The sequence below is a fragment of the Flavobacteriales bacterium genome, from assembly GCA_029248105.1.
In the GTDB taxonomy this organism is placed as follows: Bacteria; Bacteroidota; Bacteroidia; order Flavobacteriales; family UBA7312; genus UBA8444.
In genome coordinates, this window is record JAQWJZ010000010.1 from 1 (window position 1) to 57,671 (window position 57,671).

54 protein-coding genes (1 of these 54 running past the window's edge) are annotated in these 57,671 nt (G+C 35.8%); 30 read left to right on the forward strand and 24 right to left on the reverse strand.

Translation table 11 applies throughout. The features are described from left to right. Nucleotides 1-401: 401 nt before the first annotated feature. Nucleotides 402-1,343: a hypothetical protein gene (locus P8I29_01385; GenBank protein MDG1916448.1), complete on the forward strand. Its 942-nt coding sequence runs from the start codon at nucleotides 402-404 to the stop codon at nucleotides 1,341-1,343. Nucleotides 1,344-1,345: 2 nt separating this feature from the next. Here the strand turns inward: P8I29_01385 and trmB are convergent, their stop codons facing one another. Further along, nucleotides 1,346-2,011, reverse strand: coding sequence for a tRNA (guanosine(46)-N7)-methyltransferase TrmB (gene trmB, locus P8I29_01390; protein MDG1916449.1), 666 nt, complete (start codon nucleotides 2,009-2,011; stop codon nucleotides 1,346-1,348). A 50-nt stretch (nucleotides 2,012-2,061) separates the two neighbouring features. Here trmB and P8I29_01395 point away from each other — a divergent pair, with 50 nt between their 5' ends. Then, nucleotides 2,062-3,108, forward strand: a complete 1,047-nt coding sequence (locus tag P8I29_01395) for a glycosyltransferase (protein ID MDG1916450.1) — start codon at nucleotides 2,062-2,064, stop codon at nucleotides 3,106-3,108. On the opposite strand, the gene P8I29_01400 is transcribed toward P8I29_01395, so the two are convergent. Both P8I29_01400 and P8I29_01405 read right to left on the reverse strand, forming a co-directional pair. After that, nucleotides 3,094-4,116 carry an ATP-binding protein gene (locus P8I29_01400; GenBank protein ID MDG1916451.1) on the reverse strand — a complete coding sequence of 341 codons (1,023 nt, stop codon included), beginning with the start codon at nucleotides 4,114-4,116 and terminating at the stop codon, nucleotides 3,094-3,096. The genes P8I29_01395 and P8I29_01400 overlap by 15 nt on opposite strands. Then, nucleotides 4,116-4,796 carry a response regulator transcription factor gene (locus P8I29_01405; GenBank protein MDG1916452.1) on the reverse strand — a complete coding sequence of 227 codons (681 nt, stop codon included), beginning with the start codon at nucleotides 4,794-4,796 and terminating at the stop codon, nucleotides 4,116-4,118. Before P8I29_01405 ends, P8I29_01400 begins: the two co-directional genes overlap by 1 nt. Before the next feature lie 141 nt (nucleotides 4,797-4,937). Between P8I29_01405 and P8I29_01410 the strand changes: the two genes are divergently transcribed. From P8I29_01410 to P8I29_01455, 10 genes are all read left to right on the forward strand, one after another. Further along, nucleotides 4,938-5,900 carry a hypothetical protein gene (locus P8I29_01410; GenBank protein MDG1916453.1) on the forward strand — a complete coding sequence of 321 codons (963 nt, stop codon included), beginning with the start codon at nucleotides 4,938-4,940 and terminating at the stop codon, nucleotides 5,898-5,900. Nucleotides 5,901-6,089: 189 nt separating this feature from the next. Continuing rightward, nucleotides 6,090-7,028 carry a PstS family phosphate ABC transporter substrate-binding protein gene (locus P8I29_01415; protein MDG1916454.1) on the forward strand — a complete coding sequence of 313 codons (939 nt, stop codon included), beginning with the start codon at nucleotides 6,090-6,092 and terminating at the stop codon, nucleotides 7,026-7,028. Between the two features lie 98 nt (nucleotides 7,029-7,126). Then, nucleotides 7,127-8,008 (forward strand): phosphate ABC transporter permease subunit PstC, encoded by an 882-nt coding sequence (gene pstC, locus P8I29_01420; protein MDG1916455.1) that lies wholly within the window; start codon nucleotides 7,127-7,129, stop codon nucleotides 8,006-8,008. Then, a complete protein-coding gene (gene pstA, locus P8I29_01425; protein ID MDG1916456.1) occupies nucleotides 8,001-8,858 on the forward strand; it encodes a phosphate ABC transporter permease PstA in 858 nt (285 codons plus the stop codon). Before pstC ends, pstA begins: the two co-directional genes overlap by 8 nt. Next, entirely contained in the window at nucleotides 8,834-9,628 is a 795-nt protein-coding gene (pstB, locus tag P8I29_01430) for a phosphate ABC transporter ATP-binding protein PstB (GenBank protein MDG1916457.1), read from the forward strand. The genes pstA and pstB overlap by 25 nt, the downstream gene beginning before the upstream one ends. A 12-nt stretch (nucleotides 9,629-9,640) precedes the next feature. After that, nucleotides 9,641-10,300 (forward strand): phosphate signaling complex protein PhoU, encoded by a 660-nt coding sequence (gene phoU / locus P8I29_01435; GenBank protein MDG1916458.1) that lies wholly within the window; start codon nucleotides 9,641-9,643, stop codon nucleotides 10,298-10,300. Nucleotides 10,301-10,531: 231 nt separating this feature from the next. Beyond that, nucleotides 10,532-11,662, forward strand: coding sequence for a hypothetical protein (locus P8I29_01440; protein ID MDG1916459.1), 1,131 nt, complete (start codon nucleotides 10,532-10,534; stop codon nucleotides 11,660-11,662). A gap of 62 nt (nucleotides 11,663-11,724) precedes the next feature. Continuing rightward, nucleotides 11,725-12,705: an acyl transferase gene (locus P8I29_01445; GenBank protein MDG1916460.1), complete on the forward strand. Its 981-nt coding sequence runs from the start codon at nucleotides 11,725-11,727 to the stop codon at nucleotides 12,703-12,705. Next, a complete protein-coding gene (locus P8I29_01450; GenBank protein MDG1916461.1) occupies nucleotides 12,680-13,186 on the forward strand; it encodes a GNAT family N-acetyltransferase in 507 nt (168 codons plus the stop codon). The genes P8I29_01445 and P8I29_01450 overlap by 26 nt, the downstream gene beginning before the upstream one ends. A 34-nt stretch (nucleotides 13,187-13,220) precedes the next feature. Beyond that, on the forward strand, nucleotides 13,221-15,098 hold the full coding sequence (locus P8I29_01455) for a gliding motility-associated C-terminal domain-containing protein (GenBank protein ID MDG1916462.1): 1,878 nt from the start codon (nucleotides 13,221-13,223) through the stop codon (nucleotides 15,096-15,098). Here the strand turns inward: P8I29_01455 and tyrS are convergent. Continuing rightward, nucleotides 15,084-16,376, reverse strand: a complete 1,293-nt coding sequence (gene tyrS, locus P8I29_01460) for a tyrosine--tRNA ligase (protein ID MDG1916463.1) — start codon at nucleotides 16,374-16,376, stop codon at nucleotides 15,084-15,086. The two genes, P8I29_01455 and tyrS, sit on opposite strands and share 15 nt — an antisense overlap. A gap of 67 nt (nucleotides 16,377-16,443) precedes the next feature. Here tyrS and P8I29_01465 point away from each other — a divergent pair, with 67 nt between their 5' ends. Then, entirely contained in the window at nucleotides 16,444-17,454 is a 1,011-nt protein-coding gene (locus P8I29_01465; GenBank protein MDG1916464.1) for an NAD-dependent epimerase/dehydratase family protein, read from the forward strand. Here P8I29_01465 and P8I29_01470 read toward each other — a convergent pair. After that, nucleotides 17,444-17,788: a DUF4296 domain-containing protein gene (locus tag P8I29_01470; protein MDG1916465.1), complete on the reverse strand. Its 345-nt coding sequence runs from the start codon at nucleotides 17,786-17,788 to the stop codon at nucleotides 17,444-17,446. The two genes, P8I29_01465 and P8I29_01470, sit on opposite strands and share 11 nt — an antisense overlap. 78 nt (nucleotides 17,789-17,866) lie before the next feature. On the opposite strand from P8I29_01470, the gene P8I29_01475 reads away from it, so the two are divergent. Further along, nucleotides 17,867-18,064, forward strand: a complete 198-nt coding sequence (locus P8I29_01475; protein ID MDG1916466.1) for a hypothetical protein — start codon at nucleotides 17,867-17,869, stop codon at nucleotides 18,062-18,064. A gap of 50 nt (nucleotides 18,065-18,114) precedes the next feature. On the opposite strand, the gene P8I29_01480 is transcribed toward P8I29_01475, so the two are convergent. After that, entirely contained in the window at nucleotides 18,115-19,449 is a 1,335-nt protein-coding gene (locus P8I29_01480; GenBank protein MDG1916467.1) for a dihydroorotase, read from the reverse strand. A gap of 1 nt (nucleotide 19,450) precedes the next feature. Then, a complete protein-coding gene (locus P8I29_01485; GenBank protein MDG1916468.1) occupies nucleotides 19,451-20,185 on the reverse strand; it encodes a polyprenol monophosphomannose synthase in 735 nt (244 codons plus the stop codon). Nucleotides 20,186-20,363: 178 nt separating this feature from the next. Here P8I29_01485 and P8I29_01490 point away from each other — a divergent pair, with 178 nt between their 5' ends. The 3 genes from P8I29_01490 to P8I29_01500 all read left to right on the forward strand — a co-directional run bounded on the left by P8I29_01490 (nucleotide 20,364) and on the right by P8I29_01500 (nucleotide 26,429). Further along, on the forward strand, nucleotides 20,364-21,272 hold the full coding sequence (locus P8I29_01490) for a lamin tail domain-containing protein (GenBank protein MDG1916469.1): 909 nt from the start codon (nucleotides 20,364-20,366) through the stop codon (nucleotides 21,270-21,272). 101 nt (nucleotides 21,273-21,373) lie between these two features. After that, on the forward strand, nucleotides 21,374-24,139 hold the full coding sequence (locus P8I29_01495) for a TonB-dependent receptor (protein ID MDG1916470.1): 2,766 nt from the start codon (nucleotides 21,374-21,376) through the stop codon (nucleotides 24,137-24,139). 13 nt (nucleotides 24,140-24,152) lie between these two features. Beyond that, entirely contained in the window at nucleotides 24,153-26,429 is a 2,277-nt protein-coding gene (locus tag P8I29_01500; GenBank protein MDG1916471.1) for a phospholipase D-like domain-containing protein, read from the forward strand. On the opposite strand, the gene P8I29_01505 is transcribed toward P8I29_01500, so the two are convergent. After that, nucleotides 26,430-27,191, reverse strand: coding sequence for an alpha/beta fold hydrolase (locus P8I29_01505; GenBank protein MDG1916472.1), 762 nt, complete (start codon nucleotides 27,189-27,191; stop codon nucleotides 26,430-26,432). Continuing rightward, the gene (locus P8I29_01510; GenBank protein ID MDG1916473.1) at nucleotides 27,188-27,904 is read right to left on the reverse strand and encodes a pyridoxine 5'-phosphate synthase; all 717 of its coding nucleotides are present in this window, start codon (nucleotides 27,902-27,904) and stop codon (nucleotides 27,188-27,190) included. Before P8I29_01510 ends, P8I29_01505 begins: the two co-directional genes overlap by 4 nt. A 58-nt stretch (nucleotides 27,905-27,962) precedes the next feature. Between P8I29_01510 and P8I29_01515 the strand changes: the two genes are divergently transcribed. From P8I29_01515 to murI, 9 genes are all read left to right on the forward strand, one after another. Further along, complete coding sequence (locus P8I29_01515; protein ID MDG1916474.1) at nucleotides 27,963-28,622, forward strand: CBS domain-containing protein; 660 nt, start codon at nucleotides 27,963-27,965, stop codon at nucleotides 28,620-28,622. Beyond that, the gene (locus tag P8I29_01520; GenBank protein ID MDG1916475.1) at nucleotides 28,622-30,004 is read left to right on the forward strand and encodes a BamA/TamA family outer membrane protein; all 1,383 of its coding nucleotides are present in this window, start codon (nucleotides 28,622-28,624) and stop codon (nucleotides 30,002-30,004) included. The genes P8I29_01515 and P8I29_01520 overlap by 1 nt, the downstream gene beginning before the upstream one ends. A gap of 2 nt (nucleotides 30,005-30,006) precedes the next feature. Beyond that, nucleotides 30,007-30,882 (forward strand): NAD kinase, encoded by an 876-nt coding sequence (locus tag P8I29_01525; GenBank protein ID MDG1916476.1) that lies wholly within the window; start codon nucleotides 30,007-30,009, stop codon nucleotides 30,880-30,882. 63 nt (nucleotides 30,883-30,945) lie between these two features. Beyond that, on the forward strand, nucleotides 30,946-31,860 hold the full coding sequence (locus tag P8I29_01530; protein MDG1916477.1) for a DUF6089 family protein: 915 nt from the start codon (nucleotides 30,946-30,948) through the stop codon (nucleotides 31,858-31,860). Continuing rightward, entirely contained in the window at nucleotides 31,861-32,613 is a 753-nt protein-coding gene (locus P8I29_01535; protein ID MDG1916478.1) for an isoprenyl transferase, read from the forward strand. After that, entirely contained in the window at nucleotides 32,606-35,083 is a 2,478-nt protein-coding gene (gene bamA / locus P8I29_01540; protein ID MDG1916479.1) for an outer membrane protein assembly factor BamA, read from the forward strand. Before P8I29_01535 ends, bamA begins: the two co-directional genes overlap by 8 nt. Before the next feature lie 13 nt (nucleotides 35,084-35,096). Next, nucleotides 35,097-35,606 carry an OmpH family outer membrane protein gene (locus tag P8I29_01545; GenBank protein ID MDG1916480.1) on the forward strand — a complete coding sequence of 170 codons (510 nt, stop codon included), beginning with the start codon at nucleotides 35,097-35,099 and terminating at the stop codon, nucleotides 35,604-35,606. A gap of 27 nt (nucleotides 35,607-35,633) precedes the next feature. Beyond that, nucleotides 35,634-36,134, forward strand: coding sequence for an OmpH family outer membrane protein (locus P8I29_01550; protein ID MDG1916481.1), 501 nt, complete (start codon nucleotides 35,634-35,636; stop codon nucleotides 36,132-36,134). 69 nt (nucleotides 36,135-36,203) lie between these two features. Continuing rightward, nucleotides 36,204-37,004: a glutamate racemase gene (gene murI, locus P8I29_01555; GenBank protein ID MDG1916482.1), complete on the forward strand. Its 801-nt coding sequence runs from the start codon at nucleotides 36,204-36,206 to the stop codon at nucleotides 37,002-37,004. Here the strand turns inward: murI and P8I29_01560 are convergent. Continuing rightward, on the reverse strand, nucleotides 36,994-37,509 hold the full coding sequence (locus tag P8I29_01560) for a gamma carbonic anhydrase family protein (GenBank protein ID MDG1916483.1): 516 nt from the start codon (nucleotides 37,507-37,509) through the stop codon (nucleotides 36,994-36,996). The two genes, murI and P8I29_01560, sit on opposite strands and share 11 nt — an antisense overlap. Nucleotides 37,510-37,561: 52 nt before the next feature. Between P8I29_01560 and P8I29_01565 the strand changes: the two genes are divergently transcribed. From P8I29_01565 to P8I29_01580, 4 genes are all read left to right on the forward strand, one after another. After that, nucleotides 37,562-38,161 carry a NifU family protein gene (locus tag P8I29_01565; GenBank protein ID MDG1916484.1) on the forward strand — a complete coding sequence of 200 codons (600 nt, stop codon included), beginning with the start codon at nucleotides 37,562-37,564 and terminating at the stop codon, nucleotides 38,159-38,161. Beyond that, a complete protein-coding gene (locus tag P8I29_01570) occupies nucleotides 38,154-38,885 on the forward strand; it encodes a hypothetical protein (protein MDG1916485.1) in 732 nt (243 codons plus the stop codon). Before P8I29_01565 ends, P8I29_01570 begins: the two co-directional genes overlap by 8 nt. 113 nt (nucleotides 38,886-38,998) lie before the next feature. Continuing rightward, entirely contained in the window at nucleotides 38,999-41,566 is a 2,568-nt protein-coding gene (locus P8I29_01575; protein MDG1916486.1) for a gliding motility-associated C-terminal domain-containing protein, read from the forward strand. A gap of 96 nt (nucleotides 41,567-41,662) precedes the next feature. Further along, nucleotides 41,663-41,932, forward strand: coding sequence for a T9SS type A sorting domain-containing protein (locus tag P8I29_01580; protein ID MDG1916487.1), 270 nt, complete (start codon nucleotides 41,663-41,665; stop codon nucleotides 41,930-41,932). A 3-nt stretch (nucleotides 41,933-41,935) separates the two neighbouring features. Here the strand turns inward: P8I29_01580 and P8I29_01585 are convergent, their stop codons facing one another. The 14 genes from P8I29_01585 to gdhA all read right to left on the reverse strand — a co-directional run. Further along, a complete protein-coding gene (locus P8I29_01585) occupies nucleotides 41,936-43,423 on the reverse strand; it encodes a carboxypeptidase-like regulatory domain-containing protein (GenBank protein MDG1916488.1) in 1,488 nt (495 codons plus the stop codon). An 85-nt stretch (nucleotides 43,424-43,508) separates the two neighbouring features. Then, nucleotides 43,509-44,690, reverse strand: a complete 1,182-nt coding sequence (gene odhB / locus P8I29_01590; GenBank protein ID MDG1916489.1) for a 2-oxoglutarate dehydrogenase complex dihydrolipoyllysine-residue succinyltransferase — start codon at nucleotides 44,688-44,690, stop codon at nucleotides 43,509-43,511. Between the two features lie 6 nt (nucleotides 44,691-44,696). After that, on the reverse strand, nucleotides 44,697-47,405 hold the full coding sequence (locus tag P8I29_01595) for a 2-oxoglutarate dehydrogenase E1 component (GenBank protein MDG1916490.1): 2,709 nt from the start codon (nucleotides 47,403-47,405) through the stop codon (nucleotides 44,697-44,699). Nucleotides 47,406-47,491: 86 nt separating this feature from the next. Then, complete coding sequence (locus P8I29_01600) at nucleotides 47,492-48,457, reverse strand: polyprenyl synthetase family protein (protein MDG1916491.1); 966 nt, start codon at nucleotides 48,455-48,457, stop codon at nucleotides 47,492-47,494. Continuing rightward, nucleotides 48,454-49,314: a glucose-1-phosphate thymidylyltransferase RfbA gene (rfbA, locus tag P8I29_01605; GenBank protein ID MDG1916492.1), complete on the reverse strand. Its 861-nt coding sequence runs from the start codon at nucleotides 49,312-49,314 to the stop codon at nucleotides 48,454-48,456. The genes P8I29_01600 and rfbA overlap by 4 nt, the downstream gene beginning before the upstream one ends. Beyond that, nucleotides 49,311-51,611, reverse strand: a complete 2,301-nt coding sequence (locus tag P8I29_01610; GenBank protein MDG1916493.1) for an MMPL family transporter — start codon at nucleotides 51,609-51,611, stop codon at nucleotides 49,311-49,313. Before P8I29_01610 ends, rfbA begins: the two co-directional genes overlap by 4 nt. 177 nt (nucleotides 51,612-51,788) lie before the next feature. Beyond that, complete coding sequence (frr, locus tag P8I29_01615) at nucleotides 51,789-52,343, reverse strand: ribosome recycling factor (GenBank protein ID MDG1916494.1); 555 nt, start codon at nucleotides 52,341-52,343, stop codon at nucleotides 51,789-51,791. Between the two features lie 10 nt (nucleotides 52,344-52,353). Then, entirely contained in the window at nucleotides 52,354-53,061 is a 708-nt protein-coding gene (pyrH, locus tag P8I29_01620; GenBank protein MDG1916495.1) for a UMP kinase, read from the reverse strand. A 64-nt stretch (nucleotides 53,062-53,125) separates the two neighbouring features. Beyond that, complete coding sequence (gene tsf, locus P8I29_01625) at nucleotides 53,126-53,947, reverse strand: translation elongation factor Ts (protein MDG1916496.1); 822 nt, start codon at nucleotides 53,945-53,947, stop codon at nucleotides 53,126-53,128. Between the two features lie 33 nt (nucleotides 53,948-53,980). Beyond that, a complete protein-coding gene (gene rpsB / locus P8I29_01630) occupies nucleotides 53,981-54,760 on the reverse strand; it encodes a 30S ribosomal protein S2 (protein ID MDG1916497.1) in 780 nt (259 codons plus the stop codon). A 92-nt stretch (nucleotides 54,761-54,852) separates the two neighbouring features. Next, the gene (rpsI, locus tag P8I29_01635; protein ID MDG1916498.1) at nucleotides 54,853-55,239 is read right to left on the reverse strand and encodes a 30S ribosomal protein S9; all 387 of its coding nucleotides are present in this window, start codon (nucleotides 55,237-55,239) and stop codon (nucleotides 54,853-54,855) included. A 2-nt stretch (nucleotides 55,240-55,241) separates the two neighbouring features. Beyond that, complete coding sequence (gene rplM / locus P8I29_01640) at nucleotides 55,242-55,691, reverse strand: 50S ribosomal protein L13 (GenBank protein ID MDG1916499.1); 450 nt, start codon at nucleotides 55,689-55,691, stop codon at nucleotides 55,242-55,244. A 102-nt stretch (nucleotides 55,692-55,793) separates the two neighbouring features. Continuing rightward, complete coding sequence (gene kbl, locus P8I29_01645; protein MDG1916500.1) at nucleotides 55,794-56,984, reverse strand: glycine C-acetyltransferase; 1,191 nt, start codon at nucleotides 56,982-56,984, stop codon at nucleotides 55,794-55,796. A 67-nt stretch (nucleotides 56,985-57,051) separates the two neighbouring features. Then, nucleotides 57,052-57,671 carry the final stretch of an NADP-specific glutamate dehydrogenase gene (gene gdhA, locus P8I29_01650; GenBank protein ID MDG1916501.1) on the reverse strand. Its footprint extends 730 nt past the window's final position, so the window shows 620 of its 1,350 coding nt (coding positions 731-1,350); its start codon lies off the right edge, out of view; its stop codon occupies nucleotides 57,052-57,054.

The following is a 57,671-nucleotide window of genomic DNA, read 5'->3' on the forward strand; positions in this document are numbered from 1 at the left end:
CATAGACATTTTGAAAAAAATTGGCTTTCATATTAAGCGTAAAATTATGATTAAAAAATTCTTATATTAGTAGCTCTTAAAAATATGATTTAACTATGACTTTATCCACTGCAAAATGGGTTAACATTTGGCTGTTATTCTGCTCTTGTCAACTGCTTAATGCCCAAACTGCCGACCAACTGCTTCGGGTTTATAATATCACTAACACATCTACCCTAAACAACATTTCCTCGCCGCTAAGTGGCAACTTAGCATATAAATAAAATCATTTATATCATTACGATGGTAGCCAATGGCGAAGTTCTTGGACAACCAAAGGCAATACTAACATTGGAAACACCGATTTTTTAGGCACAACTAATAATACAGACCTTAGGTTTAGAACTAATAATGCGCAAAGAATGGTAGTAAAATCCGACGGGAAAGTAGGGGTAGGCATAAATAATCCAAGTGGAATTTTTGAAGTCAATAGCAATGATGGACTACTAGCGGTTTCAAATGCTAATACAAACACATCTTCCATAACCTACCCCAACAGTCTTAACGATAATAATTTTTTTTCTTTTTCGATTTTTCAATCTGCTACTGCTAATGTTGATTTTCTAACACCTAATACCACATTGACCCGTATGGTTCTATATTCAGATAACCCTCTACCACAAAATGGTTTTGATCCAGATAACCCAACAGGCATTACTGTATCTGCAAGGCAAACAGGAGGAAGTTGGACGGTTATATTCACCCAAACCTACACACCAGCGTCCTGTCTATCTGACGAATTAGTTGTTATTACTCAAAATCAGTTTTATTTGAGAGCTAAAAATATAGATTTAGCTAATTCAACAGAATATGATGAATACAGAATTCAACTACAAAACACTCAACATAACCCTATTCATAATTCTAGGATAGCTGAAATAAGGTTATTTGAAGACAAAACATCAGAATTTATTGTTAACACAAATGGCAATGTTGGCATTAACCATGATAACCCCACCCAAAGGCTTCATGTTATCGGCAATATCTTAGCTAGCGGCACTATCACTCCAGACTATGTGTTTGAAAATTATTATGATGGCAAAAGTGATCTCAATCCTACTTACAAATTTCAACCGCTTAGTGAGGTAGAACAATTCATAAAAGAAAACAAACATCTGCCTGGTGTTCCTTCAGCCCAAGATATTGAGGAACAAGGTGGAATTCTTGTCAATAAAGCCACCGAAATAAACCTTGAGAAAATTGAGGAATTGTACATTCACTTATTTGAACTCATTGATGAAAACGAAAGAATAAAGAAAAGTATAAAACGAATTGAAAAAGAAGTTTTGGACTTAGCCAAATGAAGCTATTTAAGCCTAAACCTCAAATAGGTTATTGGCATACCTTTTTCTAAAAAAAGTTGTTCGTAATGCGTTTTGATTTCCATATTTTCTCTTTGCAAAACCGCATTGTAAATGTCGTGTTCAGCATCTTCCAAATGATGATTGTGCCCTTCAATAATACCTAAAGTGTAACCGTGCAAAAACTGACTATCTGTTTTTAGGTGTATCAGTCCGTCTTTGGCTAAAAAACGAGAATATCGTTCTAAAAAAGTAGGGTGTGTTAAACGATTTTTAGCTCTTTTCTTTTTGATTTGAGGGTCTGGAAAGGTTATCCATATCTCATCAACTTCATCGGCATCAAAGCACAATTCTATAAACTCAATACGTGTTCTCAAAAATGCCACATTACCAACACCGCCTTCAATAGCATCGGTAGAGCCTTTCCACATACGAGCTCCTTTCACATCAACACCCAAAAAGTTTTTGTTGGGGTATTTTTGAGCCAAGCCAACAGCGTATTCACCCTTACCACAGCCCAACTCTACAACCAATGGATTGTCGTTTTTAAAAAAGTCTTTCTTCCACTGACCTTTCATCTTATAGCCAGATTTTAATTCCTCAAAAGTGGGCTGAAATACATTAGGGTATTCTGCCATTTGAGAAAACTTACGGAGTTTGTTCTTTGCCAATGCTAAAAATTTTATGCGAAAATAGCTCAATTTTTAAGTACTTTCGAAGCGTGAATTCTAAAAAAAGAATACTGATTGCCCCTCTAGATTGGGGTTTAGGTCATGCTAGCCGATGCATTCCTATTGCTCAAGCATTAGAACAAAAGGGCTTTGAAGTGGTTTTTGCCTCTAGTGGTCGACCATTAGAATTACTCATTCAAGAATTTCCAAAGAACGATTTCATTAAGCTAGAGAGCTACAACATACGCTATCCCAAAAATGGTAAAATGGCTTGGAGTATGCTTAGTCAGAGTTTAAAAATATGGAAAGGTATTCGCCAAGAGCATGCGCTATTACAACAGATTATAGATGATTACAATATTGACGGCGTCATATCTGACAATCGTTTTGGGCTACACTCCAAAAAAGTGCCATGTGTATTCGTTACCCACCAACTGAATATACAAACGCCTATTTTTTCAGATTTTATACGAAAAATGAATTTCAAATACATTCAAAAGTTTGACGAATGTTGGATTCCTGACTCTGACAATCATCAGCTAAGTGGTCAGCTATCTAAAGTTGAAAACACCACTTTCAACTGTCAGTATATAGGGGCTTTATCCCGTTTTGAGAAATTAGAAAAAACTAAAGACATAGATGTTCTTGCTATCGTTTCTGGACCTGAGCCACAACGCAGTATGTTTGAGGAGTTACTAAAAAAACAACTGATAGAGGCGAAGTTAAAAGCCACATTGGTATTAGGTAAAACAGAAGAACATAAAGAAGAGCATATTGGAAAGCTCAAAATTATCAGCCACCTCAACGCCAAAGCCCTCAATCAGGCTATGGTGAATGCCAAAGTGGTCATTAGTCGCTCAGGATATTCTACCGTAATGGACATTGCCAAACTGAACAAATTAGCCATATTCGTTCCTACCCCCGGGCAAACAGAACAACTATATTTAGCAAAGTATTTTTACGATAAAAAATTAGCTTTTGCTATGCATCAAAAGGAATTAGAGGTTCGTACAGCAATAGAAAAAGCGAGTGAATTTGAAGGCTTAAGCCTAGAAAAATTTCAAGCAAATTGGGATAGTCTGTTAAGCCTTTTTTAGAGTAAATGAAAAGGTAGTTCCCACGTTCTCCGTACTTCTCACATTAATAGTTTGTCGGTGAGCATCGACAATATGCTTGACTATAGACAAGCCTAAACCCGTTCCTCCTGCACTTCTAGAACGTGACTTATCTACTCTGTAAAATCTTTCGAATAAACGGGGTAGGTGTTCAGAAGGAATACCATCGCCATCATCGGCAATTTCAACCAAAATATTTTCTCCCATTTCAAAAAGACGTACCTTGGTGTGTCCTCCTTCATTGCCGTATTTTATGGAGTTTTCAATAAGGTTTATTAAAACTTGAGATATTTTATCTCTGTCTGCCTCAACAAAGTTATTTATAGATTGATTATTGATACTTAAAGTAATACTTCTCTTTTTGGCCTTCATCTCAAGAATATCAAACAACTCTTGAATATGATCAACGATATTCCAACGAGTAAACTCCAGCTCTAATCGATTCGACTCAATCTTGGATATCATCTCTAAATCTTCCACAATATTTATCATTCTATCCACACTTTTGCTAGAGCGTTCCAAATATTGCATGTTTACATTTTCATCTCTTATAGCCCCATCAATAAGCGTATGTATATACCCTTGAATATTAAAAATGGGTGTTTTGAGTTCGTGTGAAACATTACCCAAAAACTCTCTTCGAAAAGACTCCATGTTTTTAAGTTCTTCTATTTCTCTTTGACGTTCATTAACCATCCTGTCAACATCTTCATCTACTTTATTCAAATCTGTTTCAACATCATCACTAACCCCTCTTTGTCTAGTCAGCGATTTATAAATCACTTTTACTCTTTCATGAATGAATTTCTTTAAAAAAAGAAAAGAAATAATGTATATGGAAATAGTAGAGGATATAATAACTGTGAGGATTTGCCAAAATTGAATGGTGCTTTCTGACCAGAAACACATTAAAGAAAACAAAATAAAAAATGGAACTGACAAAGCAAGCGTCAAGTAAAAGGCAATTTTTTTAGGCGTTGTCCATTGCATTAGTATTCAAATTTATAGCCTACACCTTTTACTGTTTTGATGTAGTGGTCGGCTAATTTCTCACGCAATTTACGAATATGTACGTCAATAGTTCTATCTCCTACAACAATATCTGTGCCCCAAACCTTTTCTAGAATTTCCTCTCTAGTGAATACTTTGCCGGGCTTGGATATTAATAACTTCAATAGCTTAAATTCTTTTTTGGCGAATACAACCTCAACACCTTTGTAGGTTGTCATATGTTTTTCCTTGTCAATGACGATATCTCCCAATTCTATAATAGATGTGGTGTCTTGTGTAATACCTCTTCGCTTAAGCAAGGCTTTTACTCTACTTATCAAAACCTTAGGCCTAATGGGTTTAGTAATATAATCGTCAGCACCTGCTTCAAAACCTGCTATTTGAGAATAATCTTCAGATCGAGCAGTAAGGAAAGTAACCACCGATTGACTCAAAGATGGTATCTCTCTGATTTTCTCACAAGTTGTAATGCCGTCCATATTCGGCATTTGAACATCAAGTATAATGAGTGAGGGCTCATGTTTTTTGGCTAATTCAATAGCCAGTAAACCATTGTCAGCAACTATAACCTCATAACCTTCGGCACGTAAGTTATATCCTAGAAACTCTAAAATATCTTCCTCGTCATCAACAACAAGAATTTTAATTTCATTGTTCATACTTTATTCAAGTTTAATTTTTACAAAAGTATCATATAAAGCCTTTCATTTGAGTAATTTACAATTTTTTAACATATACTTAATATTGGACTAGACAATGTAAACTTATATTTGTACCGAATTAACAATTAATAATTTAAAATGAAAAAAATCTTAAACGTATTAACTCTTTCATTTATAGGGTTGAGTGCAATGGCTCAAGGTCAGCCAAGCGCAAAAGTATTTTCTAACTTCAATTATAATGTATCTGACGAAGACAACAACTTCAAAGCCTTTGATGTGAATAGAGCTTACTTAGGGTACAGCTATGCGTTAAGCGATGAGTTTAGCACAAAAATAACTTTTGACGTAGGTAATAATAGTGCAGGAAGTGCTTACACCGCTTTCTTGAAAATTGCTTCTGTTAGCTGGAAAACTAATGAAAACATGAAAATCAATTTTGGTATGATAGGTACCAAAAACTTTAAGTTCATGGAAAAAGCATGGGGACATAGATACATATACAAATCTTTGCAAGACAAACACAAATGGGCTAGTTCTGCCGATGTAGGTGTTTCTGTTGATTATCAACTAAATGATAAGATGAGTATTGATGCTCAAGTACTTAACGGCGAAGGGTACAAAAAAGAACAAGAGTCTAACGGTTTGTTTAGAGGAAGTGTTGGCTTAATTTATGACCTTTCAGAAAATGTTGTAATGAGAGTTCACCGAGATGTAGTGCCAAGAGAATCTTATGGAGCTAATGACTCTCATCAAAATACAACAAGCGCTGCTTTAGCTTATACAGGAAATGGCTTCAAATTAGGCGCTGAGTATAACCTTCAAGAAAATGCTAAAAATGTAACGGATCAAGAGCGTACAGGTATGTCAGCATATGGTAGTTATGATCTAAATGATGGCATGTCTTTATTTGGAAGATACGATGAGTTGAGCTCTGAGGACGATTGGAATTTATCTAAAGATGGCACATTTATGATTGTTGGTATTCAAAAGCAAATGGTCAAGGGCTTAAAAGTTGCTTTAAACTACCAAAGCTGGACTGCTGCAACAGAAGGTGCTGATGCTGAAAGCTCAATATTTATGAACTTAGAATTCAAGTTCTAAATACACACCAAACTAAAGTTTGAAAGCGAGGCAAAAGCCTCGCTTTTTTTATGCTTCTCAGCCGTTAATACGCTTTACAATTACTTAACATTATATATTTTAAAATTTACATTTTATTAATATTAAAGTAAGCTTTAGGTTCAATTAGCCCTCTATGTTTGTAGGGTAATTAAAATCAAAAATAGATAAATGAAAACATTAGGAAAATTATTTTTAGGCATCACTACAATTGCACTTGTTGCTTGTGGCGGAAGCGAACAAAAATCTACCAAATCAGGGCTGAGCGGAGCAATCAAAATTGACGGCTCTAGTACAGTATATCCTGTTACTGAAGCAGTGGCTGAAGAATTCAGAGCAGTTGAACCTGCTGTTAATGTTACTGTTGGTGTTTCTGGAACTGGTGGTGGTTTCAAAAAATTCATGAGAGGTGAAACAGATATCAATGATGCTTCTCGTCCTATTAAAGCAAAAGAAGCTGATGCTTGTGCAGAGATTGGTATTGGATACCAAGAGTTAAGTGTTGCTTATGATGGTTTGGCTGTATTAATTAACCCTGAAAATGACTGGGTGGATTACTTAACAGTAGAAGAGCTCAAGAAAATATGGCTGCCTGAAGCACAAGGACAAATTATGTATTGGGATCAAGTAAGAGAGGGCTGGCCTCACGAAGAGCTTCACCTTTTCGGTCCTGGCGTAGCGTCTGGTACTTACGACTACTTCGCTGAAGCTATATGCGGAAAGAAAGTAGGAACACGTGGCGATTATACCGCTTCTGAAGACGATCATGTTTTAGTGCAAGGTATAGCAACAGACAAAAATGCTTTAGGATTTTTTGGTTTAGCATACTATGAAGAAAATAAAGACAAACTAAAATTAGTTGGTGTAGATAATGGTAATGGGGTAGTAATGCCATCATTAGAAACCGTTGGTAACGGTTCTTATGCACCACTATCAAGACCAATCTTTATTTACGTGAGTAGTCTAGCAGTACAAAAAGAAGAAGTAAGAGGATTTGTTTCATTCTATTTAGAAAACGCTTCTTCATTGGTTGCAGAGGTAGGATACATTCCACTTCCAGATGCAGAATATGCTAAAGAGATTGAAAAATTTAATGCATTTATAAAGTAGTTTTTTTTCATAGTGTTAACTCTTTTTTTTCATTGTGTAGAAGGTTAATTACTATTTATATCCAAGCAACTTAGGTTGCTTGGGTTATTTCAAATAAAATGAACAGAAGAAGCAAAGAAAAAATAATTGAATTTCTCCTCAAAGGTAGTGCAGCTATTACAATCCTCACTACTATAGGAATTATATGGGTACTCCTTTCGGAGAGCTTTACTTTTTTTAAGGAAGTTTCTATAGTTGATTTTCTTACTGACGACCAATGGACGCCACTTTTCGCCAACAAGCATTTTGGCATAATGCCCCTAATTTCAGGGACATTACTAACAACAGTGATTGCCGTATCTGTGGCATTGCCAGTTGGATTAACTATAGCCGTCTATCTTAGCGAGTATGCTCCTAAGAAATTCAGAAAAACAGTAAAGCCTATGCTAGAGGTTCTAGCAGCAGTACCAACCGTAGTATACGGATTCTTTGCCTTGATGGTTGTTACTCCTTTTTTGCAAAAACTAATTCCCGAAATGGCTGGTTTCAACGCTCTTTCAGCAGGAATAGTAATGGGTATAATGATTATCCCTTTTGTCAGCTCACTTAGTGAAGATGCTCTTCAAGCTGTACCAAAATCGTTAAGAAATGCTTCTTACGGATTAGGCTCAACACGCTTCCAAACAGCATTTAAAGTAATGGTTCCTGCCGCATCATCGGGTATTGTAGTGTCTGTTATTTTAGCATTTTCAAGAGCAATTGGAGAAACTATGATTGTAGCCATTGCTGCTGGTCAGCAACCACGACTAACGGCTAATCCTTTAGTACCTATAGAAACTATAACAGCATATATTGTACAAGTTAGTTTGGGTGATGTGCCACACGGATCATTAGAATATAGAACAATCTTTGCCGCTGGTATGACCTTATTTGTTTTCACATTTATATTAAATAATATCAGCTTCTGGGTAAGAAAGAAATTTAGAGAGCAATATGACTAACTCGAGAAAAAATAGAATCAAGGATAAAATCTTTGAATACATTGGAATTATTTGCACCTTTTTAGGGCTTGTTGTTCTGGCTATTTTTATAGGCAATATCCTTGTCGATGGGCTATCAAGAATCGACTGGGACTTCATGAAAAGTCTTCCGTCTAGAAAAGCTGAAAAAGCCGGTATATACACCGCTTGGACAGGTTCGCTATGGATATTGGGCTTTACAACACTGATTGCTTTTCCACTAGCAGTGGCTGCAGGTGTGTATTTAGAAGAGTACGGCAAAAAAAGCCGATTATCTTCTCTCCTCGAGGTAAATATTTCGAATTTAGCGGGCGTGCCATCTATCATATATGGACTACTTGGTCTTGAAATATTCGTTCGTGTTTTCCAAATGGGAAATAGTGTATTGGCAGGCGCTTTTACATTAGCTTTACTAATACTGCCTATCATAATAGTAGCAACAAGAGAAGCCATAAGGGCCGTACCACCAAGTATCAGAGCCGCATCCTATGGCTTAGGAGCAACAAAATGGCAAACCATTTGGCATCAAGTATTGCCTAGTGCTATGGGAGGAATATTGACAGGTGTAATATTGGCAATCTCTAGAGCCGTAGGTGAAACCGCACCATTAATTGTGGTAGGAGCATTAGCCTATGTGCCTTTTGCACCAAGCTCACCAATGGACGAGTTTACAGTAATGCCAATTCAAATTTTTAATTGGGTTTCAAGACCACAGCACGGATTTACAATCAATGCTGCAGCCGCTATTATAATACTATTAATCATCACATTTATTATGAATGGCTTAGCCGTTTATCTAAGAAATAAATGGGAAAAGAAAATCAGTTGGTAAGAATGACAACAGAACAAGAATACATTTTAGAAACTAAGTCACTCGATGTTTTTTACGGCGAAATGCAAGCCTTGAAAAATATCAATATGAATATTGAAAAAAATAAAGTGACCGCTTTTATCGGCCCTTCAGGCTGCGGTAAATCAACCTTTCTCAGAGTCTTCAATAGAATGAACGACTACATCGAATCTTACAGAATGGAAGGGCAAGTATTTATGAAAGGGCAAAACATTTATGATAAAAACATAAAGGTGGATGAATTGAGAAAAAACATCGGAATGGTGTTTCAAAAGCCCAATCCTTTTCCTAAAAGCATATACGAAAACGTGACTTATGGCTTGGTAATTCAAGGCATAAAAGATAAAGCATTTCTAAAAGAGCGTGTTGAAAAATCCCTCAAACAAGCCGCCTTATGGGACGAAGTTAAAGACGATTTAAAAAAATCTGCCTTAGCACTTTCTGGAGGTCAACAACAACGCTTGTGTATCGCAAGAGCCTTGGCCGTTGAGCCTTCTGTTCTACTTATGGATGAACCTACCTCGGCATTAGACCCCATTTCTACAGCAAAGGTTGAAGAGTTAATCCATGAACTAAAAGAAAAATACAGTATCGTTATCGTAACTCACAATATGCAACAGGCAAGTAGGGTTAGTGATAACACAGCCTTTTTCTATATGGGAGACTTAATAGAATTTGGTAAAACAGAAGAGATTTTTAGAAACCCTAAAAAAGAACGCACACAAAACTACATTACAGGTAGATTTGGTTAATCCCATTTTATTATGACACAATTAGAGCAAGAAATTAATGAATTGAGAAAGGAATTGCTGAACATGTTTTTAGCAGTAAATAATCAATTGCTAAAAAGTGAAAAAGCCCTTTTAGAATTTGACAAAGATTTGGCGGCTGAAATAACTAATGCTGAAAAAAGAATCAATTCTCTAGAGCTAAAGATCGATAGAGATTGTGAAAATATATTAGCCTTATATTCTCCTGTTGCCGTCGATTTGCGCTTTGTTCTTTCGGTATATAAAATCAATCACGAATTGGAACGTATAGCTGATATTGCGGATGGCATCGCCAATTATGTCAATAATGTAAAAGATCCATTTCCTAAAAAAGCTATTGCCGACGTAAAGATTGAAGACATGTTCTCTCAATGTCAGGCTATGATGGATAATGTGATAGAGGCTTTTGAAAAAGAAGACACCAAAATAGCTCGTAGAGTTTTCAAACAAGATGAATTATTAAATACCATAAATTCAAACGGAAGTAGCGCCATCATAGAAAACTATGATGAAAAGAATGCAGAGGCATTATTCTATCTTTTGTCATGCGTACGAAAACTGGAACGATCAGGAGATTTAACAAAGAATATTGCTGAAGAACTTATTTTTTCTATCGAATCAAAAGTTATAAAGCACCGAAAAAATAAGCGATAAACAAAATCGCTTAACAATTTCTTAACATTAGATTTACTTTCAATTAACTTGGAGTGAGAATTCATTGTGTTCATTTGTATAGTACTAATAAAACACAACACAATGGAAACTACACAAAACAAATTTGACATCAGTAAATTACTCTACGTTGTTATCATGATTGCAGTATACACTATAGCTGTACTCTAGTAAAAACCTTAATTAACATATTTTTTTTCGATGAAAAAATTAATGTCGAAGTTCAGTTACCCAACTAACTTATGGATTCATAAAGGTGAAAGAAACTTCCTTTCTTTCATAGTTGTCGCATTTATTCTCGCCATGTTCGTTACGCCATACCCTCAATTGGGAATGTGGGTAGGCTTTATTTTTGCAGCCTATGCTGCTGTTGCAAACGACAGTATCCAAACTCTTGGAACTTTCATTGCATCAAATCAAGACAAAAAGTGGTGGGTGCTCTGGATATTTATTGGGGGTATATTTTTATTTACCGTCGGCTATTCATGGTTTAACTTTGCGGGTGATGTCAGCCATGGTCGACTCATGGCTAAAGGCTTTGAAAAAAGCCCAACAAACTTTCACTTCCTACAGATAGCAGCACCTATATTTTTATTAATACTTACTCGTTTAAGAATGCCTGTTTCTACAACATTCATTCTATTAACATCATTTGCTGCTGCGCCAGCAGCCGTAGGCAAAGTACTTGCTAAGAGTATGAGTGGGTATGTATTGGCCTTCTTTATGGGCTTCATTATTTTTATGCTCATCTCTAAATGGGCAAAAGAAAAATTCGTTGGTGAAGCCAAGTTTGGCTGGACCATCGCTCAGTGGATTACTAGTGGTACCTTATGGTCAGTATGGCTAATGCAAGATGCGGCTAACATTGCCGTTTACCTACCTAGAAGTATGAGTTTTATGCAATTCATGGGTTTTGCTGGAGTCGTATTTATAGGACTAGGGTTGTTACTCTACTTCAAAGGTGGAAGAATACAAAAAATTGTAACAGAAAAGTCAGTAGTTACCGATGTGCGTTTCGCTACAATCATTGACTTTATATACTGTATCATATTGTTCTATTTCAAACTCTACTCACAAGTGCCTATGAGTACCACTTGGGTATTCATCGGTTTATTAGGAGGTCGAGAAGTTGCTATGGCAATAAGAAACTCAGGAGAAAATAGTACGGCTACAGCTGTTAAATTATTAGTAAAAGATTTCTCATATGCTTTGATTGGCTTAATCATCTCTATAGCCATTGCAATAGGAGTTAATGATCAGCTTACATTTAGCTCAATGTTAGTAGAAATACCAAAAGAATTTGTTTCAGGTTTAACAAAATTCTTCGGAAAATTAGGCCTTTAATAAGCGCTTAATTTAGTAACAAAAAGCTCCTTTTCAAGGAGCTTTTTTTTTACCTTAGTCCTATGCATTGGGTATTCGATCAGACCGTATCATTTGAAGAAAAAGCATTGAAATTATTTCAGCTTCAAGCACAGCATTGTTCTGTTTATAAACGCTATCTAGACCTTTTAAAGGTCGATTTAAATGCTATTAATTCCATTGACAAAATTCCTTTTCTTCCCATCGAATTATTCAAGAATAATCGAATAATATCTGATAACCAAAAACCTCATATTACATTTAGCAGTAGCGGAACAACAGGACAACAACAGAGCAAACATTATGTAGCTGATGCTTCAATTTATCAAGACAGCTTCAAACAAGGATTTCAGCATTTCTATGGCAACCCTAAAGACTATCGAATCCTTGCCCTACTACCCTCCTACCTTGAAAGAGAAGGCTCTTCATTAGTGTATATGTGCGACCAACTCATACAAGAAAGCCAATACCCACAAAGTGGCTTCTATCTGCACAACATCAAGGAATTAGCTGAAATTTTAACCCAAGAATGTGAAAGAAAAACTTTACTTATTGGTGTTAGCTATGCGCTATTAGACCTTGTCGAATTAGGTCCTTTCAATTTAGAAAATACCATTGTAATGGAAACAGGAGGCATGAAAGGAAAACGAAAAGAAATGATAAAATCGGAATTGCATTCCGTATTACAACAAGGGTTTTCTCTCCAAAATATTCATTCAGAGTACGGTATGACTGAATTGCTTTCTCAAGCTTACTCCAAAGAAAATGGAATTTTTGAAACACCACCTTGGATGAAAGTTTTAATTAGAGATACCGAAGATCCACTAAGTATCTTAAAATATGGGCTAACAGGTGGCATTAATGTAATCGATTTAGCCAATGTAAATTCTTGCGCCTTTATTGCTACCCAAGATTTGGGCAAATCATTTGATAATAATACTTTTGAAATCCTTGGTCGCTTTGAACAAGCTGACATCAGGGGGTGTAACTTATTGCTCAATGAAAATGATTATACGAAAAGCTAATAAAAACGAACTAGATGCTATCATGCAAGTGTACAAGTCTTGCGTGGAAGGCATGATCAAGTTAGGTATTGACCAATGGGACGAAACGTATCCTAACAGGAAAGTCATTCAAAAAGACTTAGAAATTGGCGACTACTATGTAGGAGTTTTAGAAGACGAAATTGTTGCTGGCATCAAAATTGACAGAAAGCAAGACCCTACATATCTGACTATTGACTGGGAAGACAAAAGCAATAAATTTATGGTAGTCCATCGCCTATGTTCTAAGACGAGTGTTTGGAATAAAGGAGTGGGAAGAAAAATGATGACTTTTGCTGAAGAATTAGCCGCAGAAAAGGGATGTATATCTATGCGATTAGACACCTACATCAACAATCCAAAGGCTATTGCCTTTTATAAGCACATTGGCTACCAACAGCTTGGTCATATCAAGCTCAAGCCGCACAAAGACATCTACTATTGCTTTGAGAAAATCTTTTGATTAACTTTGTTAAACGTAGATTCCTTAAAGCACCGTGAAAAAGCCCTTAATTGTATTTATAGCACTCATTGCATTTACTACCCTTTCAGCACAAAACCTAGTGCCTAATGCTAGCTTTGAGGAATTTGATAGCACTTTTGTTTTACCTGGCCCCTATTACCTCAATCAATCTTTTGGAATTTATGACTACTGGAATAGTATATATACAGCTGACTTCTATTACACCGATAATTATTGGATTTTCGATAGTATGCCTGAAGGTCTCTTTGATAGCTTATCTACAAACGTATATTTAGGTGCCGACTCTTGTTTCCTCTGCGCTCCTTACAACAACTTCGGTTACAGAACACCCCGTACGGGCAATGGATATACAGGTATAAGAGCCTACATTGGAGCGCTGGGACATAACTACATAGAATTTATAAAAGTAGAGCTGAATGAACCACTTATAAAGGGTAAGCTATATCAAATCTCATTTTATACTTGCCCCTCAACCCAAAATCCTTTTGCACTAAACTCCTTAGGGGCATACATCACTACTAACGAAGTCAACGACTATAATAATTTACCTGCACAAGTTCTTTCAGAAGACACAATTTCAGACACCTCAGAATGGACTGAAGTAAAAGGACTATATCGAGCCAATGGAGATGAAAACCATATTACTATTGGAAATTTTGATACTGAAACTGAATTTAACGACCCTTTTTTTAATGTAAGGCTCAGCTGTCTATATTACTTCTTAGAAGATGTTTCGTTTTTTCCCTATTCTAACATCACAGACACAACAATGTGTGAAGGTGATACTTTAATACTAAGTCCAAAAAGACAAGATAATGTCACATGCCTTTGGCAAGACGGCTCAACAGATACACTTTTTTATGCCTATGAAGAAGGCACATATTGGATGAAACAAAGCTATTATTGGCAAGAAACGTCAACAACAGTTAATCATTACGACACGATTTATGTAAGCTTCAAATCTCTTGATGATTTATTACCCACCGATTTAGGTAATGACACTTCTATTTGTCCGGGCGAAAACTTAATCTTTACAGCAACAAATTCAAATGTAAATTACCAGTGGAGCAATGGGGCAAACACTAATCAGTTTACTACCAATCAAAGTGGTATGGTATGGCTGAAAGAATACAATGAATGCGAAATGATTGCAGATAGCATAAAAATAAGTCACATAGAAAAGTTGTTTCTAGAATTGGGCTCAGATACAATTATGTGCTATAACGATTCGCATACCTTACAAGTTAAATGCCCTAATGTAAACATCCTTTGGAATGATGGGAGTACAAACAACAATTATGAAGTAAATAATGAGGGCTTGTATTATGTGACCATAAGTAACCAATGCGAAAGCATCAGTGATAGTATTAGGTTTAGTCATTATCCTCGCTTGAATTTGAACCTAGGTGAAGATGTTTTGTTATGTAAGGATGATACGATTAACTTTGAAATGAATACTAATGTAAGCAATGAAAATGCGCATTACTTATGGCAAGACGGTTCACAGAATCCAAGTTATACTTTTAAAGATTTAGGAGAATATTGGGTGAAAATCTCCTCCAACTGTGAAACGCTAATAGATAGCTTAGTAATCCGATACTTTTGTGAGTGTGAGGTTTTTATCCCTAATAGCTTTACACCAAACCACGATCAACACAACGATTATTTCTTAACGAAACAAAACTGTGGTTACGATTCATTTCATTTGCAGATATTTAACCGATGGGGAGAATTAATATTCGAAACCTACAATCCTAAGGAATATTGGGACGGAAAATATAAAGGCAAAATGTGCCCCATTGGAGTCTACACCTATAAGCTCATCTTACAATTTGAGGAAGGTTACAAAAAAATTAAACGAAAAACAGGCACAATACTATTGGCTCAGTGATTTTCCATTTACAATCACCATAAAGTAATTCTTTTTACCTTTTTGGATAAGTAAATACTTATTAGAAATCAGTTCGTCAGTAGAAAGTGTTTTATCAGCAGTAATTTTTATTTTATTGATGCTTACCGCATTACTCTGTATCATTCTTCGAGCTTCACCTTTAGAAGAAAAAACTTGAGTTTTATCCGCTAGAAAATCAAGAATATCGCCCTCTAAATCAGACGAGTTAACTTCAAACTGTGGAACACCTTCAAAAACAGACAGAAAAGTTTCTTCGTCTAAAGACATTAAATCATCCGATGTTGATTTACCAAAAAGAATATTAGATGCTGTAATCGCTGCTTGTAAATCTTCTTCTGAATGTACGCGTTTTGTAATATCTTCAGCTAAGGTCTTTTGCAGTAACCTTTGATGTGGAACTTCATCGTGTTGTTTTTCAAGATCTTCTATTTCTTCTTTAGTTAGTAGCGTAAAAATACGGATGTAATTTTTAACATCTTCATCAGAAGAATTCAACCAAAATTGATAAAACTTATAAGGTGAAGTTAGTCGTTTGTCCAACCATACATTGCCTTCCTCTGTTTTACCAAATTTACCTCCATCCGCCTTTTTTAATAAAGGTGTGGTCACAGCAAAAGCAGTTCCACCATCTTTACGTCTGATGAATTCAGTACCTGTGGTAATATTACCCCATTGGTCAGAGCCTCCTAGCTGTATTTTGCAGTTTTTATTTTTATACAACCAATAAAAATCATAACCTTGAACCAACTGATAACTAAATTCTGTAAAGCTCATTCCTGTTTCCAAACGAGATTTTACAGAATCTTTGGCTAACATATAGTTTATAGAGATATGCTTACCTGCTTCTCTAATGAAATCTAAAAAACTAAACTCTTTAAACCAATTGTAATTATTGACTATTTCGGCTGATTTTGCACCACAGTCAAAATCTAAAAAACGCTCCATTTGTTTTTGTACACTGTTCAAGTTATGCTGCAATACTTCTTCCGACAACATATTTCTTTCTTTGGATTTGCCAGAAGGATCACCTACCATTCCTGTTGCTCCACCCATAAGTGCAATAGGCTTATGACCACATCGCTGAAGGTGTACTAATATCATTATCTGAACTAATGACCCAATATGGAGAGAGTCTGCTGTTGGATCAAATCCTATATAAGCAGTTGTCATTTCTTTTTGCAATTGCTCCTGAGTGCCTGGCATGATATCGTGTATCATACCTCTCCATTTTAATTCTTCTACAAAGTCCATTATTATAAATTCTTTTGAGCAAATATAAATAATGTAAAAAATTGGGGCTATTTTTTATCTACCTTTGTTCAAGATGATATTTTTAACAGGTGGTACAGGTTTAGTTGGAGCACACATACTCCTAAAGTTAACCGAAAATGGACAAAAAGTAAAAGCTTTAAAAAGGCAAAAAAGCTCTTTAGCTGTCGTTGAAAATATTTTTTCACACTATAAAAAAAGGAATTTATTGAACTCTATTGAATGGATAGATGGCGATCTGATGGATATATTCTCGTTGGAAGAAGGCATGAAAGACTGTAATATGGTCATTCATTGTGCCGCTATTGTTTCTTTCAATCCAAAACATTTTGATCAAATGATGAAGCAGAATGTGGAAGGAACAGCTAATATTGTCAATGTATGCCTGTCGCAGAACATCCAAAAATTAGGTTACGTCAGCTCTATTGCTACTCTAGGAAGTGCCGAAGAAAATAAAACTAGGACAGAAGAGGATTATTGGAGAGAAGGTAAAGTAAATACTCAATACGCTATTAGCAAATATCTTTCTGAGCAAGAGGTTTGGCGAGGTGTTGAAGAGGGCTTGGATTCTATAATTGTAAATCCATCCGTTATATTAGGACCAGGCGATTGGACAAAGGGCAGCTCACAAATGTTTGAAAAAGTGTGGAGTGGCTTAAAATTTTATAGTACCGGTAGCACCGGATATGTTGATGTGTTGGATGTTGCAGAATGCTTAATAAAACTATTGAAAAGTGATATTGTCAACGAACGTTTTATATTAAATTCTGAACAGATGAAGTATAGGGATATTTTCGATGAAATTGCAGAAAACTTAAATAAACCAAAACCACACATAAAGGTTACCCCTTTTTTAAAAGAAGTCGCATGGCGTGTAGAATGGCTTAAATCCATTTTCACTAATAAAAGCCCATTAGTGACTAAAGAAACAGCAAATACAGCTATGAAAAACAAAAGCTTTTCTAACCAAAAAATAGTAACCGCATTGAATTATACATTTATACCTATATCAAATAGTATCAAAAGATATAGCAAATGGTTCTTAGACGAACACACTAATTCTTAGACTTCTCCTCCAATAACTGTAATTCTTGCAACACCTTATCATAAATCAAAAGAAGGTCTTCACTGCCGTTGCTGGTATAATAATCCCAACTTGTTTTGAAATCCTCCTCTGAATAGCCTAATGTCACATAGGAACTTGCTAGTAAAGAATCTACATGATTCTCTGAAAAACTCCCTTGATATTGAAATGTATTTAACTCAGAAACAACGAGCTGTCTGCTAGTCAATATTTTCACCATTTCATCTGCCGAGATAACACCTTTTGAATTAAATTCTACTGGATTAGAACAAGAGAATAAGATCGTAACAACAACAATCAAAATTAAATTTTTCATACTTCAAAGTTAATCATCTTAAATGATAAACATATATAAACTATCTTTGTTGTGATTTTAATTTTAAAACCATACACAATGAAAAATTTAATTTACGTTTTAGCGATTGCTTTCATGGGCTTAGTAGCTTGTGGTTCTCCTGCTTCTGAAGAAGCTACAACTGAAGAAAAAGTTGAAGTTGTTGCTGAAGAAGTTACAGCTGAAGACACTGTTGAAGTTGTTGCTGAAGAAGCTGAGATGGACTCAACAGCAACTGAAGAAGAAGCTGCAGAGTAGAATTATTCTTAATTCTAAACATAAAAAGAGGCTTTTTAGCCTCTTTTTTGTTATCTATCAAATAGTAATCTTTGCCCTTTTATAGATTCATCAAATTGACTTTCATAATAGGCTAAATGTCCATTAACAAAAGTATGGCTAACTCTAGATTTAAACGTTGTCCCTTCAAAAGGCGACCAAGCACATTTATAGAGTATGTTTTCTTTTTGTACTTGCCACTCACTATCAAGATCAATAAGCACTAAATCGGCGGCGTAGCCTTCTCTTAAAAAACCCCTACCTTGAACTTGAAAACAGATAGCAGGTGCATGGCACATTTTTTCTACAATTTTTTCTAAACTTATTTTGCCTTGATGATAAAATTCCAACATTGCGACTAAAGCGTGTTGAACAAGGGGGCCTCCCGAGGGAGCGTTAAAGTAAGTGTTATTCTTTTCTTCTAATGTATGCGGTGCATGGTCAGTAGCAATAACATCTATCCGATCATTTAAAAGAGCCTCAAATACAGCATCTCTATCAGAAGCACTTTTCACCGCAGGGTTCCACTTGATATGCGTTCCTTTTTCGGCATATTGGCTATCGTCAAACCATAAATGATGAATACATACTTCAGCGGTTATGCGTTTTTCTTCTAACGGAATGTCGTTTCTAAACAGTTCCATCTCTTTTGCCGTCGACAGGTGAAATACATGAAGTCGAGTATTGTGCTTTTTGGCCAATTCTATTGCCATTGAAGACGATTTATAACATGCCTCATCGCTTCTTATCTTTGGATGAAGTTCAATGGGAACATCTTCACCATAAATGGATTTATAATGAGCTGTGTTTTTTTGTATGGTAGCTTCATCTTCACAATGAACTGCTATTAACATTTTCGATTTTTCGAAAATATTCTCTAAGACACTTTTGTCATCTACTAGCATGTTTCCCGTTGATGAACCCATAAATATTTTGATTGCACCAACAGTCTTTGGGTCAGTTTTTAAAACTTCTTCCAAATTATCATTAGAAGCACCCATAAAAAAGGAGTAATTAGCTAGTGATACTTCTTTAGCTCTTTGGTATTTCTGTTCTAAAAGTTCTTGGGTAAGGGTCTGTGGCTTAGTATTTGGCATTTCCATAAAGGAAGTGATACCACCAGCCACAGCTGCTTTAGATTCAGTATATAATTCTGCTTTATGAGTCAGGCCAGGCTCTCTAAAGTGAACCTGATCGTCAATAACACCAGGCATAAGGTATTTACCCTTTGCATCTATGACGTGATCGGCTTGTTCATCAATCGATGTTGCTATTTTGGCAATTACACCTTCTTTGATTAATAGGTCTGCTTGAATAATCTGACCCTCATTAATCAAATTAGCATTTCGAATTAAAGTGCTTGACATTCTATGACTTTTGTTTGAATTTGGTAAATAAACTGATAATTTTCAATTGTATAACTCCAATGAACGCTTCAAAGAAAATAGAGGTGTCCATTTTTGAATGACCTTCTTTTCTATCCGTAAAAATTACAGGCACTTCAAATATATCAAAGCCAGACTTCCATGTTTTGAATTTCATTTCTATTTGAAAGGCATAACCTACAAACCTAATATTTGCTAAATCGATAATTTCTAAAACTTGACGTCTGTAGCAAATAAAACCTGCAGTAGAGTCATTCACAGGAAGGCCTGTTATAAATTTGACATACTTTGAAGCAAAAAATGACATCAACAATCTACTCATTGGCCAGTTCACAATATTAACACCGTTAGTATAGCGTGAACCTATAGCTAAATCTTTACCATTGTTTTTACAAGCATCGTACAATCGTAACAAATCATCCGGATCATGCGAGAAATCGGCATCCATCTCAAAAATAAACTGATAGTCTTTTTTTAAAGCCCATTTAAAACCATGAATATAAGCAGTCCCTAGACCTAACTTACCACTACGCTCTTGTATGTAAAGTCCATTAAATTCTTTTTGAAGGTTTTTAATAATATCAGCAGTGCCGTCAGGTGAGCCATCATCAACTATTAAAATATCAAACGAGTGACTAAGCGAAAAAACTTTTCGAACTATTCGCTCAATATTTTCCTTTTCGTTGTAAGTAGGTATTATGACTAAACTATCTGACATAAGATGATTTATAGTTGGTAAATATAAATAATTTGTTGGTTTAATATTAATTGCATAATAACGTAAAAAAATCCTCTTTAATATGAAAAAAAAGTTAATTTTATAAAAGCATACAATTTCTACTTTAAATAATAGAAATTTAAACTAAATTTGAAGCACTTAACAAACATCAACATTTATGAAATCAATTTTATCTTTTATTCTAACACTTTCTACTTTTACTCTTGTTGCTCAAGACTGTTCAGAGCTTTTCTTTTCAGAATATGTAGAAGGCTCTTCTAACAATAAAGCTGTAGAAATCTATAACCCTACTAGTGAGGCAATAGATTTAAGTAGCTATACAATTGGCCGCTATTCTAATGGCTCTGCTGAAGTTTCTGACGAAATGAATTTGTCAGGATCAATTGGCGCAGGAGAAACCTGGATAGTTACCAATTCTGACACTAATTCAACTAATGAGTTTGGTTATATTATGGTTGAACTTTACAACATGGCCGATCAATGGGCTCCTGTTTACCCGTCTCCATTATACATGAATGGAAATGATGCCATGACACTTTCTAAAAATGGAACTATCGTTGACATTATTGGAAAAATTGGCGAGGATCCTGGTGATGCTTGGACAGATGATGCAACAGCAGGTTTTACTGATGCCAATGGTGGTGCTTGGTGGACAAAAAACCACACTCTTATCAGAAAGGCAAGTGTGAAGTCTGGTGTTACAAGCAGCCCTATTCTTTTCGACCCTTCTGCTGAATGGGATTCATTGTCTATCAATACATGGACACAGCTTGGCTCTCATACTTGCGACTGTTCATCTGGTTCTACATCAATTGATGAAAACTCAACTTCTTTTGTGTTGTATCCTAACCCTGCAACGAATAATCAAACGATTAACATTAGTGCTAACAAATCAATTAGAACTTTCGAACTATTCAACGCTCTTGGTCAAAAAGTTGAAATCAACTATTCAAATTCTAATCTTCAAGCTTACATCTACACTCAGAACTTAAACAGTGGATTTTACAGCTTGTCCATTATCTTTGATGATAATAGCGTCAAGACCAGCTCTATTGTCATAAACTAAAACTATTAATTTAAAGTGCTGATAGAAAACTATCAGCACTTTTTTTTTATTTAAATTCAATGAAACTCCAACTCATATTATTGTTTTGTTTTGCATCAATAATGGGAGCTTTAGCACAGACACGTGTAAGCGGCACCGTTACAGACAATACTACAAACGACCCTCTTTTTGGAGCAACAATAGCCTACAACGGAAAAGGAATTATTAGTGATTTTGATGGTAAATTTGCATTTGTTTCCAGCGAGAAATCTTTAGAAATCACTATCTCATACGTTGGTTATGAAAAAGTAGTCAAAAAATTGACTCTCAATGGCAAACCCATAAAGTTAGATGTCAAACTGAATACTATTCTTCTAAATGAAGTACAAGTTGTTGCCGATGTGGCTATTGATAGAAAAACGCCTGTCGCTTTTTCTACCATACCTCTCAAAAAGATTAACGAAGAGTTGGCTTCACAAGACATACCTATGGTGCTAAACTCTACCCCTGGCGTTTATGCTACACAGCAAGGTGGTGGTGATGGTGATGCTCGAATTACAATTAGAGGGTTTAATCAACGTAATGTAGCTGTTATGATTGATGGTATTCCTGTTAATGATATGGAAAACGGTTGGGTGTATTGGTCCAATTGGTTTGGTTTAGATGCAGTAACTAGCAATATTCAAGTTCAACGAGGACTTGGTGCTTCTAAAATAGCTATCCCATCGGTTGGCGGCACAATGAATTTACTCACTAAAGGTATTGAGAGTCGTAAGGGTGGCAGCTTCAAACAAGAAGTTGATTCTTATGGTAAACTGAGGACCTCGCTTGGCTACAACTCGGGAAAACTAAAGAATGGATGGGGGTTTACCTTTGCAGGATCGTATAAAAGAGGAAGAGGTTTTGTTGAAGAGACTTTTAGTGAAGGTTTCTTTTATTACGCTAAAGTACAGAAGAGTTTAGGTAAACATACACTTAGCTTATCGGCACTTGGCGCACCACAACAGCACGGACAACGTTCGTATAAAAGCGATATCGCAACATACTCCAGCGAGTATGCAAACGACTTAGGTATAAACGATACTTTGTTTGGTGATTACTCTAATAAAGGAATTAACTACAACAAACATTGGGGAAATTTAAACCGTTGGGAGCTTGACGCAAATGGTGACACTATTTCGAACACAGAAACATTAAACTCAAAGAAAAATTATTACCACAAACCTCAATTTTCACTTCGTGACTTTTGGGCCGTAAGTGATAAATTTTACGTCTCAAACATTGCCTACGTATCAATTGGAAATGGTGGGGGGACAAATCTTAGTGGTAACACAAACAATCTAGACTCTAATGGGCAATACAATTTTCAAGACGCTTATAATTTCAACCATACTAACATCAACCCACTTTATAGTTCAACTGAAAAAGCATCAGATACTTATTTGTTAAGTTCAAGAAATAACCATTATTGGTATGGCGCCTTATCGACATTAAACTATCAACTCAGCAATCCTATTACCCTTTCAGGAGGGGTAGATTTACGTTATTATAAAGGAGAGCATTACAGAGAAGTTTACGACTTATTAGGTGGCGACTATGCTATTGATGAAGGCAATAATTTACTACAAGAAAGTCAAATCAAAAGAGTCGGTGATAGAGTTGGTTATCATAATGATGGCATCGTAAAATGGTCTGGTCTATTCACTCAACTTGAATATAGCAATGATAAATTAAGTGCATTTTTAAACCTATCAGGCTCAAACTCTGCTTACAAAAGAATTGACTACTTTAAAAAGAAAGACCTTATTTTAGATGACACCACTTATGTAGAAGCTTTAGGAACTTCTGTGTTAACAGAAATCGTGTATGATGAAGCCGGTAATATCATTGGAGCTGTAAAAAGTATGAAAGAAGACACTATTATTCATAATGGTGTAGCATACACGATGAATTCGGCGGAAGCTCAAAGAGCTGAAACCTCATGGAAGTGGATAAGAGGAATGACTGTTAAAATGGGTGCTAATTACAACATTGACTTCAACAACAATGTCTTTTTCAATATTGGATACATCTCTAAAGCGCCTCGCTTTAATAATATCTACGATTATTCAAATAACCTATATCGAGATATTGAAAACGAAATAGTAAAAGCCGTTGAAGGAGGTTATTCCTATCGCTCGACTTCATTTTCTGCTAACTTAAACGGTTATTACACTCGTTGGGAAAACAAACCCTCCAATGGTGGAGTAACTATTATGCTAGATGATGAGCCTATAAAGGCCAATATCAACGGTATGGATGCCTTGCACAAAGGTATCGAAATGGACTTGGCATACAAACTCAACGACAAATTAACCATCGAAGGCTTGATGTCACTGGGAGACTGGACATGGCAATCTAAAGATAGTGTTAGATTCTATGACGATAACAATAACGCTGTAATTGATGATTTTGGAAATGAGGTTGTAGAATCTTTTGATGCTGTAGGTGTTCATGTAGGTGATGCTGCACAAACTCAGTTTGGTATGAGTATTCGTTACGAACCTCTTGACCATATTTATCTTAAAGTAAGAGGCACTTATTTTGACGATTACTATTCAGACTTTGACCCACTATCATTAGACGGTGAAAACGCTAGACGTGAATCATGGAAAATACCTTCATACTCCTTAGTAGATTTTCACGCTGGTTACACCCTAAAACTCAATAAAAAGACAAAAATAAATTTCCGTATAAGTGTCTTGAATGCGCTTAACGAAGTTTATATTTCTGATGCACAAAACAACGACTCCTATAATGCTGATTACTCTGAATTTGATGCTAAATCAGCAGGGGTATTTTTTGGTATGGGCAGACGAATAAACCTATCTGCAAAACTTACATTTTAACTAACATCTTATTATGAAAAATATATTTTTACTATGTGCTGCTATTATTTGTCAAACAAGCGTATTTGCTCAAATGGATATTGCCACAGCTCGACAACAAGCTGAAAATTCTGAAGTAACTATAAGTGGAGTCGTAACAAATGGCGACGAACTAGGAAGTCCCATCCGCTATATTGAAGATGGAACTGCTGGAATTGCAATCTATGACCCCGAAAACACAGAAGGTGTTAATAGAGGCGATAGCATTACAGTTACTGGCATACTAGTTGACTATAATGGTCTACTTGAAATTCAGCCAGTTAGCAACCTTATTAATCATGGTAATGGATACAGTATTACACCTCAAACCATTACTCCAAATTCAATTGGAGAGGAGACAGAATCCGAGCTTGTAAGTATTGAAAATGTAGTGTTTGAAAATTCTGGTCAACTGTTTAGTGTTGGAATACACAATTTTAGTGTAGGAGGTCAGAACGGAATGATTTATGTAAAGGCTGATTGTGATATAGAAAATACTCTAATCCCTTCTTGCCCAGTTAAACTGACTGCTATATCATCGCAATATTCATTTACTGGATTTGATGGCTATCAGTTACTGGTAAGAGACGAAAATGATTTTGAATTCAGCGGTGGCATTTGTTACAATTCACCATTGACACAAAGTGATATCACTACTACAAGCTTTATCGTAAATTTTACAACTAATAGTATTGCTGCTTCAGAATTAAGTTACGGACTAACAACAGACCTTGAACTAGGCACTGTAAATTCTGATAGTGGTTATGTTTTTAATCATGCTATTTCTTTAGATAATCTTGAGGCAGGAAGTATATATTATGTTCAAGCATTATCCTATGAGGGCAGCGATAGTGCATATTCCGCTGTATTTGCTTTTGCTACTCAATCAACATCTTCTGGAAAAATAAGAGTGTGTTTCAATAATCCCGTTGACACAACAGTAGCAACAATTGAAAATGCTCAATTCTCGGGTGTATTTACCAACGATAGCATTAAAGCTTACATTGATAAAGCAGATTCTACACTTGATATTGCCGTTTATAACCACTCGGACAACATGATTGCTAACGCTATTAATGATGCCTACGAAAGAGGAGTTAGAGTAAGGTATATCACTTGCGAATCAACAACGACAGCTGCTTTAGGAACTCTAAACAGCAATATTCCACGAATTGAACGCCCTGAAGGAATGGGAATTATGCACAATAAATTTATTGTGATTGATGCTGATGTAGCAGATAGTGCATGGGTGCTTTCTGGCTCAACAAACTGGACTTCTAGTCAGATTTTTGATGACCCTAACCATATCATTATGGTGCAGGACCAGTCCGTAGCTAGAACTTATGAATTAGAATTCAATGAAATGTGGGGTTCTGATGGCAATGAACCTGACGATGAAAACGCAAAGTTTGGAAGCAATAAAACTAATAATACTCCACATCATTTTATAGTGAACGGCAACGATTTTGAAGTTTATTTTTCTCCTACTGACAATACAACCTTGAACATCTCTAATGCATTAAAATCTGCTGATGATGAAATCGATTTTGCTCTCTTAGTATTCACCAATAATCAACTAGGCACTACTATTGCAGAAGAACATGAAAGTGGAGTCGAAGTAAATGGCATTATCGAACAAATTAATACAGAAGGTTCAGAATATGATTTTTTAGTAGAAGAAGGCGTTAATGTCATTTCACATCAAGGATTTGGCGATAGCTTTCACCATAAATACTGCATTGTTGACCACGATAATACGGATTCAGACCCATTAGTTATTACCGGTTCTCACAATTGGTCAGGTGCAGCAGAAACTAATAATGATGAAAACACCATGATTATTCATGATGCTAATATTGCCAATCAGTTCTTTCAAGAGTTTAATGAACGAATGAATGAAATAGAAAATCAAGTAGAGCCGTCATTTAATTGCGTTGGTGAAGCGTGTATTGATCCAATGGACGGAAGTGGAACGTATTCATCATTAGTAGCTTGCGAATACGTTTGTTCTCCTGCATCAATACATGAATTAGTACAAGGCAATATTCAAGTTTACCCTAACCCTAATGAAGGTAAGTTTACTATTCAGATTAATAGTTTAATATCTACCACATTAAAATACAGAATCTCTGACTTGCAAGGAAAGATTGTAGTTGAAAACAAGGTGAATCTTCTAAAAGGGATGAATAAATTGGAAATAAACGAAAACATCACAACAGGATTTTATTTTGTTGAAATGGCTAACGAACGCATTAAAATTATCGTTCAATAACTAAAGACAAAAACGCACCGTCATTTCAAAAAATGACTGAGGACTTTCGGCATGTAACCAATGACCAACATTAGGAATTGTCTCTATTTCAGCATCTGTGAAATGCTCAAATATTAGGTCTTCATCGTGGTCTTGTATATAATTTGAGCTACCTCCTTTGATAAATAAAGTTGGTATTGAACATCGAACATGCTCGTTAAGTGCTTCACCAACATTAGCAATATTTTTAGAAATGGAATCTAGATTAAATCGAAAATCCAACTGACCTTTTTCTTTCCAATACATACTTTTTAAGAGAAATTGACGAACATCTACTTCATCAATATGTTCAGATAGAACTGCATCAGCTTGAGAGCGAGACTTAAGCTCTGAAAAATCAAGTGATTTTAATCCTGCAATAATTTTGTCATGATGAATAGGATAAAAACGAGGAGAAATATCTACAACAACTAATTTGGCTAATAACTCAGGGTGGCTTACCGCAAACTGCATAGCTGTTTTACCGCCTAAAGAATGACCTATGATGATAGAATTTTCCAATTTATTATCCTCTATATACAACAACAAATCGTTTGATAAAACTTCGTAAGAAAAATCATCAGCATGTGGCGAACGCCCATGGTTTCTTTGATCTATAAGATGAACTTCAAAGTAATCGGCAAATAATTTGGCCAATGACTGCCAATTATCGGACATCCCAAACAAACCGTGAATGATTAATAAAGGCTGTCCTTGACCTATGATTCTAGAATACAACTTCACTTCTTCAAACAATTTTTATATTTTTCTATGGTTCTCTCTAATCCTAAGTATAAAGCATCTGAAATCAATGCATGCCCAATAGAAACCTCATCCAAAAAAGGTACTTGAGCAGCAAAGTAACCGAGATTATCAAAATTCAAGTCATGACCAGCATTAACCCCTAAGCCCAAATCGTGTGCCATAATAGCTGAATCTATAAATGGCTTTACAGCATGTTCTTTATTTGCTTCAAATTGTTGAGCATAACTTTCGGTATAAAGCTCTATTCTATCGGCTTGAATTGCTTTAGCACCTTCTATATATTTTGCGTCAGCTTCAACAAATAGAGATGTGCGAATACCAGCATTTTTAAAGTCAGCTATAATTGCTTTCAAAAAAGATTGATGAGTAACTGTATCCCACCCCGCATTTGACGTTATGGCATCGGGTGCATCGGGCACTAATGTCACTTGATGTGGCTTAACAGATTTCACCAAGTCGATAAATGTTTTTGAAGGATAACCTTCTATATTGAATTCGGTCGTAACAATTGGTGCTATTTGACGTACATCATTATAGGTAATATGTCTTTCATCGGGCCGAGGATGAACGGTAATTCCGTTAGCTCCAAACTTTTCACACTGTATTGCTGCATCCAAAACATTAGGCATATTACCCCCTCTAGCGTTACGAATTGTTGCAATTTTGTTAATGTTAACACTTAACTTTGTCATTAATAGATGATGTTATAATATAGGGACAAAGGTAAAAATACTATGTTTGCTAACTATTATGATTACAAGAAAACTCATATCTAAGGAAATACAAACTATTACGCTGCAGAATTCAGGTGCTGAAGCATTGACCATCATGCAAGAGTATCACCTTTCCCATTTAGCTGTTGTTTCAGATAATGAGCTTTTAGGTGTAATATCTGAAGATGATATATGGGGAATGCATGATGAGAATAATAAATTGTTGAGCATTAAAGAAAAAGTTCAGCTCTATTTTATGCCTTTAGGAAAAGATGTTTTTGAAGTCATCAACTATATGGATGAGTATAACCTCAGCTTACTACCTATGCTGGCGAACGGCAATTACATTGGCTCAATTACTCACCAGTCATTAATCCGTTCTTTAGCGTCTATTGTTGCCATTCAAGAAAGTGGTGGGGTTATCATCTTGGAGATGAATAAAAAAGAATACGCTATGAGTGAAATTGCTCAAATTGTAGAAAGTAATGGCGCAAGAATACTCAGTGCCTACATTACAGATGTTGATGATAGAGATATTATGAAGCTCACTATGAAGCTTAATATTGTTGATATTGCCCCTGTGATACAGACCTTTGAGCGCTACAAATACACTGTTGCCGCCAGCTACAATCAGTCTGAAAACAAAGACAATCTAGATGATAGATATAATTTATTAATGAGGTACCTCAACCCCTAATGCGCTTAGTCATAACATTTCTATTAATAGTTACCGCATTTGCCACTTTTGCGCAAGACGTCTATAGAGTCAATTCTATTGAAATTGAAGGTAATAAGTTAACCAAAAGAACTACTATTTTAAGAGAGTTGTCTTTTGAAATAGGTGATAGCCTTACTAAACTAGAGTTTAATGAAAAGCTCAATCAAAGCAAATTGAATATTAGTAGTCAATGGCTATTTAACTTTATAGAAATCAAACCATCATTTACTAAAAATGAAATTGATGTAAACATAAAAGTTGTTGAGCGGTGGTATGTTTGGCCTTATCCTATTTTAGAAATATCTGAACGTAATTTTAATGTCTTCTGGGACAGCCTTCAGAACTCTAATTTTAACGATTTTTCAAGACTAAATTATGGGGTGTTTCTAAATTGGTATAATTTTAGAGGGCGCAACGAGATATTGAAAGTTAAATTTAGGAAAGGCTATAAAGAACATTATTTGTTTGAATACGACATTCCATACATCAATAAAACCAAAACCTTAGGTACAATTATCATCTTAGAAATGTTTCGAATGAAACAATTTCATTATAAAACTATTGACAATACCCTGATTTACAAAGAATTTGAAGATGAACGCTTTAGAAATTGGAACGGCTCATTTTCACTTCAATATAAAAAAGATTTGAACCTGACACACAGACTTAGCCTCAAACATTCAATATTTGAAACACCACAAGAAATTCAAACTTTGAATCCCAATTTTCTAGGCGTAGAATCTAACCGGTTCGAATTCTCATCAATGGAGTATCATTATGAAAATGAAAAGAGAAATTCAATATCATATCCTACCGAAGGATCTTTCAATGAGGTGTTAGTCTCAGGTTTTATAGGCAGAAAAAATGACTTTAAGAATTTACAAATTATAGCAAAGACAGAAAATCATTTTAACCTTAGACCAAGGTGGCACCTGGGTAATAGTATCAAGGTGAAAGTACAAACAAACACCAGCCTACCCTATATTTTAAACGAATCTTTAGGGTTTGAAGATTATCTTAGAGGGTACGAATACTATGTTTTTGATGGAGAACATTATGCCATGTCTAAAACAGCATTAAAATATGAACTCGTTCCAAAACAAAAATTAGATATTCCATATTTGAAAATGGAGCAATTCAAAAAGACACATTATTCTATTTACTTCAGTATATTTGCTGATATGGGAACGGTAGTTGACAATCAATATCCTGACGAAAATCAATTGAATAATATATTCTTAATGAGTCAAGGAGTGAGTCTTGATTTTGTCACTTATTACGATAAACTCATACGTTTAGAATACAGTAGAAACCACCTCAATCAGTGGGGCTTATTTATTCATTTTTCAAATCCATTTTAAGAATGAGAATTGCACTTTTCGGCACACAGTTTAACCCCTCCAAAGCTAAATATGTTCAACACTTAGTTAATAAGCTTGAACAAGAAAATGTTAAGTTGATTATTGAAAATCAGTTTTATGATAACTTAATTGACATAAACTTCAAAAAGGAATTTGACACTTTCGAAACCCCTCAAGAACTGAAAGAAAAAGCCGATATACTTCTCAGTATTGGTGGTGATGGCACACTACTTGGGGCAATTACATTAGTTCGAGATTCAGACATCCCCATTTTAGGGATTAATACCGGTACATTAGGTTTTATATCAAGTGTTTCTACAGATCAGATAGAGTATGCTATTAACCATTTATTGAAAGATGAATACACTATCAAAGAAAGGACATTATTACAGCTAGAAAGCGACAATAAGCTATTTGGTGAAACCAACTTTGCTCTAAACGAAGTTACAGTTCTAAAGAAAGATACCTCTTCGATGATTCGGATACATGCTTATCTTGATGATGAATTTATAAATACCTACTGGGCAGATGGGCTGATTATCTCCAGCCCTACTGGTTCAACAGGCTACTCATTAAGTTGTGGTGGTCCAATTGTTTTGCCTGGCACAAATAATTTTATCATTACGCCTATTGCACCACACAACCTAAATGTGCGTCCAATAATAGTTTCTGACGAATCGAAAATCACCTTAAAAGTATCACAACGGGATGAACTCGCTCTGGTTGCACTAGACAGTCGTTCACGAGCTATTGGTCCCGAATTAGAACTAACAATACGTAAAGCCGATTACAAGGTAAAGCTCATACAATTTGAAAAACAAAGCTTTATTTCGACCATTAGAGAAAAACTCATGTGGGGTAAGGATAAAAGAAATTAACTCTATTTTATCATAAATACTTATATTTGTGCGTTACCTATGAATCGTAACAACATAATTTAGATGAAAAGACTAATCATATTTATTTTTTCTGCACTCATTTTCACTTCGAATAATGCTTTTTCACAAGGGATTGATCCCTATTCTGAAATAGGTGTAATGCTAGGGACCTCTTATTATATTGGAGATTTAAATGATCAACACCTCAGGCTAGCAAGACCAGCCACAGCGATACAATACAAAACAAATCTAAATAGACGATTTGCTATAAGAGGTGGTATATCTGCTGGAGAATTGAGAGGAAGTGATAAGCTAAATGAGATAGATACTGCAAAGTTCAATAGAAATTTACACTTTAAGTCGTCTATATATGAGCTTTCTGGAATCATAGAGTTTAACTTTTTTCCATACGAAACGGGCAACTTAAGGTATCCTTTCACCCCCTATATCTTTACAGGGATATCGATGTTTAGCTTTAACCCGCAAGCTAGAAAATTTGACACAGACACCCCATTTGACAACGATGGCAATCAAAGCAATAATGAATGGCTTGACCTACAACCATTAGGTACTGAAGGTCAATATTCGAGTCAATACCCAGAAAAAGATCCCTATCAACTCATACAATTCGCTATTCCCGTAGGAGTAGGGTTTAAAGCCAGTCTAGGTAATCGATTTAGCATGGCAATAGAATACGGATTACGTAAGACATTTACCGATTACATAGACGATGTAGGAGGCACATATGCTAGTCCACAATACTTAACAATGGAAAATATAGACGCTGCAAATCTTTCCGATAGAAGTAACGACTTACAGAATTACATAGCAAGTAATCCAGGAGCTGATATTACCACTTGGACAGCTAACACCAACAGAAATAGAGCCAATGAAAACCTATGGGACGATTGGTATTATTTCGCTGGACTAACACTTTCATACAAGATATACACTAAACCTAAAGTCTGTCAATACTAGATGACTCAACATACTGACATCAACAAAGACACTTTGCCCAAACACGTTGCAATTATCATGGATGGTAATGGCAGATGGGCAAAAAAGCAATCTAAGATTAGAATCTTTGGACACAAGGTAGGCGTAAAAGCAGTAAGAGATACCGTTGAAGGTGCTGCAGAGCTAGGGCTAAAATACCTTACATTATACGCTTTCTCATCAGAAAATTGGAATAGACCAAAAAAAGAAATTGACGCCCTTATGGAATTACTCGTCAATACTATTCTTGATGAAACAAAAACTCTAATGGACAACAACATTAGATTAGAAGCTATTGGTAATCTAGAAGACTTACCAAAAAAATGTCTTCAAAACCTAAATAATACCATAGAGAAAACTGTAAACAACACCCACATGACTTTGGTACTAGCATTGAGTTACAGTTCAAAGAAAGAAGTAACACAAGCTATTAAGAGCATCGTTAAGAAAGTAGAAAATGGTGATTTGAAAAGTGATGAAATAAATGAAGATCTTATTCAAAATCATCTCTATACACACAATATTCCAGATCCAGAGTTGTTAATACGAACAAGTGGTGAACAACGCATAAGCAATTTTTTATTATGGCAAATTGCTTATTCAGAATTATATTTCACTGACATATTGTGGCCCGATTTCAGAAGAGAAGATCTTTACAAAGCAATTGTAAACTATCAAAAAAGAGAAAGAAGATTTGGTAAAACCAGTGAACAAATTGAAAAAGAAAATGCTTAGGAATAGTTTACTTATAACGATCATTTGCCTATTTGTTAGCAATTTCATTCTAGGACAGGTTAGCCTAACTAACACTAACTTTGATTATGCTAATCCTAAAGAGCTTGTCATTGGTGGCATTAATGTTGAAGGCACAAAATTTTTAGATCATAAAACCCTTATTCAACTTTCTACACTGGAAGTTGGTTCAAAAATTATGGTTCCTGGAGACCAACTTACTAAAGCTAGTCGAGTACTTTGGGAACAGGGGCTATTTTCAGACATTCAAATCCGTGTTAAATCTATTCAAGGAAACTCGATTTTCTTTACCTTATATCTTGAAGAAAGACCTCGTCTTTCTAAATTTAAGTTTGAAGGAATTAAACGATCCGAAATAGATGCAATTAGAGATAAAATCAAATTAGCGAGGGGGAAAATCATTACTGAAAACGTAATAATTAATACCAAAAACATTATATCGAGCCATTTCAAAGAAAAAGGCTTTTTAAATGTAAACACTACTGTTAGTCAGGAGGTAGATACGATTACTAAGAATCACGTTATTTTGGTATTAGCCATCGATAAAGGCAAAAAAGTTAAAATCGGAGAAATTAGCTTTGAAGGCAATGAAGTATTTACCGACAAACGTCTAAAACGTTTGATGAAAGACACTAAAGAGAAGAAGTTTTTCAGAATTTTCAAATCATCAAAATTCTTAGACCAAGCGTACGAAGATGATAAGCAAAAAATTATTGCTAAATACAATGAAAAAGGGCTAAGAGATGCTAAAGTTCTCAGTGATTCTGTTGCTTATAACAAAGAAGAGGAACTTCTCAATATTGGCTTAAAAATAAATGAAGGAAAAACCTATTATTTTGGTGACATCACGTTCGTAGGAAATACAAAATATTCCAATAACGAACTAGCGGCGATTGTTGGCATTAACAGAGGTGACATTTTCGACCAAAGCATTTTAGAAAGTCGAATTTTAGGAAGCCCTGACAGTAGAGATGTCCACTCTATCTATCTTGATAATGGGTATTTATTTTCACAAGTAACACCTATAGAAACGGAGATTCGAAACGATACAATCGATATAGAAGTACGTATTTATGAAGGACTTCAAGCAAGAGTAAATAGAGTGTCTGTTAGTGGAAATTCTAAAACCAACGACCACGTTATAATGCGTGAAATACGCACTAAGCCAGGCGATTTATTTAGCCGCGCCGATATTATGCGTTCACAAAGAGAGATAGCAACACTAAACTATTTTGACCCTGAAAAATTAAATATCGATGTAGAGCCCAATCAAGAAGATGGTACCGTAGATTTGAATTATATCGTTGAAGAAAAATCTTCTGACCAAGTGGAGCTTCAAGGTGGTTATGGTGCTGATAGAATCATCGGAACATTTAGAGTCTCTTTCAATAATTTCTCTGCAAAAAATATGTTTAAAAAAGGGGCTTGGGCACCATTACCATCAGGCGATGGACAAAGACTAAGTCTTTCAGCATCTTCGAATGGAGTACAATATCAATCATATAATATCTCATTCACTGAGCCTTGGCTAGGTGGTAAAAAACCCAACTCTCTAACTATTGGCGCATATCATTCTATTACATCTAATGGATTAGATAGAGACGATGAAGGAAGAGGTGAATTTAAAGTTACTGGCGCATCTTTTGGACTAGGGAAACGATTGAAGTGGCCCGATGACTTCTTTACATTATATCAAAACATAAGTTTAAAGAAATATTTAGTTGATCAATATAGCTTTGGCAACTTTGAAGATGGCACTTTCTACAACATGTCTTACTCTTTCATATTGGGAAGAAATTCTGTTGATCAGCCAACATTCCCAAGAAAAGGATCAAACATGAAGCTCTCTGTTCAACTAACTCCACCTTATTCGGTATTAGATGGCATTGATGACTATTCAGAATCAGAAATTGCAGACTTAAATACTTGGGTTGAATACCACAAATGGAACTTTGGCGCTAATTGGTTCAATAGCCTAGCAGATAAGCTTGTTTTGAAAACAAATCTGGAGTATGGTCTTATTGGAAAATATAGTGACGACAAAGAGTTAACACAGTTTGAGCGTTTCTATGTTGGTGGTGATGGACTTAGTGGCTATGCTGTTGATGGTAGAGAGGTTGTTGGCCTAAGAGGTTATGAAAACAATTCCTTATCGCCAACTAATGGAGCAACTATTTACAACAAATATACTTTAGAGTTAAGATATGCGTTATCATTAAACCCACAGTCTCCTATTTTTGCATTAGCATTTTTAGAAGCAGGTAATACTTGGAATATGGCTAATAAATTTAACCCATTTGATGTAAAACGATCTGCCGGTGTTGGTGTGAGAATGACTATTCCTATGATGGGAATAATGGGAGTAGATTGGGGATATGGCTTTGATGAAATTCCTGGAAGTCCGTCTTCTAACGGTAGTCAATTCCATTTTTCTATTAATCAACAATTTTAATACATTAGTAACAATGAAAAAGTTAATTCTTATCTCACTAATTTGCTTGACTTCACTAGGGGTTAATGCTCAAAAATTCGCTTATGTTGATTCGGATTATATTCTTGAGCGTATGCCTGAATATGGCTCAGCCCAAGATCAGCTGGATAAACTATCCTTAAATTGGCAAGAAGAAATAGAAGAATTGTATGGGCAAATAGATCAACTTTATAAAAAATACCAAGCGGATAAGATTTTACTTACTCAGGAGATGAAAAATAAAAGAGAAAGTGAAATCATTAATAAAGAGAAAGATGCTAAAGAATTACAAAGAAGACGATTCGGTCCTGAAGGCGATTTATATACCAAACGACAAGAGCTAATACAGCCCATTCAAGACAAGGTATACAATGCCATTCAAGATTTTTCAAACGAAAAAAGATATGATATCATCTTTGATAAATCAAGCAACTTAATCATGCTATTCAGCAACCCTAGCCTAGATAAAAGTGATGACATTTTAAAAATGTTAGGCTACAAATAATTTTAAATTAACTAAAACACTAAAACAATGAAAAAAGTATTATTGACCCTAGCTTTGTCCTTAGCCGTAGTGGTATCGACACAAGCACAAAGTAAATTCGGATACCTAAACTCTAACGAGCTCTTAGCTATGATGCCTGAAAGCCAATCTATGCAAGAAGAGTTACAAACCTATGCTAAAGGCTTAGAGTCTCAGCTTACTGCTATGCAAGCAGAATATGAAAAGAAAGTTGTGGAGTATCAACAAAATGAAACGTCTTACACTGATATTATCAAGGCTGATAAAGTTCGTGAGATTGAAGGAATTCAACAGAGAGTTGTAGAGTTTCAAAAAAATGCTCAACAATCATTAGGTGAAAAAGAAGCTGAACTATTCACTCCAATTAGAGAAAAAGCTATGGCTGCAATAGATCAAGTCGCCAAAGAAGGTAGTTATACATTTATCTTTGACTCTGGCGCTGGAAGTTTCCTTTATGCTGCAGAAAGTGAAAATGTACTTAACTTGGTAAAATCTAAGTTAGGACTATAACAAACAATAAGACATTCATAAAAGCAGTTTGTTTCGTGCAAACTGCTTTTTTTATGCTATTTTAGAAAAGTGAATAAGGATAACCCAATAGGAATTTTTGACTCAGGTATAGGAGGGCTTACCGTAGCAAAAGCTATTCGATCACTTATGCCTCATGAGAGTTTGCTTTATTTTGGTGATACGAAACACCTTCCTTATGGTGAAAAATCAGCTCAATCGATACAAGAATTTTCAAAAAATATTTCTCTATTCCTCAAAGAAAAACAGTGCAAAATGATTGTGATTGCCTGTAATACAGCATCTTCTGTAGCTTATGACATCGTTAAGAAAGAGTGCCCAGGTATAGAAATTATAAATGTTATTGACCCCGTTGTCAATCGTATCACTACATCAAAAAACAATTCTACCATCGGTATTATAGGCACAAAGGGTACTATTAATTCAAATGTCTATCCTCAAAAAATAAAATCGGCAAACAATAACATAAAAGTCAAGTCGTTGGCTACGCCTCTATTAGCAGCAATGATTGAAGAAGGTTTTTTTAATGATAAAATTAGCCAAGCTATCGTTCATAACTACCTTAAAGACCCAGCACTTGCTGATATAAAACAGCTGATTTTAGCTTGTACGCACTATCCGCTTATTCAAGGTCTTATTGGTGATTTTTATACTCAAGAAATAGATATTATAGACTCCGCAAGTCAGGTGGCTTTACACATTAAAGAAGTGCTGAAAAAGAAAAATCTACTAAGTCAAAAAAGTCCCAAACAACGCTTCTTTGTATCAGACTATACCTTATCGTTTGAAAAATCAGCGAAGTTATTTTTTGGAGAAGATATTCATCTAGAAGAAATCAAGACTATTCACTAAACCAAGAGGAGTACATCACATAATTATCGGCAATACCCTCTATGAGTCGTGCTGTTTGTTCTTGACTTAGACTTTTTACTTTTTTGGCAGGAACACCAGCGTAAATACTGCCACTCTCTATACGTGTACCCTCAAGGACTACTGCTCCGGCAGCAACAATAGAATTACTTTCGACCACTACCCCATCCATTACAATTGCTCCCATTCCAATCAATACATTATTGTGAATCGTACAGCCATGAACTAAAGCGTTATGACCAATAGAAACATTATTTCCTACCTCTGTTGGGTGCTTTTGATAAGTACAATGAACCACAGCACCGTCTTGAATATTTACCTTATTGCCAATTCTGATATAATGCACATCCCCTCGAACAACAGCATTAAACCAAACGCTACAATTATCACCAATAACCACATCTCCCACAACCGTAGAATTCTCTGATAGATAAACACCTTCTCCAAATTGTGGTTCTTTGCCATTTACTACTTTGATAAGTGCCATATTTTTATTTCCAAAGATAAAAGAATGGCTTAACTTTGCGAAAACCTTTAATATGACTAAAATACCAACATCTTTATATAGTGAAGCAACACCAAACCCAAGGGTTATGAAGTTTACGGCTAACCGTATGTTAGTAGATCAAAATATTTATGAATTCAATAACAGAGCTGAAGCTAGTGCTTCACCGCTGGCCCTAGAATTGTTTGGTTTCCCTTTTGTGGAAAGTGTTTTTATCAGTAATAATTTTATCTCTATCACCAAAAAAGACAATGGTATTGAATGGAGTGATATTATTTTAGAAATGCGTGAATTTATAAGAGATTATTTGATGGATGGGGGTAGCGTGATTAATGAAGATGCCTCACCTAAAAAAAGCAAAACAGTCACACATAAAGAAGAGTTAAAAAGAGAATTTTCAGAAATAGAAAAGAAAATTGCCGATTTATTGGACGAATATGTTCGCCCAGCTGTCGAGCAAGACGGAGGCTTTATTTCTTTGAAGAAATTCGAAAAAGGAACCGTTACTGTTTCTTTACAAGGAGCATGTAGTGGATGCCCTTCATCGAGTATGACGCTAAAATCAGGTATTGAAGGCTTATTAAAAAGAGAAATGCCAGATGAAATAGTAGAAGTGATTGCTGATAATGACTAAGCAACTGCTCATACCATTCTTATTACTTCCTTTTTTGTTGAAGGGACAGAACGATTTGGAAGAAATTAGCTTTGGATTGCAATTTAAACCCATTATAGCCGCTGCTTATTTTGATGCTGGTGACGAATCTGCACAATGGCAAGAATATAACTTTAACTTATCGCCACGCTTTGGACAATCCTTGGGAATGATAGTAAGATACAATTTGAGCTCTACTTTTTCTACCGAAACAGGCTTGAACCTTGTCAATAGAAGGTATCAATTAAGCCTTGACAATAGCTATATAGGATTGCAAGACTTGAGCAATTTCACCTTACGTTCTTACGAATTACCTATTCAGATTTTATCCCATGTCAAAGTTTCAGACAAGTATTATTTAAATGCTGCCTTTGGCAATTCCTTCAATATTTTTGCTTCAGACGTCATAAGCTTTGGCGAGGAAAATCCTTTTTTCTTTCAAAGTACGTCGAGAAGAAAGCGTACTCAATCGGCATTGATTGCCAATTTAGGAATGGAATACAGAACCCTTGAAAAAGGCATCTTTTATTTGGGTTTTAGCTTACACAGACCTTGGAAAAATACGGCTAGAAGTTATCCTGAATTTGATGATGGAACCAATTCCTTCAACACTCTAGCTCCTGGTGGAAAAGATGCCAAGTATATGGATATTTCTGGCAATTATCTGACTATTGATTTACGGTATTTCTTTCCACAAAAAAAATAAAGCTATTTTATTATTGAAGTCGTAAGATTTTCTGACTGCAAGAAAAAAACTATTTGTCCCTAATCTATTTTTTTGTAAATTTATACTCAACCTTTAGTTCAAAACCAATTAACATGCTTAACCTTAACTCTATCCTCACATTTGTGTGTGTTACGTTTTTTTCTGTTGTTTCTGTGGCTCAACCGCTAACCAATGGAATGGGCATCATTACGCATTGGACAGGTTTTAGTGGTGAATGGGATGCTTTTAGCATATACGAAACAGAAGACAATGCCTCTGCCACTCTTGGTCAGAATTGGGCAACAAACTTCAACACACCAGCCGACCCGACAGTACATGATTCTTGGAAAGGAACTAATATGGGTGATGTCTTTGGCATTGCCATAGATGCCGATAAAAACGTCTATTTCAGTGCTACCAAAGCCATATCATCGAGTGGGTCAACAGGCACATCAGCAGGTGTAGCTGGAGATGGTGGTGTCTATAAAATGGATGCTAATACTTGGATAGTAACACCATTTATTTTTACAGGAAATGGTGCTAATGAAATTCCCAATCAAGGTAATGGCTTGGGTAATATCGCTTATGACAAATGGAACAATCAATTATTCGTTACCAATTTTGAAGACGGTAATATTTACCGTTTTGATATGTCAGGTAATTTACTCTCAACTTTTGACCCCTTCACTGCAAATACTACAGCGCTAGGTACTTTTAGTGGTCATGGTGAAGCCTTATGGGGAATAAATATATATGGCGATTCTGACGGCGTAAAGGTTTACTTTTCACTATGGACAGAAGACAACTCTTTGTCAGACCCTAGTGGTGACAACAATTCTGTCTGGTCAATAGATTTAGATGCTACAGGCGATTTTGCGGGTAGCGAAACACTATGCTTTGCCTTGGAAGACAATACAGGTAGTTTTATGAGTGGGATAGTTGGAGCCTCATATCCTATTTCTGATATTACTTTTAGTTCTGATGGTAAGATGTACGTCTGCGAAAAAGTACAAGGTGGTTGGGGCGCATTTGGCGGTTGGAACGATTTTTTCACCCCTGGAGCACACAGTTCAAGACTTTTTGAATACCAAAAAATAGGTGGCGTATGGACACGCACTATAAAATATGCTGTCGGCAACTACAACACCCCCAACGATGCAGACAACACCACTGGCGGTGTTGCTTTAGGAAATAGGCAACTCCCAAATGGAGAAATAGAATGCGAAAAAATAATTTGGGCTTCGGGCGATGCTCTACGTTTTGCAGGTTATAATGACATAGCTGGGCAAGACTATGTTTATGGAGTAACGGGTATTCCTGTTGAAGGAAACTCTAACGATCCTACCGACCCGGACTATGTTCAACTGAGCAGTATTTATATTGATGTAGATTATACAGGAACAGGAAGTAATGGTGGACAAAAAATGTCCTATGGCGATATCGAAATCTATTCCGATGCTGTTAACGATGCCAACTTCACTATTAGTCCTAACACTATTATTTGTCCGGGCGAATCTATACAGCTCAACGTAAGTGGTGGTGGCAATTACGAATGGAGTCCGTCTGCTACATTGGACGACAATACCTCGGACAGCCCAACTGCTAGTCCTACTGAAAATACCATTTATACTGTAACAGGAGAGGGAAGCTGTGGCGGTAGAGATACCGTTAGTGTGAGTATAAGTATTGATGATTTCACCTTTTCTTTAGGGCCCGATTTAGCTATATGTGAAGGCATAAGTGGAGTTTCTTTAGATGCTGGTAGTAGTGCTATAGCATACATATGGAATACTGGGCAAACCTCTCAAACCATTAGTGTAAACGATGAAGGAATATATAGCGTTAGTGTAACTAGCCCAGCCGGTTGCAATTATACAGACGAGGTATCTGTGGAAAATAAATTTTTACCCACAGTGCTATTTGGCACTCCTAATGACAATGCATGTCCGCCTGCCAAATTCACTTTGTTAGATGAGAGCATTCCACAAGTTGACGACCCTATTGTCGCTTGGAATTGGCAAATAAATAACCAAAACTATAACAATCCCTCACCCAATGTAGATTTACCAATTAGTGGCAGCTACAACGTCACTTTGGAAGTAACAACAGAATTGGGATGTGTGGCAACACTAAGTTTGGACGACTACCTAAGCGTTCACAATTTACCAAGCCCTAATTTTATTACTGAACCTGAAGAAATTAGTCAATGTGACAAGACCATTAAACTGATTAACTTCTCTACTGGTTACGATTCATTATCGTGGGACTTTGGCGATGGATTTGTAAGTGCCGAAGACACCAATTCAGAATACACCTATAATGAAGTTGGTAGCTACCTAATTAAATTGAATACTATTAATGAGTTCGGTTGTGAAGATCAATTCTATCGAGAAATTAATCCGATAGCCAGTATTCCGTTCTTTACGCCTAATGCCTTTACACCAGATGGCGATGAGCTGAACGAAACCTTTACGCCTCAATTGGGCTGTACAGATCAATTCGAATTTTGGGTAATGAACCGATGGGGCGAAGTGATATTCTATAGTAATGATGTCAATGTAGGGTGGGATGGAACCTATGAAAAGCAAATATGCCCAGTTGGTGTATACTCATGGAAGGCACGGTACAATGGGGCTAAAAACAACCAAATAAAACTGGGAGAAGTACACCTCATGAACTAAATCTCATTTTTGGATTTATTTATTTTTTTTTAAATTAGCTGATACTCGTACAATTTAGTATTACCCCTTAAACAACCTATTTAAATTACTTGTGTCATGAAAAAAATCTATCTATTCATAACTATTGTATGTATTTCCATTTCTACCAAATCCCAAAGTTGCTATGACCCTTACGAAGATTTTGTAGACCCCAACCCTACTACAAGCCTACTGCATACCAACAATACAACTGAAAAGAGCATCTACAACCTACAAGGGCAATTGCTGTGGCAAGGTCAAGACGAAAAAGTGGATGTCAGCCAATGGGAACAAGGGGTTTACCTTTTAAGAACTAAAGAAAAAACTTATCGGTGGATAAAAAATTAAAGTCTAGTTGTAAATGATTTTCTGGTATTCACGCATCTTTTTGGTAGGTTCTAAAATATCGTAACCCTGCCATAAGCTATCGTCAAACTGATTGACGTAAATGACTTTCATCTTTTTGTTCTCTTCAAAATTGATAAAGTCGTTTTCGCTAAGGCGGTCGTGAGATAAAACCAAAAATTCAAAAGATTTCTGGTTGCTAACTTGCACATCAATACCAGACTTGAGCTCCAATAAGGTTTTGTCAAAAAGTGGTCTTTTTCTCTTTTTCAATAGGGCTATTTTTCTATCTATACCAAAAGTTGATAGGTCTTTAAAAGAAAAATATTTGAGCTGATAGCTATCCTCTATTTTTTCAAAATAAACTGAAACCTTAAATTCCTGCTCAGTATAGTTAATTCCCATTAACTTAAAATTTGTGCCATGCTTCCCTTCAGCATATTGAAAATCGGCTCTGAGTAAAGCATAGGAAGATAAGCCTATGTACAATCGCCCCTCGTATTTTCCTTTATTTTTTGGGACAAAATCGATAATATAAATGTCTTCGCCATTCAGTCGTGTACCGCCTGCCAAAGTGAAGATATAACGAGAAGATTTGTGTAAAAAGTCCCACATGTCTTCGTTGTTGAATTCATAATCGTTCAAATCATAATACAAACCATTTGCAAAAGAACGTACTTCCATTTCATCTGCTGCCAAATTTAAGGTCGTATCAGCATAATCGAGATGCACTTTACCGCCTATAACTCCTGTTTTTACTTTCCAATATTCTAAGCTGTCGGTTTTCTTAAAGACATCTTCAAAAACTTGAGTAAGCTGATCTATTTCAGTAATATCCTTGTCTTTCAAACTAACCACCCTATTGGCTTTAATCTTGACGCGAATGCTATCTTCCTCGTTAGGTGAGGACAATATATCGCCCAAAAAATCGGTATAAGAAGTAGAGTGTCGAGGAAGTTTTTGTTCTGCTGTAGCTAGTGCCTCTTGGTCTATATCAGAAATGGTACTTTTCTTATAGTTGAGCATAAAACGATGTATATCCGATTCAAATCGTTGTCTAACAAACACCTCTCTAGCCGAATAATCCGAACGGTAATTGCTATCGGCATACATCAATACATTTTGTACAATTAAGGCAGGGTCCAATTCACGACCAAAAATGAGGGTCTCACTAATGTTTATGATATTCTCTTCCAAATAAACATCTGCCGAATTAATCAAATCACTAATGGCAATATCTTTAGTCTGATAACCCATATACTGAAAACGTATAGTGTCCACAACAGAAAAGGAAGAAATATCCAAAGCATACTGCCCTTGTTCGTTAGTAATAACCCCAGCATTGTTATTCAAAACGTATATATTGGCATACATAAGGGGTTCTTGACTATTCTTGTCCCACAAAAAACCTTTCAAAATAGTGTCTTGTACTGCTTGTCCAAACAAGGATGTCGTTATAAAAAGCAGAAAAAAAATAAGATTTGGGATTTTCATATCACTTCAGTTTAAGTCCACAAACGTCCATATCTTATTTGTATTATTACTTATAAAAAAAGCCAACATAAGTTGGCTTTAAATTTTAGAGTCCTAAACTCTTTTTTACATCACCATTCAATAGATGAGTAGTTGGGTCTTCCAAGCATTCTTTTACTCTGCATAAGAAACCGACCGACTCTCTACCATCAATAATACGGTGGTCATAGGACAGTGCCACATACATAATAGGTCTTATCTCTACTTTTCCGTTTACTGCCATAGGGCGTTCAACGATGTTGTGCATTCCCAATATTGCTGACTGTGGCGGATTAATAATCGGTGTAGAAAGCATAGAGCCAAAAACACCACCATTAGTAATGGTGAATGTTCCCCCTATCATTTCGTCTGGTGTTATTTTTCCATCTCTAGCACGAAGAGCTAAACGTTTTACTTCCGATTCAACCTCTTTAAAATTCATCAACTCGGCGTTACGAATAATAGGCACCATCAGTCCTTTGGGCGCACTTACCGCAATACTGATATCGGCATAGTTGTGGTAGATAACTTCTTTGCCATCTATTTGTGCATTGACATCTGGAAATTCCATTAGGGCAGTAGTAATCGCTTTAGTAAAGAATGACATGAAGCCTAAACTGACATCGTACTTTTCTTTGAAAATTTCTTTATACTCTTTTCTAATATCAAAAATAGCCGTCATATCCACCTCGTTGAAAGTGGTAAGCATAGCTGTTTCGTTCTTTACAGATACCAAACGCTGAGCGACCTTTCTTCTAAGCATGGACATTTTCTTGCGTTCCATACCTCTTGGCCCATCGGTCTTAACCGATGCCATTGCTTCCATAACATCGTCTTTCAAAATCTTTCCGCCTTCACCACTTCCCTTAACGTCTTTTGGCGAAAGGTCGTTATGTGAAATAATAGCTTTTGCCAAAGGTGTTGCCTTGGTATCTACTGGTTTGCTAGGACTAGGAGTACTCGCTGTTGATGTTGTTTCTTGACTTGGCGCTGTAGTTTTGGCTTCGCCTACACCATCGGTATCGATAATACAAACCACTTGACCAACCTCTACCGTATCGCCTTCTTCAGCCACTAGCTTAATGGTACCACTTTCTTCAGCGGGCAGGGCTAGAGTGGCTTTATCAGAGTCAACCTCAGCAATTTCTTGATCTTTTTCAACATAGTCCCCGTCTTCCACCAACCATTGAGCGATTTCAACTTCGGAGATAGACTCTCCAGGACTAGGTACTTTCATTTCTAATAGCATAACGTTCTATTTAAAAACTTCTTCTATAATTAATCGTTGTCTGTGAGCCGCTTGTTTGCTCGAACCGGAAGCAGTAGCCGCACTCGGTCTAGAGGCAATTAGCTCAAAAGGCAAGTGTTGCAATCGGTTTAGGATATGCGTCCAAGCGCCCATATTTTTAGGTTCTTCTTGAGCCCATATTAAGGGCTTGCCTTTGTATTTTTCTAAAACAGCATTTATCTTTTCTTCAGGTAGTGGATACAATTGCTCTAAGCGAACTAAAGCCACATCCATTCGACCTAATTTCTCTCTTTCTTGTAGTAATTCGTAATAGATTTTACCACTGCAAAACACCACTTTTTCTACTTCAGAAGGCTTTACTTGTGTGTCTTCAAACAATTCTTGGAAACGACCAGTCGATAGATCTTCCAAAGTGGAAACGCATAAAGGATGTCTCAATAAACTCTTAGGTGTAAATACAACTAATGGCTTTCTAAACTCTCGTCTTAATTGTCTTCTCAACACATGAAAAAAGTTAGCCGGTGTAGTACAATTGACTATTTGCATATTGTGCTTAGCACACATTTGCAAGTAGCGTTCCATTCTAGCGCTAGAGTGTTCAGCACCTTGCCCCTCATAACCATGTGGCAAAAGCATCACTAGACCATTGTAGGTCTTCCACTTATCTTCTGCGCTAGAGATAAATTGGTCTATCATTATTTGTGCCCCATTACTGAAATCACCAAATTGAGCTTCCCATATAGTCAGACTATTCGGTAATGCCATAGCGTAACCATAGTCAAAACCTAATACACCATATTCCGATAACAAAGAATTGTAAGCTTCAAACTGAGCCTTAGGGTTTATACTATTTAAGGGAACTATTTCCTGTTCTGATTTTTCTAGCTTTAATACCGCATGACGGTGAGAGAAAGTTCCTCTTTCAACATCTTGTCCACTCAAACGAATAGGGTTGCCTTCGTGTAGTAAAGTACCATAGGCTAATAACTCGGCCATACCCCAATCTAATCGGTTGCTTTCTTCTACCATCTTTTTCTGGTCGGCCAACAAACGTTGAGTCTTTTTAAATAAAAGATCATTCTCAGGAACGGTATATAACTTTTTAGCAACTTCTTTTAAAATATGCATTGGCACTGAAGTGTCTGGCGATTGTACAAAATCAGCATCTTGAGATTTTCTAAAGCCGCCCCATTCGCTTTGCATAAATCGAGTGATATAGGCTTTTTCTATTTCTTTGGATTCGTCAAATCGGTCTTGCAATAATTGCTTGAACTCTTGCTCCATTTCCTTAGCAATATTAGCCCCTACAATTCCCTCTCCAATAAGCTTCTGATTGTAAATTTCTCTTGGATTAGGGTGCTTGCTAATAGCCTTATAAAGCATGGGCTGGGTAAAGCGAGGCTCATCGCCTTCATTATGTCCATATTTTCTGTAACATAAAAGGTCTATAAATACATCTTTATGAAACTTTTGACGATACTCTACGGCAATTTCCATTGCATGTACTACGGCTTCTACATCGTCACCATTAACATGAAAAACGGGTGATAAAGTAACTTTACCGACATCTGTACAATAGGTGCTAGAACGAGCATCTAAGTAATTGGTAGTAAAACCTACTTGATTATTCACTACAATATGTATAGTTCCTCCCGTTTTGTAGCCGTCTAACTGTGCCATTTGTATGACTTCATATACTACTCCTTGACCTGCTAATGCCGCATCGCCGTGAATAAGTATTGGAACGATTTTAGAATTGTCACCCTTGTGGTTTTGGTCAATCTTGGCACGAGAAATTCCTTGTACAACAGGGTCAACAGCCTCTAGGTGTGAAGGATTAGGCGAAAGTGACATTTTTACTTTCTTACCATTATTACAATTTTGTTCGGAAGTATATCCCAAGTGGTATTTTACATCGCCAGCAAAAAGGCGGTCATCGTATTCTTTGCCCTCAAACTCTGAGAAAATATCTCTGTAAGTCTTATTGAAAATATTAGCCAAAACATTCAGTCGGCCTCTGTGTGCCATACCCATTACAAATTCTTCAACTCCTATCCCAGCACCTTTTTCTACAAGTGCATCAAGAGCCGGTATCAAGGCTTCTGCACCTTCTAAAGAAAATCGCTTCTGACCAACAAACTTTTTATGTAAGAAGTTTTCAAAGGCTACAGCTTGATTTAATTTGCGTAGTATTTGTTTCTTTTCTTCAGAACTAAATGTTGGCGTATTGCTATTTTTATGTAATCTGTTTTTTATCCATTCTACCTGGTCGGGCTTACGAATGTACATATATTCTACCCCTATAGATTGGCAATATACTTGCTGAAGGTGTGCTATAATATCTTTTAAACTAGAAGGACCAATGCCTACTTGACTACCTGCCTGAAATACAGTTTCCATATCAGACTGTTCAAGTCCAAAATTTTCAATATTTAGTGTAGGAGAGTACTTTCTCCTTTCACGAACAGGGTTGGTATGGGTAAAAAGATGACCACTTTTACGATAGGCGTCAATAAGATTAATAACCTGAAATTCTTTCTTAAATGTTTCAGGAACTTCATCTTCTTCAGAATAAACTTCTTTAGCGAAATCGAAACCTGTAAAGAAATTACGCCATTCTTCGTTTACAGATTCGGGGTTTTCAATGTACTGTTCATACATGATTTCTATCATGTTGGTATGAACAGCCCCTAGAAAAGAAAATTTGTTTGCCATCAATTTTTCAGTTAAAGCAAAACTATTGAATTTTATTGATTTTTCTACCCATAATTCGCCCTATTTTTATGAGTACAAGGGTAGGCTTAGTTTTCTCTTTTCTTTAATAGTGATGCAAAGCGTTCCAATTCGCTTAAATCAGCGTCTATAGAATTTAAAAAATTCATCGCTTTAGAGTAGTAATCATCTATCAAAATATGAATGTGGCTTTGCATATCCATAGCATCATAAATGGACTTCACACGCTCTACTTTTTCCGTATCATTCATGGACTCTGAACTGTAAAGGTTTACCAACTCCATCTTGTGCTTACCCTCTGAAAGAGAAAGCGCTTTGAGATATAGACATGTTTTTTTATTGGCAATGATATCACCACCAACTTGTTTTCCAAAAGTTTGTTCATCACCAAAAACATCCAATAAATCGTCTTTAAGCTGAAAAGCGATTCCAATATTTCTACCAAATTCATACAGTGAGTCGGCTTGCTTTTCTGTAGCTCCACCGATAATAGCGCCCATCTTTAAAGATGCGCCTAACAAAACTGCCGTCTTATATTCTATCATTTTTAGGTACGAATCCATGCCTACTTCAGCCTGAATTTCAAAATCCATGTCGTACTGTTGACCTTCACAAACTTGAATAGCCATTTCATTGAATACCGATAAACACTTTGATAGCTGATCTGAGGGCAAATCGCACAAGTATTGATAAGACTGAATAAGCATAGCGTCTCCTGACAAAATAGCTACATTTTCATTCCATTTAGTATGTACTGTTGCTTTACCCCTTCTGACTGGCGCTTTATCCATAATATCGTCATGCAACAAGGTAAAGTTGTGAAAAACCTCAATGGCTAATGAAGGCTTTATAGCCTTTTGCATATCCTTATCGAATAGCTGATGTGCTAACAACAATAGTATGGGACGCATACGTTTTCCGCCTAATGATAATATGTATTCAATGGGCGAATACAAATCTGCAGGAGAGTTTGGGTATTTTAGCCCATACAATTCTTGCTCTACTAATGTTCTTAATTCATCTATAGACTTCATCTCTTCTTTAACAAGGATAGTAAATAATTTCCATAACCACTTTTCACTAATGGCTCTGCTAATTTCTGTAATTGATTGTCATCAATAAAACCCATTTTGTAGGCCGCCTCCTCAATACATCCTATTTTACGACCTTGTCGATCTTCAATAACTTGTACAAATTGACTGGCTTGCATAAGAGATTTAAAAGTGCCTGTGTCCAACCATGCAGTGCCACGACCTAAGGTTTGAACTTTTAACTTTCCTCTTTTCAGATATTCTAAATTCACATCTGTAATTTCATACTCACCTCTTGCTGAAGGCTTAATATTTTTGGCTATTTCAATAACGTCATTATCGTAATAATACAATCCTGGAACAGCAAAGTTAGACTTTGGATTTTTAGGCTTTTCTTCAATACTTATAACACTGAAGTTATCGTCATACTCAACTACTCCATAACGTTCTGGATCATTAACATGATACCCAAACACTAAGCCTCCGTCAACATCGGTACTAGATTGTAAAATTTGACTCTTCATATAAAAGATATTGTCACCTAAAACTAAACAAACTTTATCGTCACCAATAAATTCTTCTCCCAAGACAAAGGCTTGAGCTAATCCATTGGGCACTTCTTGTACTTTGTATTCAAAACGACACCCTAAAGACGATCCGTCGCCCAGCAACCGCTGAAAAACAGGCAAATCATGAGGTGTAGAAATAATCAGTATTTCCTTTATTCCTGAATATAGCAAGGTGGATAATGGATAATAAATCATAGGCTTGTCATAAACAGGAAGTGCCTGCTTACTCACCGCTAAAGTTAAAGGATGTAATCTAGTGCCAGATCCTCCGGCTAGGATAATTCCTTTCATTCGTTATTGTTCTTTATTGTTAATTCCTTTAATTCTATATCCTCTTCCTCGTCAAATACATCAAGTAAAGGGTCACTTATTGCTTCTTCAATAAGTGATTTTTCTAAACTCAACAACATGGCAGGCAAAACTACTAGATTAGACATTAAAGCAATTAATAATGTAATTGACACCAACAAACCTAAGGCTAGTGTACCCCCAAACTGAGAGGCTATAAAGATAAAAAATCCAAAGAATAAAACAATTGAAGTGTAAAACATGCTTACACCTGTTTCATTTATTGCGGCAACAACCGAGTCTTTAATATTGTTGTTTCTGTACTTTAATTCTTGACGGTATTTTGCTAAAAAGTGAATCGTATCATCAACAGATATACCAAAGGCTATACTAAAAACTAAAATCGTAGATGGCTTAATAGATATCCCAAAATAACCCATAATTGATGCCGTTATAAGTAGGGGAATTAAATTGGGAATTAAAGATACGACTACCATTCTGAATGAATTAAACATCCAAGCCATAAAGATGGATATCAATAAAATCGCTAAAAATAAACTGATAAAAAGATTTTTAACCAAATAAGTTGTTCCTTCTAAAAAGACTACACTGGCACCCGTTAAAATAACTTTATACTTTTCAGGATTAAATATTTCATCAACTTTCAAACGCAGCTCTTCTTTTAACTCCTTCATTCGTGAAGTGCCTATATCAGTGACGTTTAAACTGATTCGTCCTATTTGTTGATTTTCATCAACAAGAGCATTCATCCATTCGTTAGGTGATTCACTGTTGATAGTGTAATCTAACAACCATCTTTTCTCCTGAGAATTCGGCAAACGATAAAATTCTTTGTTGCCATTATAAATGGCTTGTTTAGAGTACTTAATGGGATCAATTATAGAAAGGGGGGTTGAAAGCTCATTGTAGAGTAGCAAGGTATCCGTTAATTGATCAATACGTTTTAAAGTTGATAGCCTAGTAATACCGTTCTTCCTGTGTGTATCGATAATTATTTCGAAAGGCATAACTGAACTGTAGTATTTTTCAAAAAACTTAATGTTTTTATAAAGCGTCGACTCTTGAGGCATATCGTCAGTAATATTTCCCGCTATACGCATCTGAAAAAGCCCGAAAATAGCTATTGAAATAATCACAATCGTTGCCGAATAAACAATGGCTCTTTTTTCAGTTACGAAGTAGGTTATTTTTTGAATCATACTATTTAACCAGTTTCTATCTAAGTGACTAGTATGACGTTTCTTAGGAGGCTTTAAATAGCTAAAAACTATGGGAATGAGCAATAAGGATAGAATAAAAACAGCAAAAATATTAATGGATGCGACTAAACCAAATTGTCGTAAATCTTTGCTCGAAGTTAGTATAAAAGTAGCAAACCCTAGTGCGGTAGTTGTATTGGTTAGAATAGTAATATTCCCTACCCTTCGTATCATCTGAATCAATGCTCGTGACTTATTGCCGTGCATCCTAAATTCATTATGGTATTTATTAATCAAGAAAATACAATTGGGCACACCAATAACAATTAAAAGAGGTGGTATTAAAGCAGTAAGAATTGTTATCTCATAGTTCAAGATACCAAGAGTTCCGAAAGACCAAACAACGCCAATTCCAACGACTACCATTGAAATTAGCATAACCTTGACAGATCTAAAGAAGAAAAATAAAATAATAGCAGTGACTAAAAGAGCTAAAAAGATAAATAAGCCCACTTCCTTACGGATCATTTCAGAATTAACAATACGTATATATGGCAATCCTGAATACAATACTTCCTTTTGTGTTGCAGAAGTATATATATTTCCTAAATCTGTTATTGAGTTAATCATCTTAACTCGTTTGCCACTTGTCACAAAGTCATTACTCAAAGAAACTAACATAAGCATGGCACTGTCGCTTATTAGTCTATCTTCATAAAATGGCAGTTCTTTTAAATTGACAACAGCCTTTTGTAAAGACGTTTGTGTTGTTATCTTATCAAATAGTGGTTCGATAAGTAACTTTTTTTCTTCTTTACTTTTCTTTAAATCAACTGCATCTGTGATGGAATAAACCTCTTCAACTCCAGGAATTGATTTAATACTATCTGCAAAATCTTGCCACGATTTAAAATTATCAAAGTCAAAAAAGTCGTCTGATTTGACTCCAATAATCATCACATTATCCTTTATGCCAAATTTTTCGACAAAGTAATTGTAATCTAGTTGAGCGTCAGAATTTTTGGGGAGCAAGCGAGCCATAGAATAGGAAAGACTTACATCAGATGACTTTTGTACCATAAAATACGTGGTCACTAATATCATCCATATGAAAACAGCTCTGTATCTAAGAATTACTCTGGCAATAGTTAACCACATAGTTTATTTATAGGGACTGCTAAATTAGTGATAAAATTCAGAGCCAAAAAAAAAGCTCGATGAAAAATCGAGCTTTTTTATCAATTGTTAAAATAGAGTTTATACAGTCAGTATTTCTTGCTCTTTATTGGAGAAGAAAGCATCAATCTTTGCAACAAACTCATTGGTTATATTTTGAACCTCTGCTTCTGAGTCTTTTAATACATCTTCAGAGATACCACTCAATTTTTTCAACTCGTCGTTGGCATCTTTACGGGCGTTACGTATACTAACTTTGGCATTTTCGGATTCTGACTTAGCTTGTTTTACAAGCTGGATTCTTCGCTCCTCAGTTAATGGCGGCACGTTTATAATAATCATTTCTCCATTATTCATCGGATTGAACCCTAGGTTGGCATCAATAATAGCTTTTTCCATTACTTCAAGCATACTTTTATCCCAAGGCTGAACAGAGATAGTTCTAGCGTCTGGGGTATTGATATTTGATGCTTGTGACAAAGGTGTTATTGCGCCGTAGTAGTCTATACTTACATTATCTAACATTTGAGGAGAAGCTTTACCTGCTCTAATTTTTGAAAAAGATATTTCCAAATGCTTTATGGCGCCATCCATTTGTTCTTTCGCACTATCTAATATAAATTCTATTTCTTCCATATTTTAAAATCTAAAAGTTAACTAAGGTGCCAACAGACTCACCTTGAAGCATCTTATATAGGTTTTGTTTTTTGTTAATATCAAAAACAACAATTGGTAATTTATTCTCATTACACAAAGTAAAAGCCGTCATATCCATTATATTAAGCTCTTTTTCATAAACTTCTTTGAATGTGATAGTGTCGTACTTGGTCGCTGAATCATCTTTTTCTGGATCCGCAGTGTAAATACCATCTACTCGAGTACCTTTCAAAATAACATCCGCTTCAATTTCTATAGCTCTTAAGGTTGCAGCTGTATCAGTAGTAAAGTAAGGGTTACCTGTCCCGCCACCAAATATGACAACTCTACCTTTTTGTAAGTGGCGCATTGCTCGACGACGAATAAAAGGTTCTGCTACCTGCTCCATCTTAATAGCGGTCAACAATCGAGTTTCAACGTCTGCTTTTTCTAAAGCTGATTGCAGAGCCATTCCATTAATTATTGTTGCCAACATGCCCATATAATCGCCTTGAACTCTATCTAGTCCTTGACCTTCAACCTGAACGCCTCTGAAGATATTTCCTCCTCCAATAACTACTGCTACTTCAACACCAAAATCTATTGCTGTTTTTATTTCATTGGCATAAGATGATAACTTTTCTGTATCAATACCAAATTGTTTGTCACCCATTAGGGCTTCGCCACTTAATTTTAAAAGAATTCTCTTATACTTCATAGTGCGCTAATTTAAGGCAAAAAAAAGAGAGTGAAAAACACTCTCTTAATAGATTTAGTTATAATTAAACTCCAAGTCCGACTCTTTTAAAGTCTGTGACCGTTAAATCTTTCTCAATTTTATTTAAATACTGAGATACTGGAGTCTTAGATTCTTTGATAAACTCTTGGTTCAGCAAGGTATTTTCTTTGAAGAATTTGTTCAAACGTCCCATTGCTATTTTTTCTAGCATTTCTTCAGGCTTTCCTTCCTGACGAGCTAAGTCTTTAGCTACATCAATTTCATTATCAATTGTTGCTTGAGACACGGATTCTTTATTTAGAGCAATAGGATTCATAGCTGCTACTTGCATAGCTATATCTTTACCCACCTGCTCATCAACAACAGCTGTAAGACCTACCAAAGTAGCTAAACGATTTCCACCGTGTATGTAAGCTGAAACTTGAGATGACTCTATAGTTTCGTATGATGATAAATCTAATTTTTCACCTATAACACCTGTTTGCTCGATAATTTTATCCTCAATAGTCATATCGCCAAGCATACATGCTTTTAAAGCGGTCAAATCAGAAGGCTTGTTAGCCATTGCTACATCTAAGAAAGATTTAGCTAATGAAATAAAGCTTTCATTTTTTGCTACAAAATCTGTTTCACAGTTTAGTGCAATTAGCGCACCAAATTGTCCGTCAGTAGCAGATAAAACTACACCTTCAGTAGCATCTCTATCTGCTCGTTTAGCAGCCACTTTTTGACCTGTTTTTCTAAGAATGTCAATAGCTTGAGCCATATCGCCTTCGGCTTCAACTAAAGCTTTTTTACAGTCCATCATTCCAGCACCGGTTTGCTTCCTTAGTGCATTTACATCAGCAGCAGTTATTTTTGCCATTTCGTAAAAGTATTATTAAGTTAATTTATTGTTTTATTTTTCTTCTGCAGGAGTTTCTACTTTCTTTTCTTCAGCAGTAGCCTGTTTAGCTTCAGCTTTAGCAGAGGCCGCAGCTTCTTTCTCTGAATTTCTTTCGGAAAGACCTTCTTGAATAGCGTCTGTTACAAGAGAAACTATTTTTTCTATTGAACGGCTAGCATCGTCGTTTCCAGGAATACAGAAATCAACTTGATTTGGATCAGAGTTAGTATCAACAATTGCAAAAGTAGGTATCCCTAATTTCTTAGCTTCTGCTATAGCAATGTGTTCTCTGTGAATATCTACCACAAATAATGCTGCAGGTATTCTGTTCATTGAAGCAATACTACCTAAGTTTTTATCCAGTTTATCACGTGTTCTTGACACTTGTAAACGTTCTCTTTTAGAAAGTGTATCAATTGTTCCATCGGCTTTCATTTTGTCGATAGAGTTCATTTTTTTAATTGCCTTACGGATAGTAGCAAAATTGGTAAGTAAACCACCAGACCATCTTTCTGTAATGTATGGCATATTCACTCTTTCAGCATGAGATGATACAGATTCTTTGGCTTGTTTTTTTGTTGCAACAAACATTACTTTTCTACCAGACTTTGCTAAGTGCTTAAGTGCAGCACAAGCGTGATCTAATTTTGTAATAGTTTTGTTAAGATCAATAACGTGAATACCATTTTTCTCCATAAAAATATAAGGAGCCATTTTGGGATTCCACTTTCTTGTTAGGTGTCCAAAGTGTACACCTGATTCTAATAATTCTTTGAAATTTGTTCTAGACATTTTTTAAATTGTTTACATTCATTAATTAACAATCACTTAGTAGTATGGTTTATAGTCTAAGTAATTTAGATACTAAACAATATCCTAAGATATTAACGCTTACTAAACTGGAATTTCTTACGTGCTTTCTTCTGTCCTGGTTTTTTACGTTCAACCATTCTAGGGTCACGAGTCATCAAACCTTCAACTTTAAGAGCTGGACGGTTTTCAGAATCTAGTTGACATAATGCACGAGAAATTGCCAATCGTATTGCTTCTACTTGACCAGTAATACCACCACCGCTTACATTTACTTTAACGTCAAATTTGCCTTCCATGTCAACTAAGCTGAATGGTTGGTTTAATTTATAAAGTAGAGTAGCTGTAGTGAAATACTTATCAGACTCACGATTATTTACAGTGATATTTCCTTTTCCTTTGCTCATGTATATACGAGCAACGGCAGATTTTCTTCTTCCAATGGTGTGTATTGTATCCATCGTTATAGTTTAATTTTTACTTCTTTGGGTTGTTGTGCTTCGTGCTTGTGGTCAGTGCCAGCATACACATGTAAGTTTGAATAGAGAGCGCTACCTAATTTGTTTTTCGGCAACATACCTTTTATAGCTTGGCGCACTAATGATGTTTGGTCTCTATCAAACAATTCTTTTGGAGAAATCCTTTTTTGTCCACCAGGATATCCTGTGTGCTTAAAGTGCTCTCTATCAGTCCATTTCTGTCCTGTCAAACGAATCTTATCTGCATTGATAACTACTACATTGTCACCACAATCTGCGTGAGGAGTGAAATTGGTTTTGTGCTTTCCTCTTAGCATAAATGCTACTTGTGAAGCCAAACGACCTAAAACCAAATCTTCAGCATTGACCAAAACCCACTGCTTGTTAGCAGTCTCTTTGTTTGCTGATACCGTTTTATAACTTAGTGTATCCACTATAAATTACTTTTATTATTAACACACTTTGAAATACCACATTCCAAAGGGTCGGCAAAAGTAGAACTTTATTTTAATTCAACAAAATTTTATTAACCATAATTAGTTGATAATTTTCATTTCACGACCAACCTTAGTAAATGCAGCTATGGCTTTATCTAGGTGCTCCTTGGTATGTGCCGCTGAAACTTGAACTCTAATCCTAGCCTGATCTTTAGGCACAACAGGGAAAAAGAATCCAATCACATAAATCCCCTCTTCTAGTAGTTTGTCAGCCATGATTTGCGAAGTTTTTGCATCATAAAGCATAACGGGAACTATGGGGTGAACGCCTTCCTTAATATCAAATCCAGCGTCAGTCATTTTACTTCTAAAGTAAGAAGTATTGCTTTCTAACTTATCTCTCAAATCAGTTGAGGAAGATAAGATATCCAACACTTCGATGGCAGAACCAACAATAGATGGTGCTAAAGAATTAGAAAAAAGATAGGGTCTAGAACGTTGTCTTAACATATCTATTATTTCTTTCCTACCTGAAGTAAACCCTCCCATTGCACCACCCAAAGCCTTACCTAAAGTACCGGTGATAATATCAACTCTGCCCATTACATTGTGATACTCATGAGTTCCTCGTCCTGTTTTTCCAACAAAACCTGTTGAATGACATTCATCAACCATAACTAAAGCATCATACTTTTCAGCCAAATCACATATTTTATCTAGCTGAGCGATATAACCATCCATTGAAAAAACACCATCTGTTACAATAATTCTGTTGCGCTGGGCTTGAGACTCTATCAATTTCTGTTCCAAATCAGCCATATCGTTGTTGTTATATCTGTAACGAGCAGCCTTACACAATCGGACACCATCAATTATGGAAGCATGATTCAATGCGTCAGAAATAATAGCATCTTCTTTACCAAACAGTGGTTCAAAAACACCACCATTGGCATCAAATGCAGCAGCATATAAGATGGTGTCTTCTGTTCCTAAAAATTCAGCTATTTTTTGTTCTAATGTTTTATGGATGTCTTGGGTTCCACAGATAAATCTTACTGAAGATAATCCAAAACCATGTGTATCTAAAGCATCTTTAGCGGCTTGAATTACTCGAGGATGTGAAGATAACCCCAAATAATTATTTGCACAAAAATTGACAACCTCATCACCTGAAGAGACACGGATATCAGCCCCTTGAGGAGTAACAATTGTCCTTTCATTTTTATATAGCCCTGAATCTTTAATTGATTTCAGTTCTTCTATTAATTGATTTTTTAATTTACCGTACATCTTATTAAGTATTTTTAGAAAAGAAAAAAGGGAGTTTCCTCCCTTTGTAAAAAATTAATTTTGAAACTTATACCACGCCTTGGTCTAACATAGCGTCTGCCACCTTGACGAAACCAGCAATATTCGCTCCCTTAACATAGTCAACGAAATCGCCGTCAGTGCCATATCTTACGCATGAGGTATGAATATCTTTCATAATTCGCTTGAGCTTTTCATCAACTTCTTCTCTAGTCCAATTCATTCTTAGAGAGTTTTGTGACATTTCTAAACCTGATGTTGCTACACCTCCTGCATTAGAGGCTTTGCCCGGTGCAAATAATATTTTTGCGGCCTGGAAGGCTTCAATAGCCTCTGGTGTAGATGGCATATTTGCTCCTTCAGAAATACAGATACAGCCATTAGCTATAAGTGTTTTTGCTTCCTCACCGTTCAATTCGTTTTGCGTGGCACACGGTAGCGCAATATCACAATTGACGGACCAAGGTCGTTGACCTTCAAAAAATTCACAATTAAATTTTTCAGCATATTCTTTAATTCTACCTCTTTTGACATTTTTTAAATCAATGACAAAGGCTAATTTTTCGGCATCTATACCATCTTCATCGTAGATATATCCTGAAGAGTCTGAAAGCGTAACAACTTTAGCGCCTAGCTGTGTAGCTTTTTCACAAGCATACTGGGCTACAT

Excerpts from the sequence above, each read along its gene's own strand:
- pstC (MDG1916455.1), top strand. The coding sequence starts at position 7,127 with ATGAACAGAAGAAGCAAAGAAAAAATAATTGAATTTCTCCTCAAAGGT.
- P8I29_01470 (MDG1916465.1), bottom strand. The coding sequence starts at position 17,788 with ATGAAAAATTTAATTTTGATTGTTGTTGTTACGATCTTATTCTCTTGT.
- P8I29_01510 (MDG1916473.1), bottom strand. The coding sequence starts at position 27,904 with ATGACAAAGTTAAGTGTTAACATTAACAAAATTGCAACAATTCGTAAC.
- tsf (MDG1916496.1), bottom strand. The coding sequence starts at position 53,947 with ATGGCAAAAATAACTGCTGCTGATGTAAATGCACTAAGGAAGCAAACC.
- P8I29_01560 (MDG1916483.1), bottom strand. The coding sequence starts at position 37,509 with ATGGCACTTATCAAAGTAGTAAATGGCAAAGAACCACAATTTGGAGAA.
- odhB (MDG1916489.1), bottom strand. The coding sequence starts at position 44,690 with ATGCTATTAGAAATGAAAGTACCTAGTCCTGGAGAGTCTATCTCCGAA.
- P8I29_01515 (MDG1916474.1), top strand. The coding sequence starts at position 27,963 with ATGATTACAAGAAAACTCATATCTAAGGAAATACAAACTATTACGCTG.
- pstB (MDG1916457.1), top strand. The coding sequence starts at position 8,834 with ATGGGAAAAGAAAATCAGTTGGTAAGAATGACAACAGAACAAGAATAC.
- P8I29_01480 (MDG1916467.1), bottom strand. The coding sequence starts at position 19,449 with ATGTCAAGCACTTTAATTCGAAATGCTAATTTGATTAATGAGGGTCAG.
- P8I29_01400 (MDG1916451.1), bottom strand. The coding sequence starts at position 4,116 with ATGCAATGGACAACGCCTAAAAAAATTGCCTTTTACTTGACGCTTGCT.
- P8I29_01485 (MDG1916468.1), bottom strand. The coding sequence starts at position 20,185 with ATGTCAGATAGTTTAGTCATAATACCTACTTACAACGAAAAGGAAAAT.
- kbl (MDG1916500.1), bottom strand. The coding sequence starts at position 56,984 with ATGTACGGTAAATTAAAAAATCAATTAATAGAAGAACTGAAATCAATT.
- P8I29_01525 (MDG1916476.1), top strand. The coding sequence starts at position 30,007 with ATGAGAATTGCACTTTTCGGCACACAGTTTAACCCCTCCAAAGCTAAA.
- P8I29_01600 (MDG1916491.1), bottom strand. The coding sequence starts at position 48,457 with ATGAAGTCTATAGATGAATTAAGAACATTAGTAGAGCAAGAATTGTAT.
- P8I29_01520 (MDG1916475.1), top strand. The coding sequence starts at position 28,622 with ATGCGCTTAGTCATAACATTTCTATTAATAGTTACCGCATTTGCCACT.
- pyrH (MDG1916495.1), bottom strand. The coding sequence starts at position 53,061 with ATGAAGTATAAGAGAATTCTTTTAAAATTAAGTGGCGAAGCCCTAATG.
- P8I29_01570 (MDG1916485.1), top strand. The coding sequence starts at position 38,154 with ATGACTAAGCAACTGCTCATACCATTCTTATTACTTCCTTTTTTGTTG.
- P8I29_01490 (MDG1916469.1), top strand. The coding sequence starts at position 20,364 with ATGAAATCAATTTTATCTTTTATTCTAACACTTTCTACTTTTACTCTT.
- frr (MDG1916494.1), bottom strand. The coding sequence starts at position 52,343 with ATGGAAGAAATAGAATTTATATTAGATAGTGCGAAAGAACAAATGGAT.
- P8I29_01445 (MDG1916460.1), top strand. The coding sequence starts at position 11,725 with ATGCATTGGGTATTCGATCAGACCGTATCATTTGAAGAAAAAGCATTG.
- P8I29_01495 (MDG1916470.1), top strand. The coding sequence starts at position 21,374 with ATGGGAGCTTTAGCACAGACACGTGTAAGCGGCACCGTTACAGACAAT.
- P8I29_01410 (MDG1916453.1), top strand. The coding sequence starts at position 4,938 with ATGAAAAAAATCTTAAACGTATTAACTCTTTCATTTATAGGGTTGAGT.
- P8I29_01550 (MDG1916481.1), top strand. The coding sequence starts at position 35,634 with ATGAAAAAAGTATTATTGACCCTAGCTTTGTCCTTAGCCGTAGTGGTA.
- P8I29_01450 (MDG1916461.1), top strand. The coding sequence starts at position 12,680 with ATGAAAATGATTATACGAAAAGCTAATAAAAACGAACTAGATGCTATC.
- rpsB (MDG1916497.1), bottom strand. The coding sequence starts at position 54,760 with ATGTCTAGAACAAATTTCAAAGAATTATTAGAATCAGGTGTACACTTT.
- P8I29_01530 (MDG1916477.1), top strand. The coding sequence starts at position 30,946 with ATGAAAAGACTAATCATATTTATTTTTTCTGCACTCATTTTCACTTCG.
- P8I29_01565 (MDG1916484.1), top strand. The coding sequence starts at position 37,562 with ATGACTAAAATACCAACATCTTTATATAGTGAAGCAACACCAAACCCA.
- P8I29_01575 (MDG1916486.1), top strand. The coding sequence starts at position 38,999 with ATGCTTAACCTTAACTCTATCCTCACATTTGTGTGTGTTACGTTTTTT.
- P8I29_01385 (MDG1916448.1), top strand. The coding sequence starts at position 402 with ATGGTAGTAAAATCCGACGGGAAAGTAGGGGTAGGCATAAATAATCCA.
- P8I29_01595 (MDG1916490.1), bottom strand. The coding sequence starts at position 47,405 with ATGGCAAACAAATTTTCTTTTCTAGGGGCTGTTCATACCAACATGATA.
- phoU (MDG1916458.1), top strand. The coding sequence starts at position 9,641 with ATGACACAATTAGAGCAAGAAATTAATGAATTGAGAAAGGAATTGCTG.
- P8I29_01500 (MDG1916471.1), top strand. The coding sequence starts at position 24,153 with ATGAAAAATATATTTTTACTATGTGCTGCTATTATTTGTCAAACAAGC.
- P8I29_01465 (MDG1916464.1), top strand. The coding sequence starts at position 16,444 with ATGATATTTTTAACAGGTGGTACAGGTTTAGTTGGAGCACACATACTC.
- P8I29_01580 (MDG1916487.1), top strand. The coding sequence starts at position 41,663 with ATGAAAAAAATCTATCTATTCATAACTATTGTATGTATTTCCATTTCT.
- P8I29_01585 (MDG1916488.1), bottom strand. The coding sequence starts at position 43,423 with ATGAAAATCCCAAATCTTATTTTTTTTCTGCTTTTTATAACGACATCC.
- P8I29_01475 (MDG1916466.1), top strand. The coding sequence starts at position 17,867 with ATGAAAAATTTAATTTACGTTTTAGCGATTGCTTTCATGGGCTTAGTA.
- bamA (MDG1916479.1), top strand. The coding sequence starts at position 32,606 with ATGCTTAGGAATAGTTTACTTATAACGATCATTTGCCTATTTGTTAGC.
- P8I29_01440 (MDG1916459.1), top strand. The coding sequence starts at position 10,532 with ATGTCGAAGTTCAGTTACCCAACTAACTTATGGATTCATAAAGGTGAA.
- P8I29_01545 (MDG1916480.1), top strand. The coding sequence starts at position 35,097 with ATGAAAAAGTTAATTCTTATCTCACTAATTTGCTTGACTTCACTAGGG.
- rpsI (MDG1916498.1), bottom strand. The coding sequence starts at position 55,239 with ATGGATACAATACACACCATTGGAAGAAGAAAATCTGCCGTTGCTCGT.
- P8I29_01405 (MDG1916452.1), bottom strand. The coding sequence starts at position 4,796 with ATGAACAATGAAATTAAAATTCTTGTTGTTGATGACGAGGAAGATATT.
- pstA (MDG1916456.1), top strand. The coding sequence starts at position 8,001 with ATGACTAACTCGAGAAAAAATAGAATCAAGGATAAAATCTTTGAATAC.
- P8I29_01415 (MDG1916454.1), top strand. The coding sequence starts at position 6,090 with ATGAAAACATTAGGAAAATTATTTTTAGGCATCACTACAATTGCACTT.
- P8I29_01535 (MDG1916478.1), top strand. The coding sequence starts at position 31,861 with ATGACTCAACATACTGACATCAACAAAGACACTTTGCCCAAACACGTT.
- rfbA (MDG1916492.1), bottom strand. The coding sequence starts at position 49,314 with ATGAAAGGAATTATCCTAGCCGGAGGATCTGGCACTAGATTACATCCT.
- P8I29_01610 (MDG1916493.1), bottom strand. The coding sequence starts at position 51,611 with ATGGTACAAAAGTCATCTGATGTAAGTCTTTCCTATTCTATGGCTCGC.